Below are 56,780 nucleotides of genomic sequence, written 5' to 3'. Positions count from 1 at the left end.
GGTTGTAGACCGGACTGGGCAATGACGGCGGCGAGACCGTGATCACGGGCGGTGTAAAGGTGACCGTGTTGTCGGTGCTGGTCGAGGCTTCGTTCGCATCGACGGCGGCGTTGGTTGCCACGCCGGCCGGTATTGTGGCCACGACGGACCCTGAACCCGTCATGCCGCTGACCGCGACGCTGAAAGTGCTGCCGGAGCCCGTAACGACAGCGATGGTGGCGCCGGCGGCGCCGGAAAGCACAACGTCGCTGCCGCTGAAGCCGGTCACCGGCTCGCTGAAGACCACGTCGAAGAGGATTGGTGACGAACCGGTCGGATCGCTCTGGCCGGCAGCCTGGTTGACGGTCACTGTCAGCGGCGGTGGTGGCGGCAGATTGTAGGTGACGGTATTGTCGGTGCTGGTCGAGGGCTCGTTCGGATCGACGCTGGCGTTGGTTGCCACGCCGGCCGGTATTGTGGCCACGACGGACCCTGAACCCGTCATGCCGCTGACCAAAACGCTGTAGGAGCTGCCGGAGCCGGTAACGGACGCGGTGGTGGCGCCGGCAGTGCCGGAAAGCACCACGTCGCTGCCATTGAAGCCGGTCACCGGCTCGCTGAAGACCACGTCGAACCGAATTGGTGAGGAACCGGTCGGATCGCTCTGGCCGGCAGCCTGGTTGATGGTCACTGTCAGCGGCGGTGGCGGCGGCAGATTGTAGGTGACGGTATTGTCGGTGCTGGTCGAGGGCTCGTTCGGATCGACGCTGGCGTTGGTTGCCACGCCGGCCGGTATTGTGGCCACGACGGAACCTGAACCCGTCATGCCGCTGACCAAAACGCTGTAGGAGCTGCCGGAGCCGGTAACGGACGCGGTGGTGGCGCCGGCGGTGCCGGAAAGATCGACGTCGCTGCCATTGAAGCCGGTCACCGGCTCGCTGAAGACCACGTCGAACCGAATTGGTGAGGAACCGGTCGGATCGCTCTGGCCGGCAGCCTGGTTGATGGTCACCGTCGGCAGCGCGAACGCCGCGGTCGGCACGAGCACGAACACGAGAATGGCGGCGAGGGCGCGCCTCAGCGTTGCGAACAAAAGCAGAAAAATCGACGACAACAGAAAGGAAAGTGCGGACAACGGCAAACGCCGCAGCCGCATGGTGACATGCGCATCCAGAGCTACGGTCACCCCGTCCCCCAAAATCCCCCGACCGGCGGGCCTGCTCTCTACGGGCGCTGAATTCCGGACGAGTCGCCTTTGCTTATGATCATCTAGATTGGCGAGCTCATGCAAAGTCAATCTTGAAGCCACGGGTCAGGTAAGCTTGAGACTATTCCCGCCGCGGTGTGGCAGCCACGCAACGTCAGGCGCCTGGACCCCTTGGCCCTGTGAAAACCGGGTATGGTTCCGCATTAGGAGTCGTCGGGCTTCGCCGGCGTGATTATATGGAGGCCAAACGAGCTGTCCCCCATGCGCTTTCCGCCTGCTTTCCTCGACGAGATCCGCGACCGCGTGCCGATTTCTTCGGTGATCGGCCAGCGCGTCGCGTGGGACAGGAAGAAGACTAACGCGCCGCGCGGCGACTATTGGGCGTGCTGTCCCTTCCATGGCGAGAAGAGCCCGTCCTTCCACTGCGAGGACAAGAAGGGCCGCTACCATTGCTTCGGCTGCTCGGTTTCGGGCGACCATTTCAAGTTCCTGACCGAACTTGACGGGATGAGCTTTCCTGAAGCGGTCGAGAAGATCGCCGACATGGCCGGCGTGCCGATGCCGGTTCGCGATGCCCAGGAGGAGCGGCGCGAAAAGGAACGCGCCAGCCTGACTGACGTCATGGAGATGGCGACGGCGTTCTTCCAGGAACGGCTGCAGGGACCGGAAGGGGCAAAGGCCCGCGCCTATCTGCGCGACCGGGGGCTGACACCGGCGACGCAGCAGTCTTTCCGCCTCGGCTATGCACCCGACAGCCGCAATGCGCTGAAGGAGCATCTTGCCGCCAAGGGTGTCCCCAAGGCCGACATCGAGGCGTGCGGGCTGGTGCGCCATGGCGACGACGTCCCGGTTTCCTACGATTGGTTCCGCGACCGCATCATGTTCCCGATCCCGGATTCCAGGGGCAAGATCATCGCCTTCGGCGGGCGGGCACTGGCGCCGGATGCGCTGGCCAAATACATGAACTCGCCCGATACGGAGCTCTTCCACAAAGGCAACGTGCTCTATAATTTCGCCCGTGCGCGGCAAGCGCTCGGAAAGGGGGCGCTGGCCAAGGGCGGCACGGTCATTGCCGTAGAGGGCTACATCGATGTGATCGCGCTGGCGCAGGCCGGCTTCGAAAACGTGGTGGCGCCGCTCGGCACCGCGTTGACTGAAAACCAGCTCGAACTTCTATGGCGCATGGCTGGCGAGCCGGTGCTGTGCTTCGACGGCGACCAGGCCGGGTTGAAGGCAGCGTGGCGCGCCGCCGACATGGCGCTGCCGGCGGTCCAGGCAGGCCGCTCCGTGCGCTTCGCCCTGCTGCCGGAGGGCAAGGATCCCGACGATCTGGTCAAGGGTGACGGGCCGGATGCGTTCCGCGCCGTGCTTTCCGAGGCACGGCCGCTGGCCGACCTCTTGTGGATGCGCGAGACCGCCGGCGGCATCTTCGACACGCCGGAACGGCGGGCGGAGCTCGAAAAGACGCTACGCGAACTGACCAGCCGCATCCGCGACGAGAGCCTTCGCTATCACTACCAACAGGAAATGCGCGAGCGCGTGCAGAGCTTCTTCGGTGCCCAGCGCGGACGCCAGGGACGTCAGGACGGACGGCCCGGTGAGCGCTTCCCGGGCAGGGTCTCAGCACCCGGCGGACAGTTTGCACGTGGCGGCGGTGCCGGTGGGCGCACCGCGATCACCGAAAGCCTCGGCCGCTCGGCGCTGGTCAAACGCGACGGCGAGGGCATGTCGGTGCGCGAGGCGACGATCATTGCGGCCCTCGTCAACCATCCCGTGCTGATCGACGAGAATTTCGCCCATGTCGAGTTCCTCGATCTCGCCAATTCCGATCTGAAGCGGCTGCATGCGGCCATCCTCGACGCCATGGCGCACGATATGGCCAACAACCGCGAGGCTGTAATCGCGACGATCGAGCGGGCCGGCTGCGGTGAGGTCTGGCAGCGCGCGGTGGCGCTGATCAAACGTGCGCGGCAATGGCCGGCGCTGGAAACGGCAGCACTCGACGATGCTCGCGATGCGTTCAGCCAAGCTCTCCACTTGCAGCGCAGCGCGCGCACCTTACATAAGGAGCTGAAGCAGGCGGAAGCAGCGCTCGCCAGCGATCCCACGGACGAAAATTACCGGCACCTGGTCGAAATCCAGGCGCAATTTCGTGATGTGCAGGCAACGGAAGCGCTGATCGAAGGGTTTGGCGTATCGTCGGGCAGAGCTGGGCGCGTTTAGATCGAAGCCTCCAGAAGACTCAAATGTAAGGACGTGCTTGCGCGTTGAATCAAGCGTGCGGTGCTCTAAGTCGGGTAATTGATTCGCTTTTTTCATGCGAATCATGCGAGAGGCGCTTGACCTTCCGGCAGAATGGCGGAATCAGGTCGATTCGAAACGTTAACCCGCCCCAGCATCGACGGGAATGCAGCGATGTAAGGTACTGATCACTGGACAGGCAGTCAGCTTGCCACAGATATCAGGGTTAATCTGGACTTAACGAGAGATGCAGTTACTGGCCCGGTAAAGCGCGTTCTGGAAGGAGCGCATCCAATTTGACCGGACCGGCAGCTTACGCGGCTTTGATACTCAGCCGCTTGGAGAAAATAAAGACTATGGCGACAAAAGAAAAGGAAGAAGTCGAGACCGAACGCGAGGCCGCGACCGATGGCCCTCTGCTCGACCTTTCCGACGATGCTGTCAAGAAGATGATCAAGGCCGCCAAGAAGCGCGGTTATGTCACCATGGACGAGCTGAATTCGGTGCTGCCCTCGGAGGAAGTGACCTCCGAGCAGATCGAGGACACGATGGCCATGCTTTCCGACATGGGCATCAACGTGGTCGAGGACGACGAGCAGGGCGAGGAGCCCGAAGCCGCCGATACCGCCGCTGACGCCGAGGAAGACGCCAACGAGCTGGCCGAGCAGACCGGCACCGCCGTCGCCGCCACCACGACCAAGAAAGAGCCGACCGACCGCACCGACGATCCGGTCCGCATGTATCTGCGCGAGATGGGCTCAGTCGAACTTCTGTCGCGCGAGGGCGAAATCGCGATCGCCAAGCGCATCGAGGCCGGCCGCGAGACGATGATCGCGGGCCTGTGCGAAAGCCCGCTGACTTTCCAGGCCATCATCATCTGGCGTGACGAGCTCAACGAATCGAAGATCCTGCTGCGCGAGATCATCGACCTCGAAGCGACCTATGCCGGGCCGGAGGCCAAGCAGGCGCCGGTTGTCGAGCGTATCGAGGAAGCCAAGACCGAGGAAAAGTCGCGCCGTTCGCGCGAGGACGAGGACGACATTACCAATGTCGGCGGCGACACGCGTGGCCTGGTGGACGACGACGAGGAAGACGATGACGAGGCGAGCCTGTCGCTGGCGGCGATGGAAGCGGAACTGCGCCCGCAGGTGATGGAGACGCTCGACGTCATTGCCGACACCTACAAGAAACTGCGCAAGCTGCAGGACCAGCAGGTCGAGAACCGGCTGGCTGCCGCGGGCACGCTGTCGCCCAGCCAGGACCGCCGACTGAAGGAATTGAAGGACCAGCTGATCAAGGCGGTGAAGTCGCTGTCCTTGAACACGGCGCGCATCGAGGCGCTGGTCGAGCAGCTCTACGACATCAACAAGCGCCTGGTGCAGAACGAAGGCAAGCTGCTCAGGCTGGCCGAAAGCTATGGCGTGCGCCGCGAGGAATTCCTCAAGGAATATCAGGGCTCGGAGCTCGATCCGAACTGGACCCGCTCGATCGGCAATCTGACTTCGCGCGGCTGGAAGGAATTCACCAAGAACGAGAAGGACGCCATCCGCGACCTGCGCGCCGAGATCCAGAACCTCGCCACCGAGACGGCGATTTCGATCCAGGAATTCCGCAAGATCGTCAACCAGGTGCAGAAGGGCGAGCGCGAAGCCGCGATCGCCAAGAAGGAAATGGTGGAGGCCAATCTGCGCCTCGTCATCTCCATCGCCAAGAAATACACCAATCGCGGCCTGCAGTTCCTCGACCTGATCCAGGAAGGCAATATCGGCCTGATGAAGGCGGTCGACAAATTCGAATACCGCCGCGGCTACAAGTTCTCGACCTACGCGACGTGGTGGATCCGGCAGGCGATCACCCGTTCGATCGCCGACCAGGCGCGCACCATCCGCATTCCGGTGCACATGATCGAAACGATCAACAAGATCGTGCGCACCTCGCGCCAGATGCTGCATGAGATCGGCCGCGAGCCGACGCCAGAAGAACTGGCGGAAAAGCTCGCCATGCCGCTGGAAAAAGTGCGCAAGGTGCTGAAGATCGCCAAGGAGCCGATCTCGCTCGAAACGCCGGTCGGCGACGAGGAGGATTCGCATCTTGGCGACTTCATCGAGGACAAGATGGCGATCCTGCCGATCGACGCGGCGATCCAGGCCAATCTGCGCGAGACGACGACGCGCGTATTGGCCTCGCTGACGCCGCGCGAAGAGCGCGTGCTCAGAATGCGCTTCGGCATCGGCATGAACACCGACCACACGCTTGAAGAAGTCGGCCAGCAGTTCTCGGTCACCCGCGAGCGCATCCGCCAGATCGAAGCCAAGGCGCTGCGCAAGCTCAAGCACCCGAGCCGGTCGCGCAAGCTGCGCAGCTTCCTGGACAGTTAGGCTAGGCTTCCGTGGGGGAGATAACAGAGAGACGGTTATTGCGCCGCCTCCTCCCACGGGTCATCGTTTTCAGCCTGGCCGGTCTTACCATTCACCTATTGGCTCTACTTGGAGCAATGATCTTCGGTCATTCTTTTGTGCCGTCGCAACGTTATGTGAGCGACCACGATATGATCGCGAAATCGATTGCTATACCTGCTGGCTGCTTAATTCTCGTTCTTTACTGCCGAAAGTTTGCAAGGGACTTCGACGCCCCGCAGGTGTCCATCAAGACCCTCATCCTTTCTGGTTTTGGCGTTATTGTGTTGCCTTTTATTTTCGGCGTTTTTATCCGTGCAACTGTCCTGACTGCATACCCGCTCTGGCTGGCGGCACTGATGGGGAAGCATACGCAACTCGAATTTTCCGTCAGTGATACGGCGGGTTGGTCTTACCGCTGTCCGAATAGAGTCAGTCTGGCGGGCATGCCGATGATGACCGGCACTCTATGCGGTATCTCGGACAACTTTCGTAATACACTTCATCAGGGCACTCGGGTCGTGTTGACCGGGCGCGGCACGGCGGACGGACTTTTTGCGGCGGGAATTGATGTTGTTCAATAACTGTAATTCCACAGGGATTTGTCCGTGATAGTGACAGCCGGATGAAAGCGGTTGACATTTGCATGATAGGGCAATGGCCATCGACGGTTCACCGGGCTCGTGGTGCAGTCGGCTGCATGAGACCGGCCGCGAGCCGAACTGGCGGAAAAGCTCGCCATGCCGCTGGAAAAAGTGCGCAAGGTGCTGAAGATCGCCAAGGAGCCGATCTGGCTCGAAACGCCGGTCGGCGACGAGGAGGATTCGCATCTTGGCGACTTCATCGAGGACAAGATGGCGATCCTGCCGATCGACGCGGCGATCCAGGCCAATCTGCGCGAGACGACGACGCGCGTGCTGGCCTCGCTGACGCCGCGCGAAGAGCGCGTGCTCAGAATGCGCTTCGGCATCGGCATGAACACCGATCACACGCTTGAAGAGGTCGGCCAGCAGTTCTCGGTCACCCGCGAGCGCATCCGCCAGATCGAAGCCAAGGCGCTGCGCAAGCTCAAGCACCCGAGCCGGTCGCGCAAGCTCAGAAGCTTCCTCGACAGCTGAGGCCGCGTGACGGACAAGCAGTTTAAAGGGCGCCGGTGGCGCCCTTTTCCATTTGGAGATAGGCGATCACGATTGGACGCGCGGCTCTTGCGGGTCCTGCCCTATGAGAGGATAATTCCGCGACGGACGCATTCTCTGGGCGATAAACCCGGATGCCCGCCCCGGCGGTTGGACGCCGTGCTCCGTGGCACCGGAGGGAGGTGTGCCATGACAACTTACATCGTGCTGATCAACTGGACGGAGCAAGGCGCCAAAAATGTGCGGGAATCGCCGAAGCGGCTCGATGCCGCCAAGAAGCTGCTGGGAGACATGGGCGGGTCCTTCAAGGCATTTTATCTCACCATGGGGGATTGTGACATGGTGGCCGTGCTCGAAGCGCCCGACGATGCCGTCCTGGCTCGTTTCTCGCTGATGCTGGCGACGGGCGGAAACGTCAGGACGCGGACACTCAAGGCTTTCCCCGAGGATGCCTATCGCGAGATCATCACCTCGCTCGGCTGAGCCGCGGCGCCTGAAGCGCGTCGCGCTGAACGGCCCTTGCGACGCGCTTTAAGCTCTTCTTTTTATGCATGTCGTTATCGTAAAACCGCTGCGTACCCTTTGGGCGACCTGGATCAGCGAAGCCGGCCATTCCGCCGGTATCGTGTCACGTTGCGGCGCAACGGCATTTCTCGGATAATCCGTGCGTGTCCTCTGGTGCCGTTTCGAAACATGAGCAAGCCTCTGCTGACCGTCTGGTATAATACGCGCTGTCCGGTCTGTGATGCCGGTATCAGCCGGCAGAAGCGGCGGCTGATCGAGGCGGTCAAGGCCGGCCGGATCGAATTTCGCGACATCGATGCCGAACCGGCGGCGCTGGCCGGATACGGCATCGGGCTGGAGGACATCCGGCGCCGGCTGCATGCGATCGACGCCGACGGCAAATTGCTGGCCGGCGCCGATGTTGCCATTGCTGTATGGCGGACGACGCCCGGCGAAGGCTGGCTCGCAACGCTGTTCGGCAATCCCGGCGCACTGCCGTTGACGCGCTATGGCTATGATCGCTTTGCCGATCTGCTCTATGCCTGGAACCGGCGCAAAGGCCGCTGGTAACGGGTATTATTCGCTCCGCACCGAAAGGTCCGGAGATTGTTTCCAGGCCTTTCGCGTGCCCTGCTATCGAGCCACGGGCTCGCAAATCCAGCCAACGATACGGCGCACCGCCGGCAGCACCAGCAGCAGCGTCGGAAAGGCCACCAGCCAGGACAGGCCCCAAGCCGTCAGCCAAGTGGCCAGCATGTCGGGCTGGAAGCCAAAGCTTTTCAGTGTCGAGATGAACGACACGATGAACGTCATCAGCAACGACCGCACCAGCGGGCCGAGCACGGCGGCATAGCGCGCAGGCAGCTTGCTGCGGGGGGTTTTCATGGTCATTTGGATTTCCCTGAAGCATCCGGTTCGTCACCTTGCATCCATTCGCCGGTATTGTCGGCGTAACTGCCCGGAACGACCGGGGTGGATGCGTTGCTTCACGTCAGACGCTTACGGAGCGGCCTTCGGCCCTCATGCACCCTCCAGCTGCCCTCGCTGGCGAAATCAATCCTGCTGGTGCCATTTTCAGATACATCGTAAGATATATCTTGACTCGACCGTGGCGGGCACTTAGTTGAGATGTATCGTAAGACATAACTCAAGGAGCAGACAATGCACAAAGACAATCATTTCAGTCGTCACCGTTTCGGCGAACGCGCCGAGCGCGTTTTCATGCATATGGCCGGCAAGTTCGGCGGACGTGGCGGCGGCTTTGGCCCGTTCGGGCATGGCATGAGAGGCGGCGGACGCGGCGGGCCGGGCGACATGTTCCGCGCCGGGCGCATGCTGGCCGACGGCGATCTCAAGCTGATCACGCTGTCGCTGCTGGCCGAGGCGCCGCGGCACGGCTACGACATCATCAAGGCGCTGGAGGAGCGCACCAGCGGCGTCTACAGCCCGAGCCCCGGCGTGGTCTATCCGACGCTGACCTTCCTGGAGGAGGCCGGCTACGCCGTTTCTGCGGCGGAAGGCAACAAGAAGGTGTTTTCAATCACCGACGCTGGGCAGGCGCACCTCAACGAAAATCGCGAGATGATCGACCACGTGCTCGAACATCTCGAGCGCTTCGGCCGCAAGATGGCCAAGGCGCGCGACTGGTTCGGCTGGAACGATGACGGCGACGGTGGCCGGCGCGGCCGCTCGGAAAAGCGCGACGAGTTTCGCGCCGTGCGCCACCGGCTGCGCGCCGCGCTCGGCGAGATCGTCGATGCGCCTGAAGCAAAGCAGGCCGAGGCAATCAGCATATTGGAAGCTGCCGCGGAAGCCCTGGAAGCACTGACGCGCGACTGATCTTTAACGGCAAGCCGCAGGCGGCCCTTGCCGGTCCAGCCAAGGACCGGTACTGAAAATCATCCTGCACCGCGCTATGTGGTGCAGGATGATTGCCGTTGGAGGATACCCCATGTCTTTTCTGAAGCGTCTTTTCGGCGGAGGCAACGAAGCCGCCGAGCCAAAGACAGCGGCGCCGGCAAAGCAGATCGAGCACAAGGGATTTTTGATCAGCGCCACGCCCTACAAGGCGGAGGGCCAGTACCAGACCTGCGGCGTGGTTTCGAAAGAGATCGACGGCGTGATGAAGGAGCACAAATTCATCCGCGCCGACCGCTTTGCCGGGCTTGATGATGCCGTCGACATCTCGATCAAAAAGGGCATCCAGCTGGTCGACGAGCAGGGCGAAAAGATCTTCGGATAGATCGGCTACTACAGCCTTGGGTCGATTGGCTCGCTTTCCAACGCCAGCACGGCGAAGACACACTCGTGAACCCGGCGTAGCGGCTGCTTGGCGACAAATCGCGTTAGCGCTTCGTGGCCAAGCGCGAACTCCCGGAGCGCCAGGCTGCGCTTGCCGGCCAGGCCGCGTTCTCGGAGGCGGATGAGATTGTCGGGTGCATCATATTCGGGACCATAGATGATGCGCAAATATTCCGGGCCGCGGACCTTCAGCGCCGGCTGGATGAGCCCCTTCTCGCCACGGCTGACGAAGTCGCGTGGTTTGACCACCATGCCTTCGCCGCCTGAGCCGGTCAGTGCTTCCCACCAGGCGACGGCCTCGGCACACGCGCTGCCGTCGGCGAGGTCAACCATACGCCATCGAGTCGGCGTGACCACGCCGCCACGGGCAGCCAGACGGTCCGCGAGCGACATGTGCCAGACATGGTCCTGGTCAAACCAAACACGTCCCTCGCTGGCCAGCAGGTGGAAAGGCGCGGCCTTAAGGTCCTCGACGCCCGAAACTGGCCATACGTAGGGCGCCCAGGCGGTGGCGTATTTGGCTGCGCGGACGGCCCGGTCTTCAAGGCGTGCGTTCAGGCCGGCTGCATCGACGCCGCGCGCCATCGCACGGGCCAGCGCCTCGTTGCTGGCCTTGAAACCGGCGGCAGAGGATATCGCCACAGGCGCATACTGGCTTTCGATCAGACTGCCGGCCTTGGCCGACCAAGGCATTATCTCGGCGTCCATCAGCAGCCAGTCGCTGTTCAATTCCTTCCACAGATCCGCCGCGTCGACCTCGGTGCGAAGACGGGCGAGCAGGTCCTCCGTCATGGCACTGTCATTGAAAAAGGAGCGTCCGGTGCGGGTCCAGATTGCGCCGGTTTCGTCGCCAGGGACCCCGAAGCGGCTGCGTGCCGCCTGCGCGTTCCGGCAGAGCGCGATCACTGCCCGCGAACCCATGTGCTTCTCCTCGCACACGATCTGCGCAACGCCGCGCTCGCGGAAGTAAGCGAAGGCATCCTCCGGACGTTCCAGCCAGCCGTCCTGGCTGCTGGTCTCGGACGGCGACATGGTCGGCGGCAGATAGATCAGCCATTGCGGCGAGAGCGCGAAGCGGCTCATCACCTCCAGTGCTGCCGACGCGTTCTCCTCGGCCACGACAATCCGGCCCCTCAGTCCGGTCTCGATCCAACGGCGACCGGAGACATCCTGATAATCGAGCACGCCGTCGGCGTCGGCCTGTGCCGATTTACCGGGACCGGACCCGCCCAGCGGACGTATCGGCTCCGACCAGGTCTCGATTGCCGGCACCTCGACCAGTTCGCGTTCCGGCCAGCGCAAGGCCGTCAGCTTGCCGCCGAATACGCATCCGGTGTCGATGCACAGGGTGTTGTTGACCCATTCGGCCGATAGCGTGGGCGTATGTCCATAGATAATGGCCGTCTTGCCACGATAGGCCGCAGCCCAGTCGGCACGGACGGGCAGCCCGAATTCGTCGGTCTCGCCTGTGGTCTCGCCGTACAGAGCGAACTCGCGCACAGCGCCGGAACCGCGTCCGATCATCCCTTCCTTGAGGCCGGCATGGGCGACGGCGAGGCCTCCGCGATCGAGCCAGACATGGCTGCGCAGGCCGTCGAGAAAGGCCGGCAGCGCCTCGCGCAGGCCTCGGTCCTGTGCATTTAGCTGATCAAGAGTCTGCTGGAGGCCGTGAGCGACAGTGACCTTGCGGCCTTCTAGCCAGCGGCTGAGTTTGCGTTCATGGTTGCCCTGGACACAGTAAGCCGTTCCAGCCGCGACCATGCTCATGGCAATGCGCAGCACGTCGGGCGAGTTGGGGCCGCGATCGACGAGGTCGCCGACAAAGACGATCTTGCGGCCCTCTGGTGGAACCACGGTGACCATTCGGTCGCCCTGATGCTCAGACCAGGCGACGCTGTAGCCCAGTCGAGCGAGCAGGATATGAAGCTCATCCGAACAGCCATGGATGTCGCCAATGATATCGAACGGGCCATGGTCGTCGCGCTTATCGGTCCACAGCGGCTGTCGCGACACCTCGGCCGCGTCGATGCTGGCCTCGCTGTAAGCTTCCAGACTTGGCGGAAGCCCTCGCGTTGGAGGCCGCCAAGACCCTTGCGGACCTCGGTTGTCATGCGCTGGGCGACCCCGGCGCCGAACTGCCGGTCGGCTCGCACCGCATTGCGTGCGACGCACACCTCGACGCCTGGATCGAGGACCACGGCGACGGGCAAAGCGTGCCACTTGCGCGCCAGCTCAATCCAGGGCTTGCGGTCGGCGGCTCGCACATTGGTGGCATCGATGACGGCCAGCCTGCGGTGTTTGAGCCGCTTGCCGGCTATTTCGCGAACCAGATCGAAGGCATCCGCAGAGACGTCCTGGTCGGTTTCGTCGTCGGAGATCAGCGCCCGGCACTGGTCCGAGGAGATAATCTCGGTCGTCAGGAAATGCTTGGTGGCGAAAGTCGACTTGCCCGATCCGGTCGAGCCGATCAGCACGACGAGGGCGAAGTCAGGAATGGTGAGGTTGGTCTTATCAGGTTCTCTCATCGGGTGAACACCGCCATCTGTGTGGGGGCGCCGAGGGTCGGGTCCTCGGCTCCGATACCGCTGAAGGTGGCTGCATAGCCATAGATCTCGCCGATTTTGGCCGCCCAGGCTTGGAACTGGGCCCGGCTCCATTCGAAACGGTGATCGGGATGGCGAAATGCGCCAGGGACCAGTCTTGGAAACAGAGCGTTGTAGTCCGCATTCGGAGTGGTCACGATGACGGATTTGGGCGCCGTCTCACCGAAAACGATGCGTTCGACCAGGGGCAGCCTGTCCTCGTCGAGATGCTCGATGACCTCGACCAGAACGGCGACGTCGGCTGCGGCCCAACGGCTGTCGCGGTAGGTCAGCGATCCATGCAGCAGCGTGACCCGGCCCTCGGGCGGCCCGCCTAATTCGTTCAGCTTGAGACGCTTTGCGGCCCATTCCAGTTCGCGCGCCGCCGGATCCAGACCGAAAAGCACATGGATCCATCGCTCGCGCACCAGCCTGTCGAGCAGCTTGCCTTCACCGCATCCCAGGTCCGCAACCGTGGTTCCTCCCGTCGCTCGAATGGCGTGGACAACTGCGTCCATGCGCAGATCGTTGAGCCGGATAGGCGTCTCCAGCGCTTCCTCGGGCGTGACGCGCAACTCGGCAGGTTGTGCCTCGCCAGCCGTCTCGGGAGCCAGCCGCTCCAGGGCGATGCGGGCCAAAGCCCGGCGATTGCCAAGGTAGCGGCGCACGATCAGGTCTTTGGCCGGATGGTTTTCCAGCCAGCCCTCTCCCTTGGACAGCAGCTTGTCGATCTCTGCTTCGCCGACCCAGTAATGCTTGGCATCGTCCATCACCGGGATCAGCACATAGAGGTGATTCAACAAGGCGCTGAGCCGGCCTGTGCCGGTCAGCTTCAGATGGCCGTATCGGGGCTCGCCTGCAGCACCCCCGATTCCTTCGATTGGCGTCAGATCGACTGTCCAGCCCAAGGGTTCGAACAAACTTCGAACCAGAACCTCACCGCCGCGCGTTGGCAGTGGCGTAACCACGGCTTCCAGCGGCAGTTCGCTGTCGGCCAGTTCCTGGCGCTCCTTCGATATACCGGTCATCGCCGTCCGCAGCATTTTGTTCAGCGCCACCGACAGGAAGGATGATGCTGCGTAAGGCCGGTCGTTCACATATTGGTCGAGCAGGCCTTCTGCCTGGCCCTTGCCCCGCACCAGTCCCACAGGATCGACATCGAGCAGGAGTGCAGCCTCGCACCGCTCTTCGGTTGCCTCGGGATAGAACAGCCACGCCTTGCCGAAAGACAGGTCGGTCTCGTGCAGGCGATCCGGATGCTTGTGCAGCAAGAAACCGAGATCGGTGGCCGGACGGTGCGTTGTGGCAACGGAAAGGAACATCCGCGACCGATAGCGCAGACAAGCGGAATAACCAATGGCGGTTGTGTGGCCCACCACAATAGGTTGTCGCCAACGACAACAAGGGCAGGCGCCGGGCGCCTGCCCTTGTACAATTCAGACGATGCTGACGCTTTACGCCGCGGTGGCGACGCGCTCGGCATTGCCGGTCGCGGCTACAATGGCGTCGACCTTGGTCGAGGCCTTGGCCAGCGCTGCTGCCAGCGCATCGGCGCCCATGCCGACTCCTTCGATGCGGATGACCTCGAGATCGGTCATGCCGAGGAAGCCAAGCACGCTGCGCAGGTAGGGAATGGCGTGATCGAACTGCACGGCCGCACCTTCGGAATAGATGCCGCCCGAAGCCAGCACGATGTAGACCTTCTTGCCGGTGACGAGGCCCTTGGGGCCGTTCTCGCCATAGGCAAAGCTCTTGCCGGAACGGGCAATGTGATCGACCCAGGACTTCAGCGTCGAGGAGATGTTGAAGTTGATGAAGCCGGTGGCGAGAATCACCGAATCGGCGGCGAACAGTTCATCCAGCACGACATCGGAGACGCCAACGACTTCAGCCTGGCGCGAGGTGCGCGCTTCGGCCGGCGTGTAGATGCCGGTCGCATAATCGGCATCGATGTGCGGCAACGGATTGGCGACGAGGTCGCGCACGACAAGCGTGTTCGACGGATCGGCGGCAACAAGCTTTTCGGCGAATTCAGTAGCAATACGGGTCGAGTGTGAGGCAGCGCCGCGCGGGCTCGATGTGACAAGAAGGATGGACATAATGGGGTCTCCAGGGTTGGATCAAAATCTCCCGGCAGATATGTGTGCGCAGACCCATTTGAAAAACTGGTATATTTTGTATATTATCCATCTAAAATGTGGATTGAACGATGCAACCGAACCCGACGCTTGACCAACTGCAGATCCTGGTTGCGGTGGCCGAGACCGGCAGCTTCTCGGCCGCCGGGCGCAAATTGAATCGCGCGCAATCGGTGATCAGCTACGCCATCGCCAACCTCGAAGCGCAGCTCGGGCTGAAGCTGTTCGAGCGCGAGGGCACGCGTGAACCGCAACTGACCGATGTCGGCAAGGCGACGCTGGAAGATGCGCGGCGCATGGTCGGCGTGCTGCAACGCATCCGCTCGCGTGTCGACGGATACCGGCAGGGATTGGAGGCGGAAGTGACGCTGTCGGTCGACGTGACGCTACCGTCGCCGGTGCTGGTTCGGGTGCTAAAGGCATTCGAGGCGCAGTTCCCGGCCGTGACGCTGCGTCTGCATATCGGCTCGCTTGGCCTTATCCTCGATCATGTTGTCGGCGGACAGGCCGATCTCGGCATCGGGGGGCTTCTGGGTGAGACGGACGTGAATCTGCTTCGCATCGGCTTCTTCTCCCTGGTGCCAGCCGCAGCGCCTGATCACCCTCTGGCGCTGCTGCCGAGACCAGTGGCGCTAGAGGATGTCCGCGAACACATCCAACTGGTCGTCTCGGACCAGTCCGAGCGTACGCGCGGGCGTGACTATGGCGTCTTCGCCTACCGCACCTGGCGGCTGACGGATGTGCGCACCAAGCACGTGCTGATGCGCGAGGGGCTGGGCTGGGGCGGGCTGCCGCGATGGCTCATCGCCGATGATCTGGCGACCGGCCGGCTCGTCGAACTCGATCTCGAGCCTTACAGCGAAGTCCGCTCGCCGCTCTATGCCATGCACCGCGCCGATCGCAGCCCGAAACCGGCGGCCGCCTGGCTGATCGACCAGTTCAAGCGCCAGCTAGGCTGTTTCAACGAGTTCGAACCGGGTGAGATACCTGAGGAGGAGCCGGAGACAGGCCGTCGATCAGCGCCATGAGAACGGCGCGATAGTCCTCGATCGATGCTCCAGTTTCGATTGCGAGCGCTGCGCGGTCGAAGGCGGCTGCGAGCAAAGCGGTCAGTGCTTCCACAGGCAGTCTCGTCATGGAGTGCGAGCGCATCGCGGCAACAAGGCCGTCGCGCAGCGAACGGTTGCCATGGCGATTGTCGATCGCATCCATGGCGGCGCGGCCGAGCACCGCCGGGCCGTCAAGCAGCAAGAGCCGCGTGCGGCCGGGCGCACGCATGGCAGCCAGATAGGCATCCGAGCCGGCAATCAGCGCATCGCGGGCAAATAGCGAAGGCGGCGACGCGCGTTCGATCTCTTCCGAGACGGCTTGCGCCTCCTGTTCGACCACAGCGGCAAACAACGCCTGCTTGTCGGCAAAGTGATGATAGAGCGCGCCCCGCGTGACGCCGGCAGCGGCGACGATCTCGGGTGTGCCGGTCTCGGCATAGGACTTTTCGGTGAACAGTTTGCGAGCCGCGGCGATGAGCTCAGCGCGTGTCGCCTCGGTGCGATCACGGTTGGAGCGACGAGCGGATCCTTCTTGCATACATGCAGCCTGTATGTTATTGCCATTTACATGCAGACTGTATGTTATTTGCCGGGAGAAGGAAAGATGAGGACGACGAGCTATTATCCGGTGCTGATGACGAGCGACGTTGCCGGCACGGCAGCCTTTTATGTTGCGCATTTCGGCTTCAAGCCGCTGTTTGAGGCCTACTGGTACGTGCATCTGCGCTCAGCCGAAGATCGCCGCGTCAACCTCGGCATCGTCCAGGGCGATCATGAGACGATCCCGGAGGAAGGGCGGGGCCGCACATCTGGCCTGCTGATCAATTTCGAGGTCAGGGATCCGGATGCCATCTATGAGCGGATCACCGCCGCTGGCCTGCCGATCCTGCGAACGCTGCGCGACGAACCCTTCGGCCAGCGCCATTTCATCACCAGGGATCCCAACGGCGTGCTGATCGACGTGATCAGGCCGATCCCGCCGAGCCCAGAATTTATGGCGCAATATGCGCAGGGTGCTGCGGCGCGCTAACTCGCACGCGCCAACGGCATCACGGTGACCTGAGTAATGCCGGAGCGGCGCACCACCGTGCACAGTGTCTCGCGGCCGATTCGCTCGGCGTCGAGCATGCGCACCAGATCGTCGACGCCGGTGACCGGGCGGCCGTCGATGGCGGCAATAATGTCGCCTTCCCTGAGGCCGGCTTTGGCCGCCGGGCTGTTCTTTTCGACGGTGCGCAGGCGCACCGCCGTGCTGCTCGACACTTGCGACAAAAGGGCTGCGCGGCGCGGCAGGTTGGTGGTGTCGGCGGAAACGCCGATGAAGGCACGGCGCACACGGCCGAAGCGGATGATTTCCGAGATGACGAAATTGGCGGTGTTGGAGGCAACCGCGAAGGCGATGCCTTGCGCGCCGTGGATCATCGCGGTGTTAACGCCGATCACCTCGCCAGCCGAGGACACCAGCGGTCCGCCAGAATTGCCGGGGTTGAGCGCGGCGTCGGTCTGGATGACGTCGTCGATCAGCCGGCCGGTGGAGGCACGCATCGAGCGGCCGAGTGCCGAGACGACGCCAGTGGTGACGGTCCATTCGAAGCCGAGCGGATTGCCGATGGCAATTGCAATCTGGCCGCGCCTCAAACGCTTGGAATCGCCAAGCGGCGCAACATCGGCAAAGTTGCCGTCGGCGCGCACCAGCGCAATGTCGGTGTCGGGATCGCGGCCGAGCACGCGGCCTTCCCTGGAGGCGCCGTCCGGCATTGACACGCGTACGCTGCGCGCATCGCCGACGACGTGGAAGTTGGTGACGACCAGCCCGTCCTGCGCGATGACGAAGCCGGAGCCATGGCCACCCGGGCCACCGATGCGCTCGATGCGGCAGACAGCGGGCCCGATGCGGTCGACGGCATCGGCGACCGTCGCCGAATAGGCATCGAGAAGGGCATCGTCATATTGCAATTGCTGGGCGGGCAGGGCCATCCGAAGGCTCCGTTTGGAACAAGATGAACAATGCCTATATGTGCGGAGCGGCCGGACCGGCCGCGACCTGACCAGATGGCCAGTCAAATGCCCAACTAGCCGTCAGGCGAGTATCCGCCAACGCCCTGCCGGGCGATATCTGGGTCACGAAGAACCCAGGAGACAAATCATGAGCGATTTCAATCTGAGCACGTTTTCCGACGCCATTGCCGACATCGCGGCAGCCGCGGCACCAGCGACGGCCGGCTTCGCGACGCACCACCGGACGTCAACTGCTTTCCACTGGCGGGACGGCTATTTCGTCACTGCCGAGGAGGCGGTCGAGGCCGGCGAGGAGATCGAGCTGACGTTTTCTTCGGGCGAAGCCGTCAAGGCGGAACTGGTCGGCCGCGACCCGTCCACCGGCACGGCCGTTTTGAAACCGGCCGGCGCGCCGGCCGCCCCGTCACTGGTAAAGGCGGATGCGGTGCGGCCGGGCAACCTGGTGGTCGTGGCGGGCAATAGCGACGGCACCTCGCTCGCTACCTTCGGCACGGTCGGCGAGGTCGGCCCGGCCTGGCTTTCAATGCGCGGTGGCACGATCGACCGGCGCATCAACCTTGCCGTCAATGCCGGCGGCCGTTTCGAGGGTGGCCCTGTGCTCGACGCCAAGGGCGGACTGATCGGCATGCTGCTGTTCGGGCCACGCCGGCGGGCGCTGGTCATGCCTTACGAAACGATCGAGCGGGCAGTCACGACGCTGCGCGAGAAGGGTCATGTGGCGCGCGGCTATCTTGGCGCCGGCCTGCATCCGGTCCGCAATGGTGATACACAGGGCGCCATGGTGATGAGTCTCGACGATAACGGGCCGGCGAAATCAGCCGGTCTCAGTCTCGGCGACATCATCGTGTCGTGGAACGCAGAGACGGTGCATGGCCCGCGCGAGCTGATCCGCAAGCTCGGGCCGGACAGCGCCGGTGCCTTGGTGACACTCGGCGTGGTGCGCGGCGGCGAGAATCGTGAGGTTTCCCTGACCATCGGTGAAAAGCCACTGAGCTGAGGGATAGATGGTAAGCGGTGAGGTCGCTGGCAGACGGCTGACGGTGCTGATCGCGCTCGGTGACGCCGAGCGCACGCGAAGTCTGTCCGCCATTCTCGCCGCGACCGATGATCTGCGGCCGGTTCTGGCCGGCGAAGTCGACGGGCGTGAGGCGGCGGATGTCGCCATCGTCGATGATCATGGGCTACAAGGCGGGCTCGTCGACGCGGCTATGCCTCGCGTGCTGCTATCGTCGCGAGCGGCCCGTGAACGGCCGGCCGATACAGTATTTGCCGTGCTGCCGGTGCAAGCGGACGAGTTGCTGATCGCCGCCGCCGCGCGGCTCGCGGCTGCGGGCTACCGGATTTCGCGTGACAGTCATGCCCTATCCGATCTGCATCACGATTTGACCTTCCATGGCAGCGACCGGTTCGAAGAGGAACCGACTGACGAGCATATCGTCCGGCCGACGCTTTCGCCGCGGGAAGGCGAGGTGCTGGCGCTGCTGGCCGAGGGCGCCCCCAACAAGGTCATCGCGCGGCGGCTGAACATCTCCGTGCATACGGCGAAGTTCCATGTCGCAGCGATCCTGACGAAGCTCGGTGCCGCCAACCGCACCGATGCGATTGCCATCGCCATGCGGCAGGGCCTGGTGCTGGTCTAGTTCAGATTGTCTCAAGGCCGACGCAGCGTAACCCGCATGCGGTGTGTTGGGCCTTGCGCGGCGGTTCTCAGCCGCGCAAGGATCGTGTCTTTCATGTTGCAGGAAGGCGCAAGGATGTCGCTCAAGGGAAAGACGCTTTTCATCTCCGGCGGGTCGCGCGGCATCGGGCTGGCGATTGCGCTGCGCGCCGCGCGCGATGGCGCCAATGTGACGATCGCGGCCAAGACCGCCGAGCCGCATCCGAAGCTGCCCGGGACGATCTACACGGCGGCGCACGAGATCGAGCAGGCCGGCGGCAAGGCGCTGCCGGCGCTGTGCGACATTCGGGATGAAGAACAGGTCGCCGAGGCGGTCGCCAAGACCGTGGAGCGGTTCGGCGGCGTCGATATCTGCGTCAACAACGCCAGTGCCATCCAGCTCACCGGCACGTTGGAGACCGATATGAAGCGCTACGATCTGATGCACCAGATCAACACGCGCGGCACTTTTCTCGTCTCCAAAATGTGCATTCCGCACTTGAGGTTGGCGGAAAATCCTCACATCTTGAATCTGGCGCCGCCGCTCGACATGAAGGCCAAGTGGTTCAAGAACCATGTCGCCTACACGATGGCAAAGTTCGGCATGTCGATGTGCACGCTGGGCATGAGCGCCGAGTTCGCCAGGGACGGCATTGCGGTCAATTCGCTATGGCCGATCTCGACCATCGACACGGCGGCGGTGCGTAACCTCCTGGGCGGGGCGACGGTGGCGGCGATGAGCCGTTCGCCCGACATCATGGCCGATGCGGCATACGCCATCCTGGTCAGGCCGTCGCGTGAGGCGACCGGCAATTTCTACATTGACGAAGAAGTGCTGCGCGCTGAGGGCGTCAGCGATTTCTCGGCCTATGCGCCGGGTGCGACAGGCCCGCTCGCCGGCGACTTTTTTGTGCCGGACGAGGTGTTCGGCCGGACGGATACCAAAATCAAAGGTATCTACTGACGGAAAGTATCTAGCTGACAGGCATATCTCTTAAAGACCGGCACAGACGTGTGCTCAGTCTTCGGCTTTCTTGGCTTTGCCAAGACCCATCAGCCGGTCGATATAGGCAAGCATCAGTGCCGACAGAACGAAGGCCAGATGAATGATGGTCAGCCACATCAGCTGGTCGGTCGTGTAGGAGACCGAGTTCAGGAACACCTGCAAGAGGTGGATCGAGGAGATCGCTACGATTGTCGAGGCGACCTTGACCTTCAGCGAGCCGACATCGATCGTGCCCAGCCAATGCACCTTGCCGTCATTTTCATCGAAGCGGCTGACGAAGTTTTCGTAACCCGAGATGATCACCATCACCACCAGTGAGGCGACCAGCGCGGCATCGATGAGGCCGAGTATTTTCAGGATGGTGTCGGTGTCATCGAGCGTGAAGGCAACGGAGACGAACTCGAACAGCTTGTTGCCGAAGGACACGGCATAGATGGCAAGTGCCGCACCCAGTCCGAGATAGAAGGCGACCAGCAGCCAGCGCGAGGCGAGAATGATCGATTCGATGGCGAGTTCGAGGCGCTTCATGCGGCGATTCGGGCTCCGTTGTCGGAGTGCCGTATTTCGGGCAGGCTGCGGCGGTTTGCAAGGTTTCAAAAAAACGAAACCCCGCCGGGGAGGGGAACCGGCGGGGCTCGTGTGTCCCGCTGGAGTCGGGACAGGGCAGGGAACGCCCTTTCCAGAATCTGGGATGGGTAACCGCGCGTTTCAAGATTGATGACCGCGCGATTCAATGGTTGATCAAATCGCGCGGTTCACATTGCGGTTTATTGGGCGCTGGCCACAGGCGCTACCAGGGGGGTAATCCGGCGGATGGCGACGCGGCGGTTCTCGCGGTTGGGTCCCGACGTGTTGACCTTGAGATACTCCTCGCCATAGCCCTGCGTCGTCAGGTTCTCCGGCGGGATGCCGAAGGCGTTGGTCAAGGCTTCGGCGACCGCCTCGGCGCGGCGGTCGGACAGAGCAAGGTTCGCTTCCGGTGTGCCGACAGCGTCGGTATGGCCCTCGATCAGGAAGCTCTCGGCCGGGTTTTTCTTCAGCAGCTTGTCCATGGCGTTGGCAACACCCTCCAGCTTCTGGACCTCGGTGTCGGAAATCGAGGCCGAACCGAATTCGAAGTTGAGCGTGTCGAGGTCGATGCGGCGGGCGATGTCGCGCACGCGGGCCGAGCGCTTGACCTCGTCGATCGAATAGAGGCGCTGGACCCTCTCGACCGGCGGCCGTTCGAGGAAGGTGTAGTAGTCGTCCGGATCCTCGACCTCTTCGGAATCCAGAATGTATTCCTCTTGCGGGATGGTAAGGCGCATCGGCGGCAGGTCGTCGCCCGGGTCGCGCCAGTCTGCATCGTCGTCATAGTTCCGCTCGTCGACATAGCTCAGCACATATTCGCGGCCGTCGGGCGCGAAGCGTGAACGCTGGATGACGTCGCCGTAGCGGTTGCGGATGGTGACGATCCGGACACCATTGTCACGCTCAACGATTTCCCGGGTGCGATCGCCCGACAGGTCCTCGTAATAGACATTCCTGGCGCCGCGGTGCATGCGCGGTGCATCACTGCTTTCGACGAACGTCTGGTTGTTGAACTGCAGGATAACGCGGTCGCCGAATTCCCTGACGACGTTGGCACCCTGGGGGCGCGGACGACGACGAACATCCTCGACGTCCGGCGCACGCTCGACGCGCTTGCCTTTTTCCTCGGTCACCGGAACGATCTTTTCAGGCTTGATCTCCCGCTGGGCTGCCCGGTCGTCGGTGGGTGGCGGCCCCTGATCGACCGGAGCCGGCTTCGGGGCTTCCACCTGGTTCTCGCCCTGCTGGGCGGGCTGGTTGCCCTGCTGCTTACCGGCATTTTGGCCGCGCTCCTTGCCACCCTTGCGCTTGCGCAAGACATCCTTCTGGCTGTCCAGAACAGGTGCCTCGTTCGGATTGGCCTGGGCTTCACCCTGGACCGGATTTTCCCCCTGGACCGGCGCGGCCTGGCCAGTCGAAGGCTGTTCGCCGGTCGAGGGCTGTTGCTCTCCTGTCACCGGCTGTTCGCCGACAGGCCTCTTGCCACGTTTCTTGATCTTGTCCTGGGGCTGTTCGCCCTGGACGGGAGCGGCCTGCTGCTCGATCGGAGCCGGTTGGGCCTGTGGGGTCGCTTCCTTATTGGTCGGCGCCGGCTGGCCTTCCGCCTCCGTGGCGGGTCCGGTCAATTCAGCAGGCTTCTTGCGCTTGCCCGGCTTTTGTCCGGGCTCGACAGTCGGAGCCTGTTCTGCCGGGGCAGCCTCGATCTGCTGGTTCTGTTTTTGCTTCTTCTTGCGCGGGTTGACGTTGGGCTGGTTGTCGTTTGCCGGCGCTGCCTGCTCGGCCGGTTGTTCCGATGGGGCCGCTTCGATCTGCTGCCGATTGCGCCGCTTCTTGCGGGGTTGCTCGGTCTCGGCCGGAGCGATCTGCTCGGCCGGAGCGGGTTCTGTTTGCTGCTGCTGATTGCGCCGCTTCTTGCGGGGTTGCTCGGACTCGGCTGGAGCGATCTGCTCGGCCGGAGCGGATTCTGTTTGCTGCTGCTGATTGCGCCGCTTCTTGCGCGGTTGCTCGGACTCGGCTGGAGCGATCTGCTCGGCCGGAGCGGATTCTGTTTGCTGCTGCTGATTGCGCCGCTTCTTGCGGGGTTGCTCGGACTCGGCTGGAGCCGCCTGCTCGGCCGGAGCGGATTCCGTTTGCTGCTGCTGGTCGCGCTTCTTCTTTCTGGGCTGCTCTGCCTGCTGGCTTTGCGCGCAGGCCTCCGCCGACTCGCCCTCGGCGCAACTCGATTGCACTGGGATGAGCGGCGCTGCGGTACGTTGCACGGGGCCGAATGCGGCGTCGCCTTGCAGCGGGAACGCGCCTAGCGGCGCGGACGCCATCAACAGGCCAAGCGCCGTGCCTGCCAGAATCCGTGGTTGGCGTTTCATCATAAACACTCCTTGTGGCGTCCCCATCCATGCCCAAACTTTCAGCAACCATGTTTGGTTCCTGTTTGTAGGTTCTAGCTGTGGCACAGGGCGATTGACCGGCGTTTTGAAGGCGACTTCATGTCATTCGTATGGTCCTGGCGTATGTTCCGGCGTATGGTCCCGGCGTATCGTTCGGACGAGGGTGCACGGTTGCCGTGCTTGACCTTGAAGCGTCCGGGGGCCACATGCCGACGATGGAAAAGCCGTTCTGGAAGACCAAGACGCTCGAGGCGATGACCCCGGCCGAGTGGGAATCACTCTGCGACGGTTGTGGCAAGTGCTGCCTGTCCAAACTCGAAGACGAGGACACCGGAGAGATCTACTGGACCAGCGTCGGCTGCCGGCTGTTCGACGCTGGAAGCTGCCGCTGCTCCGACTATGCCAACCGGCTGGCGCGTGTTCCGGATTGCGTCGGGCTGACGCCGCAGAACGTGCGCACCATCAGCTGGCTGCCCAAGACCTGCGCTTACCGGCTGGTGGCCGAGGGCCTGGATCTCTATTGGTGGCACAGGCTGGTGTCGGGAAGCGACGAGACCGTGCACGAGGCCGGCATCTCGATGCGCGGCCGGGTCAGCGCCAGCGAGACCGACCTTGCCGAGCCGGACGACTATTTCGACCATATGCTCGCGGACGAGCCTTAGGATTTCCTGCGGTAACGAAGACCGGGAACCACGGCAAAAGGGTACGTTCCCCATCTGCCCTGCATAGAACGGTTCCAGAAACGGACAGACTAACGGCTGGCCCATTCTTGCCGCATGAACGGGGGATGAATGGCCGGTTCGCAAAAAATTCAGACAGGCGGGTGCATTCTCCTCGCATAGGTTTGACGAAAACGGGTGGAAACCCTCAAACAAGGAGAGAAGACAATGTTCAATACCATCAAGACGATTGCTCTTTCGGTACTTGTCGGCCTTGGCACGCTTGCTGCCATCCCCGCTCATGCTGACAGCATCTATCTCGGCTTCGGCAACAACCAGGATCCGCGCGTCGGCGTCTATACCGGCGACGAAGATGATGGTTACTATCGCGAACACCGCCGTCATGGCGGCTGGCGCCGGTCCTGTTCGCCGGAGCGTGCCATTGACAAGGCCGAACGCATGGGCCTGCACCGCGCCCGCATCATCGACATCAACCGCCGCACGGTCAAGGTCGCCGGCCGCCAGTATGGCGACCGCGTCGTAATCGTATTCGCCAACGAGCGCGGCTGTCCGATCATCTATCGCTAAGGTCTTCGGGCTTGCGGCCGGCTGACTTGCAGCCGGTAGAGTAGCGGAGCCCTTTCCGCCAGGACGGAAAGCGCGGCTCAAAAAACCCCGGAGGATCGATCCTCCGGGGTTTTTTCATGCTGCAAGCGATGATCATTTCAATTCGAAAGTCACCGTCACCTGTGCGGTATAGGAATTCTCGCCGGCTTGCACCGGGACCGACGCGCCGGCGGCATCGAATGCCTTGGCGTTGATCGGCATCGGCGGTGGTGCGAAATTCTGGTCGGTGATTTCCAGGACCCGGCCGATGCCGACGCCGGCCGCTTCGGCCAGCGTCTTGGCCTTGGCCATGGCATTGGCGACGGCCTTCTTGCGCGCCTCGGTGACGGCTGCCGCCGGATCGTCGTTGGAGAAGGAGATGCCGCCGCCCTGGTTGACGCCGAGCGACACCGCCTTGTCGAGAATGTCGCCGGTCTTGTCGATGTCGCGGACGCGCACCGAAAGCGTGTTGGTCACCTGATAGGCGACAAGCTCGGCCTCCTGGCTGCCGTCGGGCTTGTTGGTGTAGTTATAGCGCGGATTGATCTGGATGCCCGCTGTCTGCAGGTCGCGCTCCTTGATGCCGGACGATTTCATGGCAGCGATCACCGCGGCCATGGCGTCGTTATTGGCATCGAGCGCTGCACGTGCCGTCTTGGCTTCGCGCATGACGCTGAGCGTCAGCAGAGCCAGATCGGGTGCTATCGCCGCCTCGCCTTCACCGGTGACGACGATACGCGGCGGCGGTGGCGAATCGGCGGCGGCCGCGATCGCCGGAAATGCGATTGCGGCGGCAATCGCCAGGGGCAAAATACGTCTGGTCATGAAATCTCCTCGATCTGGGATCCCAAGACAGCCGAGTGTTGGCCGGCGTCCAATGGGCGACGTGCAATAGGTTATCAATATGGGCTGATTTGGGCGATCCCTGCCAGCCCCCTTGGAACGCCTGCTCGGAAAGCCCTCGGAAAGCCTTGTGCGGTTCAGGGAAAAACACTAATCCAGCGCCGTGGGGCCTGTAGCTCAATGGTTAGAGCCGGCGGCTCATAACCGCTTGGTTGGGGGTTCGAGTCCCTCCGGGCCCACCATTGGCTTTTGTGGCCGTTGATTTAATTGGATTTTTTGGCCATTTTTGTCCCACCTCTTTCAACCCCCTCAGAAAGTGGGACAATTTTGTTCTCTTTTCGATCGATAACCAGCAGGTATTTCGCCGCTCTCGCTACCTTCCGGCGACGCGCTTTCTTGATGTAGTGGTCGGGCTGCTGGTACGTAGTCCACCCATATATCGCCTTCAGCTGCTCGTGCGTCGCGCCGTTCTCAGCGGCGATCGTCGCGCCGGCCTTCCGAATTCCATGAGCACTGCAGTGCGGCAGCTCAGCTTGATCACACCACTGGCGCATCTTGTTGCCCAGACCGTTCTCCGAGAACGGGCGACCATACTCATTGACCAGGAAGGTCATCTGGTCGGAAGGCGTGTGCTCAAGTTCCGCCTCTAGTTCGGGCAGAAGCGGGAGCTCCACCAACACCGCATCCTTGTTACGACTGGTCTTCCCAGGCTTAATTCTGATCCACTTCTCCCACTGCTCGGTCTCCTCGTTGTAGACGAGCGTGATGTGCTGTCGACCGAAGATCGCGACGTCGGACAACCGCAGGCCAGTAAACATGAAGATCGAGAGCGCACGTCTGGCTGCGGTACCCAGCGGATGCCGCTTCTCATATTGAACGATCTCCGACACGTCCCATGGGTGCCAGCCGTCGCCGCTCTTTAGCCGTCTGATGCCGCGGGCGGGATTGGAGTCGACGCCCGGAATCTCTGTGTCCTTTGCCCACTCAAACATCGCGCTGATGGCTTTTACGATATTGTTTGCCGCGCCCAGGGCGTCGAGCCTGGTGTCCCTGATCTCCTTAACATGAGACCGTTTCATACCGGCGAATGGCAGAGATCCCTTGGTGGGATACTGAGGATCCGGGTCACCTTCGAGGGGATGAGGTAATTCGCATACGCGCTCCAGAATTGCTCGTCGGCGCGCCATAGTGTCTTGGGTGATTTCCGTGCCGCCCCGACGGTAATACTCCTGGCAAAGCCACACTAACGTGCCTTTCTTCGCTGGCTCGGAAGGCTTGGGGAGGCGCCGGCAAATCTCGGGAAGAGTGCCGGGCCGAACATAAGAGACCTCGGCGCGTGCGCAGCGCAGTTCCTCGAGGAACTCGTCGCTGCCGGTCGGTTCACGGAGCCGGACCTTCTTCCGACCCGGTGCGCGAAAATAGTACCGATCATTGCCGTGGCGATCAGTGTCCTTCACTACGCCCTTAAGATCGATTTTCACGGGCTCATCCGTCATGTTCGTGGTTTTCGATCCCAAGGATTGTCTAGTGGCGGCGAATCTTCGTCAAGCTTTGGTGCTCCTCCGATTTGGCGGTGAGGGAGCTTTCGAAAAGCCAATACAAGTTCCTCGACGTCCCAAACAATGCGCCCCTTGCTCGGCATTCGTGGCTGCGGCATCCGGCCGTCCTGGACCATTTCATCAAAGGTCGTTGAGCTTACGCCGATGAACGTCGCAGCCTGCTCGCGATTGATTCCTACCGGCGGGAGCGAGGGCGGCAAGACGCTCGGGGTGCGTAGCATCGGTTTAGCGCGTTGAAAGCGCGTTTTTGACGCCTGCCTGTCTTCCTATGTACCTGTCCGAATATTGCAGACGCTCAATCATGTCCTGGCCCTGTGCTTGCAGGCTCACCCTAGGTCTCCAGACCTAGGATCGCTCAAGACACCGGACTCTTTTCCAGCCTTTGTGTACGATGATGGGTATCTTAATGCGCTCGAGGCCAAGAACTGAATGGTCGGCGACTTGGAAGGGCAAAATGACCGCGGAACCACGAATCTGAGTCAGAGGCGGAATCCAACTGAGGAAAGCATGGCTGTGTTTTCAGACGGTTATGACTCTCATGCATGCGTAACAACCAACAAGAATACAAACAAAATATTTCTGTGGATTACTTTCATTCCTCATGGAATGCGCGACTGATTTGGTCCGACAGCGGCTTCACAAAATAAGAAAGCGCCGTACGCTCGCCCGTCTGGATCATCGCTTCGGCCGGCATGCCGGGCACGAGCGTCAGGTCCTTGAGCTTCGTCAGTTCCGCATGCGGAACCGACAGACGCACCAGGTAATACGAAACGCCGTTTTTTTCGTCCGTCGCCAGATCGGCTGCGATCCGGCTGACATATCCGTTCAATACCGGCGTGGTCCTCAGATTGAAGGCTGACATCCGCAGCACGGCCTTGTGACCAAGCTGGATTTGGTCGATGTCCTTCGGGGTGATTCGTGCTTCAAGCGCAAGATCGTCGCCTTCCGGCACGATTAGCATAATCGGATCGGCGGGCGTGATCACTCCTCCGACCGTATGAACTGCGAGTTGTTGAATGGCGCCTGACTGCGGCGCGACAATATCGATCCGTCGCAGTTCCTGTTCAGCCGCCATCTTGCGCTCAACATACTCCCCAACCTGCGCCTGAACCTCTCTGAGCTCCTGGCCGACTTCCGTCTTGAAATCCGGATCGATCTGCAGGATCTGGAGGCGCGTTTCGGCTATGCGGGCTGCCGTCTGTGCCTGATGTGCAATCTTCTCACCGCGTTCGCCGCCGAAAGTGGCAACCTGCGTCTTCAGGCTGTTCAAGCGTTGGTCCGAGACAATGCCTTGGTCGCGCAGCCCACTCAGGGCAGCAATTTCCTTTTGGAGAATCTCGGTGCTTTTCTCAGAAGCGATTTCCTGCGCCTTGAGCCCCTCGATCTCGTGCTCATATTGAGTGATGCGTTCCGCTAGCTGCGCCTGCCTTCCGTCGCGGGATTGTCTGCGGAATTCGAACAGCCGCGTCTCGCCATGTACTGCCGAAGCTACGTCCGGAACATCTCTGCGGGCGAGCAGCCAGTCCGGGAAGGCGATCTCCGCCAGATCGTCACGCTCAGCTTCGAGTCGTGCCAGGTTGGCGGCCAGCTCATCGAGCCGCTTGGTGACTACAGCGAGAGTGGCGCGCGTCTGGGTGGCGTCGAGCCGCATGAGGATGTCGCCGGCTTTTACTTTATCACCTTCGCTCACCAGGATTTCTCCCACCACCCCGCCGGTCGGGTGCTGCACCTTCTTCACATAGGAATCGACGACAAAGTGTCCGGACGCGACAACCGCACCGGAGAGATTCGTGAAGGCCGCCCAGGCTCCGGCTCCTCCAACAAAGATCACGCTCGCCAGAAGGCCCGCCACCAGGTGCCGGCGAATGGAGCTGGAAACGTCATTATTCTGATGAATGCCGGCCACCGGGATCCTCCATGTCAGCGCGCTCTCCCACGTTATCCTGTGTAGACTCGATGGCCTTGACGCCAGCGCCTGGTGCCATCGCTGCCCTCTTCAAGACTTTGGAAAGCGCTTCATCACGCGCACCGAATGCTCGCTGCCGTCCACCTTCCATGACCAACACAAAATCCACGGCGCGGATGGCGCTCGGCCGATGGGCGACGACAACCGCAACGCCCTTGCGCCCGCGCACGGAGGCGATCGCCTTGACGACCGCAGCCTCACCTTCCGCATCGAGATTGGCATTGGGTTCATCCAGCACTACAAGGAAAGGGTCTCGATAAAGAGCACGGGCAAGACCGATACGCTGGCGCTGCCCGGCGGAAAGTGCCGATCCGGCCTCACCAATCGGAGTTTCGTAGCCGTGCTCAAATCGGAGGATCAGTTCGTGCGTGCCCGCTGCTTTCGCCGCGGTGACAATAGCCTCAGGGTCAGGATTATCTTCAAAACGAGCGATGTTTTCGGCAATGGTGCCGTCGAACAGTTCAACACCTTGCGGCAAATAGCCGATATGACGGCCTAGCGCTTCCGGGTCCCATTGATCGAGGCTTGCGCTGTCGATGCGAACCTTTCCGGCGACCGGCGTCCATGCGCCGACGATGGCGCGCGAGAGTGTCGACTTGCCCGAACCCGATGCACCGATGATCCCGAGTGCGCTTCCCGCCTGAACGGCAAACGCAAGGCCGGTCACGGTCGGCTTCCTTTCGCCGGGCGGAACGATTGTCACGCCTTCGACGCGGAGTTCGCGTTCAGGTGCAGGCATTGGCATAACAGGAGCGGTTTCAGGAACCTTTCCCAGGAGGTCCTCCAGCCGCGCCCAACCCTGGCGCGCCATGAGGAAGGGTTTCCAGCTTGAAATGGCCAGATCGACCGGAGCCAGCGCACGCCCCATCATGATCGAACTGGCAATCATGACCCCGGCCGTAGCCTCCTGCCTGATGACAAGGTACGCGCCGACGGCAAGAATGGCCGATTGCAGCAGCACGCGCAACGACTTTGCAATGCCACCCAGCCCACCTGCCACGTCCCCAGCTTTCCGGTTGGCGGCCAGATACTCGGCATTGGCCTTGTGCCATCGGGCAGCGATCCGCTTTGCGAGACCGAGAGCTTGCACGACCTCGGCATTGCGGCGCGCTGCTTCCAGTAGACCATTGCGTACCATGTTGTGGTCAATGGTATCGCGTATCGGCCGTTGCGAGAGAGTGTTGGTAAGAAGTGTCAGAGATGTGAGACCGATCGCCCCGATAAGTGCCGTCATGCCGATCCAGAAATGAAGGAGGAAGCAAATGGCAAGATAAAGCAGCATCCATGGCAGATCGAAGAACGCTGTCGGACCGTTTCCACCTAAGAATCCGCGAATATTGTCGAGGTCGCGAAGCGGCTGCAAGCCGTCGCCCGGCATGCGCGTTAAAAGCGGAAGGCGAACGATCGCATCGTGAACGCGTCCGGAAAACTGTTCATCGAAACGCTCGCCAATCCGCAGCAGCACGCGGGCGCGCAAAACGTCGAGCAGGCATTGGAACGCATAAAGCCCTGCAGCAAGCACGACGAGCCCCACTAGCGTCGATACGCTGCCACTTGCCAGAACGCGGTCGTAGACCTGAAGCATGAACAGCGGCGAGATCAGCGCAAGCACGTTGACCACGCCGCTGATCAACAGAATTCCCCAAATAGCGGAAGTCAGAGGGAAAGGTCTCAAAGCTGAATCCTTCAAGGAATGGTTACTCACGTAGGTCTCCGTGAGGATCTGGCGACCCAGCTCCCTATATTGCTCCCCGAGCGGCAACCGACTCGCTGATTCAGGATCAGTGCTCCCGCCGAATATGTTTGGCTTGGCATCTAATGGAGCGGGTCAACAACAACACCGTCCGGCTGAAGGTTTGGAAGGGCAACGTCATCGTGGCCGGCCGCAAGGGCCCGAACAGGCTTCCGCCTCCACGCGTTCAGGGAGATTTCGGTGTACGACCAGCGCGACGTGCAGGGCTTCGTCAAGCTGTACACGCTGCGACTGCTCCCGGGCGCCCCGGCCCATCGCAAGTAGCGGAAACGGAAGCGCCCGCCCCCGGGGGGCGGGGCGCTGTTCCGTATGGGTTTTCTGGATCAAACGAAGGTGAAGTCCGACGCGGTCAGGCCTAGGTCGGCCACGGTGACCACACCGCCCAGGTGGACGAATTCATGCGCGTTGTTGTCGGCGGTGACATAGGCCAGAGTTGCGACTCTGTCGGTGTAGCTGCTTTGGTAGACAATGATGTCGCCGGCGTGCTCGCCGGAGATCGCACTCGCGGCTTCAGAAGCAGAGTTGAAAGATTCGCCAGTGATTACCACGACGTGTTCGCCGTTCGCACCTGAGGCCGCACCACTGTAGAAGCTGCTCACCGGGTAGCCGGACTGTATGCTGGCGTTGTTGACGAAGTTCGCGCCAAAACCGTCATTGTAGAGGCCCACCGCATCGAAGGCGAACTTGTCCTCCGCCGGGTTGAAATCGGTGATAGTGGTAATGTCCGACTTCGACCCGACAACCCCAGGCACCGGATTGTGGAACTGGAACACGAACGTGTCACTGTCGGTGCCCCCGGTCAACGTGTCCTGGCCGTCACCCACGTAGAGGACATCCTGGCCGGGACCGCCGCTGAGCCTGTCATTGTCCTCACCGGAGACGCGCGGGTTGAAGCGGCCGTTGTCGCCGGAGAGATCGTCCCAGCCATCTCCGCCGAAGATGCGGTCGTTACCCTTGCCGCCGATGAGTCGGTCACTGTCCGGGCCACCCGAGATCTCGTCGTTGCCGCCACGACCGTCAATCCAGTCACCGCCCTGGAAACCCTCCATCCAATCGTCAAGCTCGGTGCCGATGAGTGTTTCGGCACCCGGGCCACCCTCGATAATCTTTGCCATCGAAAATACTCCTAATGATGCACCCTGCCTGACGCGTTCATATTGCTCATCGGATAATTAGAGAAATCGATTGCTTGGATAGACACACATTTACGAAATGGATGCATTCACGTTCACTTCGCCCTTCTGCTGAGCAGTTGCGGGCTCGCTGGCGGCGGGGACGCTGGTCGCCCAAGCAATCGATGAAGATTCGGCACTCAAACCGGGACTAGGACGAACTTCGTAACGGGGCCGTCCTGGTTGGGCCCCAAACTTCTCTCTGTTTGCTCGACGCCGGCATACCCGCACCGTGAGCGCTGGACGAGGACAAGTTCCGCTGGCGGAGAACGGCGTGATCGGCTTGCCGCGCCGAAACTGATGGCGCTCGTCGAAGGCATGGACTGGACACGCGTTCGAGCCGAACGGCGACGGCGTCCGGCCGGAAGGCGGTGGCGAAGTGACTCAGGCGCAAAAGGCGGGCTTCAGGCCGTGCACAATAAGCTTCTGTCGGCGTCATGATGAGAAGCGCTTCGGCCCGTCCCCACGAAATCGATACGCTCAAGGCGATGTTCGTCGCCATGGCGGCGGAGAAGGCCGAACTGCAACAACTCCGGAGCGAAACACTCAAGGCCGAGATCGTCCGGATGGCGACACTCAACGAGCGTGCCCAGGTGAGGATCGCCGACCTTCATGGGATCGTCAAGCAGCTGGAGCGCGCCGCTTCGGTCGCAGCTCCGAGAAGCTCGAACGTGCCCAGCAGACCTTCGCCTTCGAAATCAGACCGGGCTCGGCGCGATTGAGTCCGAGCTCGAGGCCGCAAGACCGACAGGCGAGCCGCGACGTGCTGCGCGACCGCGCAAGGCGTTCCCGGCGCATCTGGAGCGGGTCGAGATCGTCATCTAGCCCGAGCCATGGGGGAAGAAGCGCTCCCGCAGCCAATCGTCCAGTCCGTCAAACGCGGTCGGCCGCACAGGCTTGCGAAACGGAACAGTCCCGCCCTCGCTTAGATACCGAGGCACCGTGTTGCGAGCGCACCCGAATTCGTTCGCCCGTCGGTTCCCCAGCCAAGCTCATGCAGCGGCAGCATCGCTGCCACCTCTTCAAGCTGAAGGATCTGCTCTCCCTGCATCGTTCTCGACAATGCAGGAATCGCCCAATCCCAATCGCCATCCATGCCTCCTCTCATAACCGAGGGGTCGTCGGCCGACAACTGAGACGTCCGGTGCTCTTAGGCGGGGTAATCATACGAGATGCCTCCTGCAACATCATTTCCCGCATCCATAGGCTTGCCGGATCATTATTGTGAAGCGCAGGCCATTGGACGGCCTCCGTGAATGCGGCAGGAAGTGGCGGCGGAAGTTCGACAATCCGCAGGGGTGTTGTTTTTGCGAAATGCTGCGCCAGCCGTAAGGGCATTGTCCCAATGCGGTTGGTGCCTGATAGAAGGGGCGGGATCATGCTAAAGCCCTGTACGACGACCTCGATACGTCTCTCGAAACCGTTCTCGAGCAAATACCATTCCTCGATGGAGGGCTGCCGGGTGTCCCCGAATTTAAGCACAACCTGCCCCATCGACAAGTATCGGTCGAATGTAAGTGGCTCTGACAGCTGCTTGTTCGTGCCGCAGCCTACGCATACGAGCATATCTTCGAACAGGGCTGCGCGAGGATGTTTCGACATGAATACTTCCGGCATAATCAGAAAATCAACGTCGCCGCGCCGGAGAAGCTCCTCGGGGTCGTCGGAAATAAGCAGACATTCGAAGCGGACGGCGGGAGCTTCCCGCGCAGCACGCTTTACGATCTTCTTAAAAAATACGAGCGTGAGGTAATCGGAAAGGATGATGCGGAAGCGACGATCCGATCGGGCCGGGTTAAAGGCGTCCCAGGAAATAATCGACAGCTGGATGTGCAGCAATGCCTCCCGGACTGCTGTGGCGAGCCCCTCCGCGCGCGGTGTCAAAATGAGTTCGCGGCCGTTCATCGTAAATAGCTCATCGCTGAAATAGGCGCGTAACCGACCGACGGCGGCGCTCATGGCCGGCTGACTCAGGTTAATACTGCGGGCCGCGGCGGTGACTTTACGCTCCCTGATCAAAGCGTCCAGCACAACCAGGAGATTTAGATCGAGTCCCTTAAAACGCATGTATTGACCTATCCGACGCGTGGATGGGTATCGCCCAAAGAATCAATTTTACGAATGGTGAGTAGCGTCAACGCATCAGCCGACGACGAAATAGAGCAACCGATAGGAAGAACGGCAAAACCGTGTATATGCAAAGCGCGCCGATATGCAGGCCCATGCTGCCGGCCGGACGGCCAAGCATCGCCGGACGAATGAGGTCAATTGCATGTGCGAGCGGCAACAAGGAGGCGACGTCCTGAAAAGCGCCGGGCAATTGGTTGACCGGAAACATCGCGCCGCAAAGGAACAGCATGGGTGTTACAACAAGCGTATTATAAAATATGAAATATTCATAACTGGGCGCAAGCGCCGTGACGACCATCGCTAGACTCGCGAAGGCGAGGCCACTGAGAGCGATGACTGGCAGCAAGCAGAGGATGGATGGCCACGATGTGTAGCCGAGCGTGGTGGCAACAATAGTGATTGCTGTGCCCGCCATCAGGGCCTTGGTGGCTGCCCACGCCAATTCGCCGAGTAAGATATCGCCGAGCGTCAGCTGAGTGCATAGCATTCCTTCCCAGGTGCGCTGGTTGTCCATGCGGCCGAAACTCCCGTAAACCGTTTCAGCAGTCGCCGATGCCATCGCGCTTGTGGCAACCATGCCAGCCGCGAGAAACGCAATGTACGAAGTGCCCTCAACAGGACCTATCATTGTTCCGATGCCAAAGCCGAGACCGAACAGATAGATCATCGGATCGGCGAGGTTGCCGAGAACCGATGCAAGCCCGATTTTCTTCCATCCAAGATAGTTGCGGCGCCAAACCGCGACCCAATTCCACGCATTGGCGGGCATGGCCGCCGCATAACGTTCGCCCATTGTTCAGTCCTCCATCTCGCGCCCGGTTAGCCGCAAGAACACATCCTCGAGATTGGGGGGACGCTGCAGAAGGCGCAGACCGGCGCGCCCGCGTAGCTGCACCAGCACCTGCTCCGGATCGGGTGCATAGCAAAAAAGCGTCTCACCGCTCACCTCGATGCGCTGTGCGTACGGCCGGATCAGCGCACCCAGTTCATGCGGATTGCCGCCGTAGACCTCGACCACGTCACAGCCGATCTGCTCGTCAATGAGTGCGGACGGGCGGCCTTCGGCGATCTTGCGCCCCTCCTCCATAACGCACAGCCGATCGCACAGCCGCTCGGCCTCTTCCATGAAATGGGTAGTCAAAAGAATAGTCTTGCCCCGCGCCAGCAGCGATCGCAGCCGTTCCCAGATCAGGTGGCGGGCCTGCGGATCGAGGCCGGTGGTCGGCTCGTCCATCACCAGCAAGTGCGGGTCATTGATCAGCGCACGCGCGAGCGTCAGGCGCCGCTTCATGCCGCCGGACAGTTCGGCGACGCGCGCATCCGCTTTGTTCTCGAGGCGGGCGAACTCAAGCAGCGACGGTATGACCGCTTCGATCTGGCGTCTGCTCATCCGGAAGTAGCGCCCGAACACCAACAGGTTCTCGCGTACAGTGAACGCGGTATCAAGATTGTCGAACTGCGGGACCACGCCGATGCGCATACGTGCCAAACGCGCGCGCGCCGGCACTGGAGCGCCGAGCACAGTAATCTTCCCCGCATCAGGCGATGTCATGCCGAGGACCATACGCGCAATCGTGCTTTTGCCCGCACCGTTCGGTCCCAAGAGCCCGAAGCATTCCCCCGCCGCAACGCGGAACGACAGTCTGTCGACAACGAGCTTGTCATAAGTTTTGCTTACGTCAGTAAGATCGATCGCTACCATGGACATGGGTTCATTTTACCGAGAGGGACGCCAAGACTGGCGGTTGCTTGGTTGCCTGCCGGACCTGAAACTGTGACTCGTCTTCGCCATCCCAGCCGTCGATAACGAACTGATCGACATCACAAGGATTTAGCCCCTGTTCCGCCAAAGCGGCGACAATTACGTCGAGATTATCGATGGTTTGATAACGCGGATTGTTGTGCCGCTTTTCCTGCTCAACGCAGAAGACGAGCCGTCCATCCTCGACAAGGGCGATCGCCCCATCATGGGTCAGCTTGGTACCACAGATGCGCATAGTGTCTCCACGTTAACGGCGATAGATTCGATTCATCAGGAAGCGGAAAGCGGGTTCCGGAAACGGACGAGCAAGCAGTCTTCGTTGACCGACTCGCCCCGACACTCAAGACGCTCTACCTCGATCAACGTTTCGTTCAGCATGGCGATGACCGGCTCAGCACCAGCGGCGTGACCCCAGCGACGGCAATTAGCATCCCTTGCCGATCCGAAGATCAGATGCCCGCCTGGCGCAAGCACCCGCACCAGGTTTTTGACGGCCGCGCGCATCTCGGCTATGTCTTCGAGGTAGTATAGGACCTCCGCCACAACGATCAGGTCAAACAACTCGTCGGTCGAAAACTGTTGAACATCGGAGACTATCCAGTTGATGCGCGACGGCTCCTTTATCCGTTGACGTGCTCGAGCAATCGCTTGCGCCACGACATCGATGACGGTGAGCCCTTGGCAGTAGGGGGCTAGTTTTTCCGTGAATGCGCCGGCAGCGCACCCGACTTCGAGGGCATTTGTAATGGAGCCTTGGGCAAGCGCCAGCTGGAGCATTTCCGTGTGGCGCTCCCGCTCGAACGGATTGCCGTCGAGGCGCCACGGATCGTCTGCGGCCAATTCCCGATCGAGCAACTGATGATTCATGTTCTGGGTCAAACTCGTCCACCTCTCGTCTACCTAGGTAATTAGCGATCACTCGTCGCCGCAGATGTTGCTCGACAGCGCTAATCCCGAAGAATCCGCGCAAGATTGAGCCTGCGAAGCGGAGCCGCATGCGGTGAGAATTCTGCCCTGCTTGATCCAGTGATCGGAGTTTGGGTGGGGGCCTGTTTTCCCCCAGTGTTCGATGTAGCGACAGCAGAGCTTCGCGACAGCCAATCGCTATTGCTCAATGTACACAGCGCGTAGGCCTTCAAGGGAAGTAAGAGAAAGATGTTGATGAACGTGTGCAGGGAAAAGCCCAGAAATCGAAACTGTCGAGCACGAAATGCTACCACGCTGCATCGGAGCATGGTCATGGACACAATCATCAGTCCTGTCCACCAAGGCACAGTGCCTGTCAGTGCGAAATGTGCGAGGCCCGTTAGTACCGATAGGGCGAGGAGTAGCGGCCCGAGATTCTGTCCGACCACGTCCAACGTGAGATAGCTATTGAGGCCGGGCAGCAAGCGCAGCCCAAGCAGCGTGTCCCGGAATGTGCTTCGTGCCCAACGGAGTTGTTGGCGCAGATACGGTCCGAGTCTGTTCGGAACGACTGTGGCCGCGATGGCGCCCGGAACGTACTCGGTTCGAAAGCCTGCTTTCAGCATGAGGATAGTGAGATGGCGATCCTCCCCGAAGTCGCTTGGCTTGCCCCGAAAAAATTGCGACTCGTACTGGTCCAGTAACAAAAGGAGCGCAGACCGGCGGTACATGGCACATGGGCCGCAACAGCACATAACGGCACCGAAGCGAGCCTGTGCCGCGCGCTCCTCGTTGCAAGCCAGCCAGTACTCCATGTCTATCAGCCTTGTCAGCCAGCTCTCGCTCCGGTTACTGGCAATCAACTGACCCATGACTGCGCCGACCGCTGGATCTCGCATCTTCGGTACAAGCTTGGTGATGACGTCGGACGCGAGTATCGTGTCTGAATCAACGTTAAGCACCAAATCCCCGGATGAGCGGCGTATCGCGGCGATCTGCGCCTTGCGCTTTCCAACATTCTCGGGAAGCAAAATGATGTCGAACCTAGGGTCGCGCGCGTAGGTTTCGTGGACAGTTCCTACGGCTTCGCGATTTCCAGAACCGTCATCAACCACATAGACCCGAAGTCTTCCGGCGTATTCTTGGTCTGCAATGGACGCCAGGCACTCTGAAAGCGTGCGCGGATCCTCGTTGAAGCAGGGGACGATGACATCCACGCTGGGCAGTTGATCGGAGCCGACGAGATCCTCCAACGCCGATGAGTCGTTTGTCGGCAGAGCATAAATCCCCTGCATGCTCTTATAAGCAGTCGAGAGCAGTGCATAAAGCGAAATGGCCACAGTGCTGGTTGTACCAAGAAGAGTCATGGGATCTCGTTTGTTCAGTGATGTTGAGGAAGTGAGCGGATTACAAATCCGCGCTCATGAAGTGCTGGAATCAGACGGGACAGCGCCGTGACCGTCTGGTCGCGCAGACCGGCGTGAGCGCCCTGGCTCAACTCGCCGGGAGGGCATCCGTCGTGCAAGAGTACGATTGCGCCCGGCCGGACAGAGGCGAGCACGGTATCGATAATCGCGTCGACCCCAGGGCGAGACCAATCTCGAGGGTCGACGGACCAATGGAGGGCCGTCAGCCCGGCGATCTGTGACGCTGTGAAGATTTCTTCGCTCCAGGCGCCGTAGGGCGCGCGAATATAGCGCACCGAGGCCTGAGGGCACGCCCTCATGATGGCGCCGTTCGCTTCAAAAATCTCACGTTGCACTTCGCCGAAGCCGCATTTGTACAGATCCGGATGAGTCATCGTGTGGTTGCCTAGCTCGTGCCCTTCTGCAAACATTCGTTGGATTAGATCCGGGTGCTCTAAGGCGTAGGCGCCGATGACGAAGAAAGTCGCCGGCACCCGCTGCTCTGCCAACACATCCAGAATCTCCGGTGTGAAAAGTGGATTGGGACCGTCGTCAAACGTCAGATAAACGCTGCGACGGCCGGTGCCGTCAGAGCACTCACGGCGCACTTCGTACAAGCAATCGGGACGGCTCATAGCTCTGGTCCGTTCCGATCGATCATCGTGCCCGTGGGCCATTCGCTGATCGGCCGTCCAACTGGCAGAACAATGGTGAGTGCGTCATCAATGCGTGTGGGCGGCAGGTCGAGGCGCGCCTCTGGTCGGGTGGAGCGCACGCGAATTCCCGACAAGACGGCCAAAGGGCTGTATCGCCGCCCGAACCTCTCAACATGATTCCGCAGCGCGTGCCGGACGGTTCCGAAAGCGAATGGAACGCCAAGCTCCTGCAGTATTGGAAGCACGACATGGATTGAATGGGCGATTCCGAGACTCTCAAGATCCGGACGTACCCCGTACAGGCCCAGCTCAGCCACCAACAGATCGACCGCGTCAACCTTGATGAAACGGCGCAGTATGCCCATGTGAGCCGCTACACCGTTCGAATCATAGGCGATTGCGCGGAGTTCAGGCCTGGCGCCGGCCCAGCTTCGACTACCTTCGAACGGTTCTGCGTTGGACGCCCCAGTCGGCCCGTAGGTATTACGAAAGAACTGGGCGAGCTCGACGTGGTCCGAGAGCTGCAACTCGTTTTCCCAGCACAATTTCCACTGCACCTGAGGGCGCATTCAGGACCTCTCTTCAAAATAGTTTCTTGCGGGCCGCATTACCCGGCCAAAGCGGCGGCGTTGTTGGCTGCACTCAACCGTTGTCGTTAGCGAAGGTGAGCCAGCCGGTGGGGCTCGCCAATGAGCTCTCTCGATGTTCCCGCCCGTCGCGGCGCCGTCGATTTGAGCTTGACGTCGGTCATTTACGTTCCTCTAATGCATGGTTCGTAAATTCGTAAAATTGATTGTTTAGATGATGCCCATCCACACGCTGGATAGATCAGGATATGCGGTTTAAGGGGCTGGATCTGAATCTCCTCGTTGTGCTGGACGCTCTGATCAGGGAGCGTAAAGTCACTGCCGCGGCCAACAGTATTAACCTGAGCCAGCCGGCCATGAGCGCCGCCGTCGCTCGGTTACGCGCCTACTTCAGCAATGAGCTATTTACGATGAACGGCCGCGAGCTCATTTTGACACCGCGCGCGGAGGGGCTTGCCCCAGCAGTCCGGGACGCATTGCTGCACATCCAGCTATCGATTATTTCCTCCGACGCCTTTAACCCAGCCCAATCGGATCGTCTCTTCCGAATCATGCTTTCCGATTACCTCACGCTCGTGCTTTTTAAGAGGATCGTAGAGCGTACTGCGCGGGAAGCTCCCGCCGTCCGCTTCGAATGTCTGCCTATTTGCGACGACCCCGAGGAGCTTCTCCGGCGCGGCGACGTTGATTTTCTGATTATGCCGGAAGTGTTCATGTCGAAACATCCTCGCGCAGCCCTGTTCGAAGATATGCTCGTATGCGTAGGCTGCGGCACGAACAAGCAGCTGTCAGAGCCACTTACATTCGAGCGATACTTGTCGATGGGGCATGTCGTGCTCAAATTCAGGCACACCCGGCAGCCCACCATGGAGGAGTGGTATTTGCTCGAGCACGGTTTCGAGAGACGTATCGAGGTCGTCGTACAGGGCTTTAGCCTGATCGCGCCCGTCCTATCAGGCACCAACCGCATCGGGACCATGCCCTTACGGCTGGCGCAGCATTTCGCAAAAACAACACCCCTGCGGATCGTCGAACTTCCGCCGCCACTTCCTCATCCCGCATTCACGGAGGCCGTCCAATGGCCCGCGCTTCACAATACTGATCCGGCAAGCCTGTGGATGCGGGAAATGATGTTGCAGGAGGCATCTCGCCTGGCGCCTTTGCTTGAAAGCTATTGAGCGTCTCGGGCTTCCTGGAGGCGGTCGCGATCGCGTAGGAGCGGTTGCCATTCGGGCGTCAGGCCTTTGGCTCGGCAGAGCGGCGCAGTTCCTTGCTGAGTACGAGGGCCAGTAACGAGCAGAACACATGCCCGGGTTGGTGCTGAGTTGACTGCCGCCTCCGATTTCGCGTGCGAAGTCCCAGAAGATGTCTAGCCCCACTCAAATGCCAACTTTGCCGGCCTTGCCGCGGCTTTTCACGCGCGGCCAGGCGAGGAGATGCCGGTCGACGAGGTCAATCCCAACGGACTGTGCCGGCCTCGCTCGGCTACTGGCGTGAGGCATCCTTGACGACACCGCCCTGCACCGACAACGTCGAGATGTTGGCAATGAAGCCGGTCGCGATTGACGCTGCGGATGTAGGCAATTTACCTCGCGCTTCCGCCCTGAACGCGTGGCCGATCCGTTCACCCAATTGGCTTCATCCTGGGCCGCGGCTGAGGCCTGTGGGGTGCGGCTACCCCGCGTGGATGGGATCATCAATCAACTTTCTCTCATTTATGAAAGGAAACTTCCCCGCTTACGATAGAAGCCATCAGTTTCATATATTTTCCGGCAGATGAATGTCGAACGGCAGAAATGTCTGTCCTGGTGTTTCAGCAGTGCCGGTCTCGATAGCCCGCGTCATCAGCGTTATCAGCTCCTGGGAAAGCCGGCGCATTGGCGTGGCGACCGCCATCGTGATGATGTTATCAGCGAGTGCCGCCCGAGATTCCGGCGTGATTTCATTCACGATCGCGACGAGATCGCGACTTTTACCCTCTTCCCGGACCGCGGAGATGGCGCCCTCCATGCCGCCCCCGGCGACATAGAAGCCGACGAGCTCGGGTTCCCGCTGCATGAGATCAAGCGTTGCCTCGTAGGTGACCTGCCGTTTCTCCAGGTTCACAAGCGGATCGAGCACCTCGAACGTCGGCGCGTTCTCACGGCAATAGGAGCGAAAGCCGACGTCACGGAGCTCGTGCCCCTGGAAACGATGGCTACCGACAAACACCGCCACCTTGCCGGGCCGTTTTGCGACCTTGGACACCATCCAAGCGGCCGTGCGCCCCACCTTGCGGTTGTTGAGGCCGATATAGCCCTGTCGCACGCCGGCGGCGAAGTCGGAAAGCAGCGAGAAAACCGGAATGCCTTTGGCCTTGAGGTCCTCAACCGCTGCTGTAATTTTTGGGTGGTCCGGTGCCACCATCGCGATCGCATGGCAGCGTGCGCCCAAATCCTTGAGCGGTGCGATTAGGTCGCTCGGCATATGTGACGGGGCGAATTGGATGAGCGGAATGCCGTGGAAGGACTGGGCCAAATTGACCGACGCTTCGACCTCGCGCGCAAAGTCTTGGTAGAAATGCTGGGCCGGTTTTCTCAAGATGAAGCCCAGACGGTAGCACGGTAGGTCTCGCCGCAAGCGCTGCTTGATGAGCCCGGCAGCATGATAGCCGATCGCGTGGGCGGCGTCGTGGACCCGCCGCGCGGTCTCCTCGCGCACCGGATGGCGGGCGTTCAGAACCCGATCGACCGTTGCTACGCTGACTCGGGCTTCGCGGGCGAGATCGGTAATTGTGGGGCGCTTGGTCATGGGTCCTATTCTGATTGGTTTTTGACGCAGGCTGGCTCTCTGTCACCTAGCGCGATTCGACAATGCTTTCGGGTGGGCAAAGTGAAGACGCCCGCATACTGAATGATCGACAGCGTATTGGACTACTCCAGACGTAGACCGGCCGGGTATAACGGAAGGTTCATTCGCTTAGGGCGGCGATGATTTGCACTCACACATTTAGCGCTTCTGATACATGGTCCGTGAGGCGCCGTTTAGAGCCTGCGAGTCGATCGTTCAGGTCATGTGACCAGCTTGGCGAAACCGGTCGCGGTGCGTCGCCCTTACTCGGCGGAGGATAGCCGGTTTGATGCCTCGGCAAGCTGATGACCGCAGAAGGCGGCTTTCATCTGCGCTTGGTCCAATTCTCCTTCCCAGCGGGCGACGACGAGGGATGCCACTGCGTTACCAACGCAATTCGTCAACGCCCGGCATTCGGACATGAAGCGGTCGATGCCGAGTATCAGGGCCATCCCAGCAACGGGAACACTCGGAACTACGGCGAGCGTAGCCGCCAGGGTGATGAAGCCCGCACCTGTCACACCTGCAGCGCCCTTGGAGGAAAGCATCGCAACGAGCAGCAGCAGCACCTGATCGCCGATTGACAGATCGGTGTTCGTCGCCTGCGCGATGAAGAGGGCCGCCAGGGTCATGTAGATATTCGTGCCGTCCAGATTGAACGAATATCCGGCCGGGATGACGAGACCCACAACCGAACGCCTGGCGCCCGCCTTCTCCATCTTCTGCATGAGCGAGGGGAGCGCGGCCTCCGAGGAGGACGTTGCGAGGACAAGCAGCAGCTCTTCCTTGATGTAGCGAATAAGAGAACAGATCGAAAAGCCGTTGTAGCGGCAGACCGCGCCGAGAACCCCGAACACGAAGAGGAAGGCGGTGAAATAAAACGTCGCGACCAGCATCGCGAGGTTGACGACCGAACCGATGCCATATCTGCCGATGGTGAAGGCCATTGCGCCGAAAGCGCCGATCGGCGCGGCTTTCATCAGAATGCCGACGAGCTTGAAGACAGGCGCGATGAGCGCCTGAAGGAAGGAAACGACAGGCTTGCCCGTCTCTCCGGCCATCGCGAGCGCCATGCCGAACAGAACCGAGAAGAACAGCACCTGCAGGATGTCGCCTTCCGCGAAGGCGCCGACTATCGTTGGCGGGATGATGTTCATCAGGAAGCCGGTGACCGACTGCTCGTGGGCCTTTGCGGCATAGGTATTCACGGCCTGGACATCGAGCGAGGCCGGATCGATGTTGAGGCCGGCGCCAGGCTGGACGACATTGGCGACGATCAGGCCGACGATCAGCGCGAGCGTCGAGAAGGTGAGGAAATAGACCATTGCCTTGCCGGCGACCCGGCCGACCTTGTGAAGATCGTTCATGCCGGCAATGCCGGTCGCAATTGTCAGGAAGATGACAGGCGCGATGATCATCTTGACCAGCTTGATGAAGGCATCACCCAGCGGCTTCAGGCTCTCGCCGGTCCCCGGATAGAAATAGCCAATTGCGACGCCTAGGGCGATGGCGGCAAGCACCTGCGCGTAAAGCTTGGCATAGAAGGGTTTGCGGGGCGCGGGACTCGCGCCGCGGACTTGTGCAGCTGACACTGTTTCTCTCTCCCTGACCGGATCGAGGTGGCGTGACTTCTCCCGGGCTTCTCCCTATCGCGGCGCTCCGGTCGAACGCTGCACCAACGCCGCCGCAATACCCATGCCAAATGGATCCGCATGACCTGAACTGACGTTGGCTCGCCAATGATGGGATGAATGCGGTGGCACAGACGCGAATGACAAGGCCGCCGTCCAGCACGCGCTTGATGTTCTCCGGCAGATTGCCGGTCGGTCTCTCTGGCTTGCGGTTTTGCTGCACATCGTGGTGGGCTCCTCGGTTTGCCGACTTTGGGAAGGGCCGCATCGCTGGCACCAGAGCGGAGAATTGCCGTGTTCTTTGCCGCGCTGCCGCTGCAGCGACAGCTTGAAAGCGACGTCGAGACGTAGGGATTGACGCCGCTGGTGCTGACCGCGACGATGCGGTTCAGAAGTTCCGAGCACCGCCGAGAAAGCCGCGCTCGACCGCCAGCTTCGCGCCTTCACACGCGACGCCGCCGCCTTATCTGCGTCATCAATATCGAGGAAATGGCGGTTGCCGCGACCGACCAGTGTCGTCGGCAGTGATTATCGCTCCCGCCCCTGGTTCGCAGGCGCTGGTGACTGGCACGGCCCGGCAACTCGGCGCGGTCAGCCGCTCGGGCACCGCATCGCCGGCGCCGTATTTCTGTCGTTCAACATCGCCGACAAAAATTAGAACTGATGAATTCTATCATAGGCCGCGAGGTTTCCTTTCACGAATGAAAGAAAGCTCGATTGACTATCCCGCCTCGCTCCAGTCTTTTGAAAATCAACGTGTGGTTGCCCCCGTGCAAGCCGAGAACGTGGCCAAGCTTCGTGGAGGGAGAGCCAAGCGATGCGTCAGGGGTCGACCCGCTTTGCACTCGACCACACGGCGGTGGCACGAGTTCACGTCAGAGCATTTTCGCGCTTGCCCGCGACGTCGCGGGCGCACATGCCGCCGGCATGCATTTCATGGCGCGAGATCGAGGATCATATGCACCACAACATTCCCAAATCAGAACAAAATGCCAGCGAGTGCCGCATTTCGCTTCCGGATGCGAAAAGGGCTTACCCAAAGTCCGAGATGAACACCGCGGTCCCTTTTGTGCCATCGCACGAGCACGCGCTTACCGGCATCTTCGAAATATCGAAAGTACTCACCGACCCCGCCCGGCTCGAAGTCACGTTGGCCAAGGTCGTCGATCTCCTGCCCTCGTTTGTGCAGATGCGGCACGGCATCATCGCTCTCTTCGACGCTGAGGGCGTACTGGACATCACCGTAGTCACCGGCTGCGACGAGAACAGCGATGAGCGCTCCCGGATGCGCCTGCCGCGCAAGGCAATCGATCTGATTGTGACGACGGACACGCCGCTCGTCGCCGAGAACATAGCGGTGCATTCGGCCTTCACTGCCGCTGACATAGAGGTGCTTGGGGCCTCCGACCCCGTGTCCTTCATCGGCGTTCCCATTCGTGTTGATGGGAACGCCGTAGGCACGCTGACTATCGACCGCGCCTTGGACAGCAGGTCAACGTATCGGCTCGATTATGATGTCCGGCTGCTCACCATGATCGCCAACATGGTGGGACAGACAGTCAAGTTGCACCGCTTCTCCGCGGGCGACCGCGAACGACCGACAGAGGTGGAAGATCGGCTGCAAACGCAATTCTCTGATGTCAAGCACCCTGCACCGCAGCGCAAGAAGGTTCACGTCAAGGGGATGATTGGCGATAGTCCGGCGCTAAGCGCGCTGCTCGAGAAGATCGCAGTGGTAGCTAAGGCAAAGACCACGGTTCTGTTGCGAGGCGAATCCGGTACCGGGAAGGAGCTGGTCGCCAAGGCAATTCACGAGTTGTCGCCGCGCGCCAAGCGGCCCTTCATCAAACTCAATTGTGCAGCGCTGCCAGAGACAGTCCTGGAATCCGAATTGTTCGGTCATGAGAAGGGTGCCTTCACAAGCGCGTTCAATTCCCGCAAGGGTCGCTTTGAGCTCGCCGACAAGGGGACGTTGTTTCTGGATGAGATCGGCGAGATCTCGGCCTCCTTCCAGGCAAAGCTACTACGCGTGCTGCAGGAGCAGGAGTTTGAGCGCGTCGGCAGCAACCAGACCATCAAGGTCGACGTTCGCGTGATTGCCGCCACGAACAGGAACCTTGAAGAGGCGGTTGCAAGGAATGAGTTCCGCGCCGACCTATATTATCGCATCAACGTGGTTCCCTTGCTGGTGCCGGCATTACGCCAAAGGCGCAGCGATATTCCGCTCCTCGCAGCTGAGTTTCTCAAGAATTTCAACGATGAGAACGGCCGTACGCTGACCTTCGATCCGCGTGCGATTGAAGTACTGATGAAATGTGAATTTCCCGGCAACATTCGCGAGCTTGAAAATTGCGTGCACCGGACAGCGATCCTGGCGGAGGGACGATCAATCGGGAGAAACGACTTTGCGTGCTCCCACGACCAATGCTTTGCCGAGGCGCTGCGGAAGAGCAGATCGGGCAAGGCCGCGCTCCAACCAGCGCCAATCCTCCCAGAGGCAGTGAATCCGGCCACGCCGCCGGATGCGGCCGCTCATTCGGCCGCCACCACAGTCCCGCCTGCCGGAGCAACCCACTCATTGGGCGCGAGGACCACCGACGCCGAGCGCGTCATTGCTGCCATGGAAAGATGTGGCTGGGTGCAGGCAAAGGCGGCGCGCCTGCTTGGACTGACCCCGCGCCAGATTGGCTACGTGCTGAGGAAATACGGCATCGAGGTCAAGCGTCTGTGAAAGCATGACTCAGGCGGATTAGCTGAGACCGCTTAGCGGCTTGGCCCGCGCAGGGATGCAGATCCGCGTCCGCGTCAAGTCGATCTGACCGAGGACAGCCTGGCCGAATTCCCGTCGTGGCAGCCGGCGTTGCGACCATCTTGTGAAAGGCGACGCTGCCATCGTCAATCCGTCCGCCATGTTGCTCTCGTTGCGAGCTCACACGGATGCCCCTGTGCGACTGAAACGGAGATAAAATATGTCCGATGCAAAACTGCAAGCTGTGCTTTCGTCTCTTCCGCAAGGGACGCGACAGTTAGATGCTCTGCCGTCCAACGGACCAGCGCCGGACAAAAGTTTTGTCAAGCTGAATACGAATGAGAACCCGTTTCCGTTGCCGCCAATCATAATGCAAAGTGCAGTGGCGGCCCTCAATCGCCAGTATCTGTATCCGGACGACGATAACATCAGCTTGAGGGAAGCAGCGTCCAGTACCTATGGCGTATCCACGGATCAGGTCATCGCAGGCAACGGGTCGTCTGAACTGCTCGGACTCATCTACAGAGCTTTCCTCGCCCCTGGCGACAAGGTGGCGATGATATCGCCAGGGTTTTCGTTCAACCGCAAACTTGCCATGTTGCATGGTGCTGAGTTTCTCGAGATCGGATGTCAAACTCATTCGCTGCCAATGGAGCAATTGCTTTCCGGTCCGGCAAAAGACGCCAAGTTCATTCTGGTGGCCAATCCAAACAATCCGACCGGAACATTCCTCTCGATAAGCAATATCGAACGCCTCGTGGCACAATCGGATCGCCTGGTCGTCCTTGATGAGGCCTATGTCGACTTTGCACCCGATCACGGGCTGCGCCTCATCAACCGTTATTCGAACCTTCTGATCTTGAGAACATTTTCGAAGAGCTATGCCGCCGCCGGCATTCGCGTCGGTTTCGGTTTCGGTCACCCTGAGATTATTGGCAGGCTGCGCAACATCCAGAACGTCTTCAACATGAACGTGATCGGGCATGCGGTTGGTATCAGCGTGCTTGCGCATCGCGGCGCCTACGCAGAGAACCACAAGCACATCAGACATGAACGACAGCGAGTGACAGCCGCACTGTCGCAACTTGGATTTTCCGTAACGCCCTCCCACGCAAATTTCTTGCTAGCCCGTGTGCCAGCGGGACAGGACGGCTCATGGTGGCAAGCAGCGTTGGAAAGGCAAAAGATACTCGTTGCCTACTTTCCGGACAATGGTTTGGAACATTGCATCCGCGTCAGCATCGGCACAAAAGAGCAATTGGATGCATTTCTTGCTGCCGCTCGCGATATAGTTGGAAGCTTAAACATACCAAGCACCACGGGCAGGGAAGCGTCAGGCTCTGCTCGTTCGGTACGCTGACGCTAATCCGATATCACACATTGCTATCTTTAGACTTGCTTGGTCACCCAAGCACGACAACATTTTTCTTTAAAATCGGGGACAATATCGAGTGACAAACGTCTTTCCTTCAAACCTAGCCTTCGGCATCTTCGATCATCTGGACGAGGACGGCCTCGATATCGCCCGGCAGTACGAAGATCGTCTGATATTAGCAGAGGCGTGCGATCAGCTAGGGTTCTATGCCTATCATCTCGCAGAGCACCACTGTACCCCCCATGGGAGAGGTCCATCGCCGAATCTGTTCTTATCGAGCGTCGCCCAGCGCACCCGGCGCCTGCGTCTCGGACCCTTGGTGATGCTGCTTGCGCTTTATCATCCGCTGCGTGCGTTCGAAGAGATCTGTATGCTGGACCAGTTGAGCGGTGGCAGGCTCGAACTGGGCATAGGGCGCGGTGCTCTCCCGATCGAATTGGGTTACTTCGGGATTGGTGCGGACGCGGTGCCGGGCCGCTATGCGGAAGCCAGCGAAATTCTTGTTGAAATACTTGTTAATGCCATGAAGGTTGGCACGCTGTGCTATCAAGGCCGCCATTTTGAGCTCAATGACGTTCCTTTGACGCTAAGACCTCATCAGCGTCCACATCCGCCGACATGGGTCGCCGCCAATCGACCCGAGTCCGCAGCCTGGGCCGCTGCGAATGGAGCAAATATCGCGTGTGTAGGACCTTCCTCTTCTGTTCGCAAAACTACTGATGCGTTCCGCGCCTATCAAGAGGACAACACTGGCGCGGGCGATCGAGCGCCATTTATTGGATTGCTCCGCATGGTCGTGGTTGGGCGTTGTGACACACATGCCTATTCGCTCGCGGCACCTGCTTACGATCGATGGCTCAAGAGCTTCCAATTCCTTTACGAGCTTAACGCTATCCCCACTCCACCCAACCTGCCGCTGACCTTCGATGCGGCAGTCGAGAGTGAATTGTGCGTGGTAGGATCAGCAGCGTCTGTGCGAGAAGCTCTGCTCAGTCAGTTGGAAGAGGCAGGTGCTAACTACCTTCTTTGTCAACTGGCATTTGGGAATCTGCCGCTAGATGCTTCCCTGTACACCGCGACGACCATTCAATCCGAAATCATGGCTCGACTTGTCTGACCGTGAAATTCGCGGTCTGATCTGAAGGTTAAATCGTTGTAACAGCGCTCCCTCACATCCACGTGCTCGAGCGTGCACGTGGTGGGGCGGGCAATCGGGAGGGAGGCCAAACTGACCACGAGCCGGCGGCACAGATTACCAGGGGTTTGTGCGTTGGCTGGCGTCTGGGCCATCGTGTGAACCTGCACGATCCTAAGGAGATGATGGCCGAGCGCGTCACGATGCCGGCACGCGTCTGCTCGTCGCGCTCGCGCTAGTCGTTGGCACATAGCCCGCCGCAGAGGTTCTTCTCGCCCGGGGCGGCGCCGGTGGCGGCGCCCAGATCCAGCTTCATCAGCGGCTCGGCGGTAGCAAAGCCGTCACTCGCTACGGCGCTGTTGAGGGCGCGCTCGCGAGCGGCTTTGCTACGCCGAGCGACACCACCTGGAGCGAGTTCGCCCGATGTCGCGGCGTGCACCGCGGTCGGATAACGACGCTGGAGGAAATCGTTCGCAGCCGGTCTTCACGATCCGCGCGAGTGCTTTGCATGAATGCTGCCTGCTTCCTCGTCTGCGGCGGCCTGAGTGTCCGCCGGCACGCCCGAAGTCAATGTCAGTACCACAAGGCCGCCAAGACGTCAGGTCTGGGAGCCGGCTTGTACGGTCGTATCGTGTTCTGGAATATCGTCAAAGGAGGCGTAGTTGAGATTGTAGAGTTTGGAATACAGGCCCCCCATGGCTATTAGCTGATCGTGGTTGCCAGTCGCAATAACTTGGCCATTCTGAAGCACGATGATGCGGTCGGCACCCCGGATCGTGGCAAGACGGTGGGCGATGACGAGGCCAGTGCGCCCTTCAAGCAGCTTTATCAGAGCCTTCTGAATCTGCATTTCCGTGTAGCTGTCGATGTTGGCGGTAGCTTCGTCGAGCACGAGGATCTTGGCGTCGGCGACGAGGGCGCGGGCGAAACTGATAAGCTGGCGCTGGCCGAGAGATAAGTTGTCGCCGCGTTCGCCAAGTTGGGTCTCATACCCGTCGGCGAGGCTCATTATGAAGTCGTGGGCGCCGACCGCCTTGGCGGCCTCGATCACCTTGTCGCGCGCGGCTTCCGTCTTGTGGTATCGAATGTTCTCGAAGACCGTCCCGGTGAACAGGAACGGCTCCTGCAGCACCATGGCGACCTGGCGGCCGAGCGATTCCTGGGTGAGATCGCGCACATCATGTCCGCCGACCAGCACTTGGCCCTGCTGAACATCATAGAAGCGGTGGACCAGGGCCATCGCGCTCGATTTGCCAGAACCGCTCGGCCCGACCAGTGCGACCGTCTCGCCGGGATTGACCCGGAAGGAGACATTTTTCAGCACCGAACGGTTCGGATTGTAGCCGAAGGTGACGTCCCTGAACTCGACCGAGCCGTCCATTTCGGGCGAAAGCACCTCGGCATTGGGTTTGTCCTGAACATCGATCTTGACGTCGAGCACATCGGTCAGGCGCTTGCCTGAGGCCATGGCGCGCTGCATGACCGAATATTGCAGGGTGAGTGAGCGGATCGGGTCAAAGAAGCGCTGGATGTAAAATAGGTAGGCAACCAATACGCCCACATCTATGCGGCCATTCATGACCATCGAGCCGCCGACCACAATAACGGCGGCCATGGCGAGGCCGGTGAGGCCATCGACGATAGGCACCATGACCAGTGCATATTTGGCAGCGATCAGGTGGGTCCTGAGGTTGGCATGGGCCTTGTCGTCAAAAAGGATGAAATTCACCTGCTGGCGGTCCATTGACTGGACGGTGCGCACGCCGTGAATGGCTTCGGCCAGCGCGCCGTTGACGACGGAATTAGTCTCGTGTGCGGCCATGAAGGCGTCGCGGGCACGCGGCAGCCAGACAATGCGGACGATCACCAGGACCGGCAGAACCGAGAGCGTCAGGAGGCCGAGGCGGAAGTCGAGCCACAGCATTACGAAAACGATGCCGAAGAGAAGCGCAACATCGCCTACGGAATATACCGAGGTTTCCAGGAATTCCTGTATGGAGTTGACGTCGCCTTGCAGGCGCGACATGAGGCGTCCGACCTCGGTCTTGTCCATGAAGGAGAGCGAAACCTTCTGCAGATGGCCAAACATGGCGCGGCGGATGTCGAACAGGACAGTTTCGGCCACTTTCCCAACCACGGTTTCCTGCATGTAGCCGGCAGCGAAATTGACCAAAATCGCCAAAACGAACGCGCCGACGGCCGCGAGCTGGGCTGAGCGATCGGTCCTTGCCGGGTTCATGCCCTGGTCGAGCGCGTAGCGGATGATCAACGGGATGAGAAGCTGCGTCCCGGTGAAGATCAGCATTGCTGCAATCGTGATGACTACCCTGGCCCGATAGGGACGGACGAAAGCCCAGATGCGCCGGAGGATGCTCTTGTCGAAAGCCCGGCCGAACATCTCCTCCTCGATGCGGTGCGAGCCGACAACCGCGCGCGGAGGGCGTCTACCGTCGTCACGTTCGGCTTCGACTTCGCCGGCGCGGCCCTGCGCCATCAGCGGGCGCCCCCATACTGGGTCATATTGTCATGACCCGGGCGCGTCTGGAGATCGTAAAGGGCCCTGTAGCGTCCCCGCTTCGCCAAAAGCTCTTGATGCGTGCCGCGTTCTACGATTTCGCCGTTATCGACAAAAAGGATCTGATCGGCATGCACAAGCGCACTCAGCCGGTGCGCGATGATGATCGTCACCCGATCCTTGGCGAAGCGCCGCATCGCCGCGCGGATGCGCTGCTCGGTGCCGGCATCGATCGCGGCCGTTGAGTCGTCGAAAACGACGACGGAGGGGCGCAGCATCATGGTGCGAGCAATCGTGAGACGCTGGCGCTGGCCGCCCGAGAGAGAGACGCCGCGTTCGCCCACGACCGTCTCGTAGCCCGCTGGGAGCCCGAGGATGTAGTTGTGGAGCTGGGCGAATTCGCCGGCGCGTTCGATTCGCTGTCTCTTCGCCCAGGGATCGCCATAAGCGATGTTGTTCTCGATCGTAGTGGTGAACAGGAATGCATCCTGCTGTACGACGGCGACCGCCTTGCGAAGCGTCGCGAGGGTGACATTGCGTATGTCCTGGCCGTCCAGCGTGATGGCGCCACCGGTCACGTCATAAAAACGGGGGACCAGATGAGCTATCGTCGATTTGCCCGAACCCGGCGGACCGACGATCGCGATCGTCTCGCCTCTACGGGCCTCAAAGCTGAGGTTCTTCAGAATGGCGCGGTTTTCGGCGCTGGGGTACGCAAACGAGACATTGTGGAAGCGCAGAGTGCCGTCGCTTATCTCGAGCGGTCTGGCCTCGAGAGCATCCCTGATTGTGATCTCCTGGTCGAGGAGACCGAAAAGCCGCGAACCGCAGCTAGAAGCGCGGGCAAAGGCATTGACCATGAGGCCGATCTGGCGGACTGGCATTTGCAGGATTGTCATGAAGGTCAGGAAGGTCGCCACCGTTCCGACGCTTATCTCGCCAGCGACGAGCTTGCTGCCACCGATCCAGAGCACCAATCCCATTGCGAAAAAGAAGGACAAGGTCATCGCCGACGTGCTGGGCACGTAGATGTCAACTCGGTCGTGGGCGAGGTCGAGCGCGTTCTTGGAAGCGCCGTCGAACTTCAGCATCTCATAGGCTTGAGCCGCAAAAGCGCGGACCACGCGGATGCCTGCGAGATTTTCCTCCATCACGCGGCTTAGTACTGAAAGCCGCTCATGCAGGTCGAGCCAGGTGGCGCGCAGCCTAAGCTGTGTGGCCGATGAGCGCCAGGCGACAAAAGGCACGAAGCTCAGCGCGACCAGGCCGAGCATGGGATCGGTCGAGATCATCATGTAGGCGCCGATCCCGATCAGCATGGTGAGCAGGAGCACGCGAACGAGCGCGGTGGAAAAATACATCCGCACGCCTTGGAGATCGAGCATTCCGATGGTGATCAGATCGCCTGAATGGACCCGGTCGTGAAAGGAAAAGCTGAGACGCTGGATCTTGTCGTAGTAGGCGAGCCGCAGTTCGTACGCGACATGATGCCCGACGGCTTCGGCAAAATAGTTCTGCGCCATCGTGAAAAGGCCGCGTAGCGCGCTGACGGCGAGCAGCAGGAGAGCCGGGATCCAGAGCGCTTGTCCTGCCGCGGTCCCCGCGACACCGCCCCCGATGGCTGTCTGGGTCAGGTCGACGGCCCGGCCGAGAAGCTGGGGAATGAGCAACTGGAGGATTGCCGCCAGGACCGTCGAGCCCATAGCGAAGGCGACCTGCCAGGGATGCCGCAAATTCATACGCGTGATGCGCAACAGCGTACTCAAATCCCGGCCCCAGCGCGCCGCTTCCACATGGGTCAACGAATTCAGAGCGTTCGTTGCGCTGCCGATAGCATCACTGCTCACGGGTGTATTCCCGACTGCATTTTGCGCCTTCGAGGCAAGCGAAGGACCAATCATCAAAGGGGCCCGCCATTGTTAATCCTGTCCACCACCTGCAGCAGTGCCCGTTCCTATAAGCCGAGCCGCGGCTTCACTTACTGGCATGTCGATCACCGTGATTCCGCTTGCCGCAAGGAAACGCGCTTCGTTTCTGGTCAGCGTTTCCGCGTCCATTACCGCGCAATATGGACCTCGGGAGCGCTTCATGATCTGCCTGGCGTAGGTGCGCAGCATCTGATCGTTGAAGCGGCAGCCAACGAAGAAAAATCCACGGGTGATGCGCCGTTCCTTCACCACGTCTGGGATCGGTGTCTGGATATCGATTTCGGTCAGAACTTCGACATAGTCGGAATCTGCGACGAGAAAGTTTTGCGCCGGCCTAATACTCCCGTGAGGCGTATAGAGAACCGTCTTGGCCCCCGATCGGGGGTCGAGTTCTCTCCCGGACAAATCGTAGGTTTTCGTCCAAATGTTACCGATTTCGTTCGCCCGCGTGACGCCCTGTATCTCAACGACGTCCGTTCGGCCGGTCTCTACGAGAGCCGTGCGCATCGCGCCGTCGTACCAGCTGTCGACGATGAGGGAGAGCGGCAGCCTTGCGAGCCAGGCGTGGAGGAGGGTCGGCGCCACCGGCGCTGCGAATATGTCGGTCATCCAAGCTTGCAGCGTCCGGCGATGCCGGCGCTGTTCGATGAACTGCGCAACCGACCACATATTGGTGCGGATCCTGGAAGGGGCTGGCGCCCGCGCATTGAGTGCCGCGGCAACGACCTCCGGCGTATGCGGCACAGGCGGTTCCGCACAGTTGAACCCAAGAAGACCCGGACCGAGATAGGGGATCACCTCATCGGCGGCGAGCGCTTCCTCCGCCAGGTCAAGCAGCTTTTCGGCAAAACTGTCCCGCACGATGACGAGGTGGCCCGATGTCAGGATCGTGTTCATGCTCGTTTCCTCGCGACGCACCTATCAAGGGGCAGCATCAGTCCTGTTCGGAAACCTTCCTTGCCTCGACGGTGATCGGCAGACGCGTATCCCGTGGAAGATCGGGTAGGAGGAGCCGCCACCCGTTCCTGAGCGTCACAGTTCCGCCCCACAACTCTTCCTTCTCGAGCTTGATGATCGGCTCTTCGAGGTCCTTCTTCGGGACATACGCCGACAAGCCAGCCTCGGTCCTGCGGATCATGACTTTCATCTGGCCGTCCCTTCATTGGTATTGCTTTCAGCACTGCAGGGCGCCTCGGCCTTGTCGAGGCTCATCAGTTCACGCGCTCGCATGCCGACGACGGTGCCACGGTCGACCCATTCGACCGCATAGATGAAGAACTGCTGGAGAAAGGTGCCAATGTCGCGCACATATCCCTCGTCGCCCTTCCGCACGAGATTTTCGCCGATCTCCCTGCCAGGATAGGTGCCGTCATTTTTTATGTGGCGAGTGGCACGTACCCGCTCTCCCGGCATGAATCGTGGAGGCCTGCGGATTTCGACCTCCTCTTCGCGTCCGAGCGACATGTCCGTTCCCTGATTTCTCTTAAGGCTGCAGATTGTAAACAAAGGCGTTCCAGGCGTCCTGCGGAGGCAGCCCCGACCATGTCGGCAGCCCAATGTTCGTCACGCAGGAACGCAGGTCTTCGGCACCGGGCATACCGAGGCACATTGCTGCGCATCGAAGACCCCCTCGCACTCGGTGCACTTTTGCGGCTCGATCACATAGCTCTCGCCTTTGAACTTGATCGCGCCGGAGGGACACTCGAATTCGCAGGCGCCGCATTGGGTGCATTGGGATGCGATGATCTTGAAAGCCATTTTAACTCCTGGTCCGAATGGATGAGACGCGCTCAGGCCGTCGCCGCGAGTGCGGGGGTCCCAGACGCGGCCGCGTAAATCGCGCTGATTGCGGTCTCGATATAGTCGTGGGCATATGCGTCGGTGGCTTGGATTCCAGCGTCGGCGAGCTGATCCTGCGGGCAGTTTCCGATCTTGGCGCACAGCACGACATCTATGCCCTCAAGCGCAGCGATGACGCCATCCAGGGCGGCTTCTCCGCCCCAGCCGCCGAGACAATACTGCTCGACCTTGCGATGCCCGACAAAGCTGATCCCTCTCGGCGAGGCTTCGTAAACCTGGAATTCCTTCGCATGGCCGAAATGTTCATTGACGCGGCCGCCGCCCTTGGTCGCCACCGCGAAGAGAAGGGACTTGCCGGGGCTCGCTGCCTTGACCAATCCGATCGCTTCTCTCCTAGCCGCCACGTGATCACGGCGCTCCTCCGCGACCAGCTCCCGATAGGCCTTGCGATTGCTGGCATCGTAGGTGACCTCGCCGGGAATCCGGTCGAGTGTGAATTCCTGGCCACGATCCTCACCGAGCAGGCCGACGGCATCTGCCCGGCACTGCCGGCAGTGGCGCATCAACTGGGCGCCGCCTTCGACACGATCCTGAAGAGCCTTCATCTCCATTGCGTTTGGGCCGCGTTGCCCGCTCAGTCCGTAGTGCGTGCCGTGCGCCGGGTCCGAAATCAGCGGCATGAGGTTGTGCAGGAACGCGCCTCGCTCCTTGACCCATCTATTCACCTCGATCAGATGCTCATCGTTCACGCCGGGGATCATCACCGAATTGATTTTGGTGAGGATGCCGCGCGCGGTCAGCATCTCCAGACCCAACATCTGCCGCTCGTGCAGGATCCGGGCGGCTTCGATGCCGACGTAGCGGCGATGGTCGTAAAAGATCCAAGGATAGATCTTTGCACCGACCTCAGGGTCGACCATGTTGATGGTGATCGTCACGTGATCGACATTCATGTCGGCAAGCTCATCGACATGGTCCGGCAGCGCGAGCCCATTCGTGGAGATGCAAAACTTGATGTCTGGGATTTCCCTGGCGACTCGTTCGAACGTTGCCTTCGTCTTCTTCCAGTCGTAACAGGCATCGCCAGGTCCGGCGATGCCGAGCACGGAAAGCTGCGGCACCTCGTTGGCGACCGCGATCACCTTGCGTAGCGCCTGGTCGGGCGTCAGCTTTTCGGAGACCACCCCAGGCCGGCTTTCGTTGGCGCAGTTATATTTGCGGTTGCAGTAGTTGCACTGGATATTGCAGCCGGGCGCCACCGCGACGTGCATGCGCGCGAAATAGTGATGCGCCTCTTCTGAAAAGCAGGGGTGATCCTTGATCTTGTCCCAGACAGCCGGATCCGTGTCGTCCGGCTTTATCGACGAGCCGCAGGACGAAGACGCGCAGCCACCGGCTTTCACGGTGGCAAGCAACTGGTCATCGAATGTCGTGCTGAGGCTCTCAAGCGAAATTGCCGGTGCGGACATCGAACGGCTCCGTTGCTGGGTGAATGTCGCAGTTCAAACCGCAAGAGCTATGCCAGCTCAAAGAGCGGTTTTGGTTCACGAATTGGCTTTCGTGTCGGATTCCGTCGGATTGCTCCGACACACCTTTGTCGGGCTTCCGACAGTGGACAAGCAAATCGGGTCGCGAAGGCTACCA

At 60.9% G+C, this 56,780-nt stretch carries 50 protein-coding genes, 1 tRNA gene and 4 pseudogenes (1 of these 55 only partly in view); 21 read left to right on the top strand and 34 right to left on the bottom strand.

Translation table 11 applies throughout. The features are described from left to right. A protein-coding gene (locus tag NKH67_RS19540) for a putative Ig domain-containing protein (RefSeq protein WP_352616746.1) crosses the window boundary here: on the bottom strand, positions 1-1,165 show its start. 2,030 nt of this gene lie to the left of the window's left edge; 1,165 of the gene's 3,195 nt are visible here — the first part of the coding sequence; the start codon lies at positions 1,163-1,165; the stop codon falls past the left edge of the window. A 282-nt stretch (positions 1,166-1,447) separates the two neighbouring features. Between NKH67_RS19540 and dnaG the strand changes: the two genes are divergently transcribed. The 6 genes and pseudogenes from dnaG (at position 1,448) to NKH67_RS19510 (ending at position 8,033) form a co-directional block, all read left to right on the top strand. Further along, positions 1,448-3,409 carry a DNA primase gene (gene dnaG, locus NKH67_RS19535; protein WP_352473950.1) on the top strand — a complete coding sequence of 654 codons (1,962 nt, stop codon included), beginning with the start codon at positions 1,448-1,450 and terminating at the stop codon, positions 3,407-3,409. Positions 3,410-3,783: 374 nt separating this feature from the next. After that, entirely contained in the window at positions 3,784-5,805 is a 2,022-nt protein-coding gene (rpoD, locus tag NKH67_RS19530) for an RNA polymerase sigma factor RpoD (RefSeq protein WP_023678297.1), read from the top strand. A 38-nt stretch (positions 5,806-5,843) separates the two neighbouring features. Next, positions 5,844-6,407 (top strand): hypothetical protein, encoded by a 564-nt coding sequence (locus NKH67_RS19525; protein ID WP_352473952.1) that lies wholly within the window; start codon positions 5,844-5,846, stop codon positions 6,405-6,407. 135 nt (positions 6,408-6,542) lie between these two features. After that, a pseudogene (locus NKH67_RS19520) lies at positions 6,543-6,941 on the top strand (sigma-70 family RNA polymerase sigma factor); the annotation flags it as partial. Positions 6,942-7,148: 207 nt separating this feature from the next. After that, positions 7,149-7,442 (top strand): GYD domain-containing protein, encoded by a 294-nt coding sequence (locus NKH67_RS19515; RefSeq protein ID WP_292658752.1) that lies wholly within the window; start codon positions 7,149-7,151, stop codon positions 7,440-7,442. Between the two features lie 210 nt (positions 7,443-7,652). Then, positions 7,653-8,033, top strand: a complete 381-nt coding sequence (locus NKH67_RS19510; RefSeq protein WP_353031606.1) for a thiol-disulfide oxidoreductase DCC family protein — start codon at positions 7,653-7,655, stop codon at positions 8,031-8,033. A gap of 63 nt (positions 8,034-8,096) precedes the next feature. Here the strand turns inward: NKH67_RS19510 and NKH67_RS19505 are convergent, their stop codons facing one another. Continuing rightward, positions 8,097-8,354 (bottom strand): DUF2798 domain-containing protein, encoded by a 258-nt coding sequence (locus NKH67_RS19505; protein WP_352473953.1) that lies wholly within the window; start codon positions 8,352-8,354, stop codon positions 8,097-8,099. Positions 8,355-8,624: 270 nt separating this feature from the next. Between NKH67_RS19505 and NKH67_RS19500 the strand changes: the two genes are divergently transcribed. Together NKH67_RS19500 and NKH67_RS19495 are read left to right on the top strand one after the other, a co-directional pair. Further along, on the top strand, positions 8,625-9,302 hold the full coding sequence (locus tag NKH67_RS19500) for a PadR family transcriptional regulator (RefSeq protein WP_352473955.1): 678 nt from the start codon (positions 8,625-8,627) through the stop codon (positions 9,300-9,302). Positions 9,303-9,414: 112 nt separating this feature from the next. After that, positions 9,415-9,705, top strand: a complete 291-nt coding sequence (locus tag NKH67_RS19495; RefSeq protein WP_023678291.1) for an HlyU family transcriptional regulator — start codon at positions 9,415-9,417, stop codon at positions 9,703-9,705. An 8-nt stretch (positions 9,706-9,713) separates the two neighbouring features. On the opposite strand, the gene NKH67_RS19490 is transcribed toward NKH67_RS19495, so the two are convergent. From NKH67_RS19490 to NKH67_RS19475, 4 genes and pseudogenes are all read right to left on the bottom strand, one after another. Then, positions 9,714-11,777: a polynucleotide kinase-phosphatase gene (locus NKH67_RS19490; RefSeq protein WP_352473957.1), complete on the bottom strand. Its 2,064-nt coding sequence runs from the start codon at positions 11,775-11,777 to the stop codon at positions 9,714-9,716. A gap of 182 nt (positions 11,778-11,959) precedes the next feature. After that, a pseudogene (locus NKH67_RS19485) lies at positions 11,960-12,289 on the bottom strand (AAA family ATPase); the annotation flags it as partial. Next, positions 12,286-13,668: a 3' terminal RNA ribose 2'-O-methyltransferase Hen1 gene (locus NKH67_RS19480; RefSeq protein WP_352473958.1), complete on the bottom strand. Its 1,383-nt coding sequence runs from the start codon at positions 13,666-13,668 to the stop codon at positions 12,286-12,288. The gene NKH67_RS19480 and the pseudogene NKH67_RS19485, both read right to left, overlap by 4 nt. A 132-nt stretch (positions 13,669-13,800) precedes the next feature. Then, positions 13,801-14,445, bottom strand: a complete 645-nt coding sequence (locus tag NKH67_RS19475) for an FMN-dependent NADH-azoreductase (RefSeq protein WP_352473960.1) — start codon at positions 14,443-14,445, stop codon at positions 13,801-13,803. 110 nt (positions 14,446-14,555) lie between these two features. Between NKH67_RS19475 and NKH67_RS19470 the strand changes: the two genes are divergently transcribed. Next, positions 14,556-15,512 (top strand): LysR family transcriptional regulator, encoded by a 957-nt coding sequence (locus tag NKH67_RS19470; protein ID WP_352450726.1) that lies wholly within the window; start codon positions 14,556-14,558, stop codon positions 15,510-15,512. On the opposite strand, the gene NKH67_RS19465 is transcribed toward NKH67_RS19470, so the two are convergent. Further along, complete coding sequence (locus tag NKH67_RS19465; protein ID WP_352473961.1) at positions 15,445-16,071, bottom strand: TetR/AcrR family transcriptional regulator; 627 nt, start codon at positions 16,069-16,071, stop codon at positions 15,445-15,447. The two genes, NKH67_RS19470 and NKH67_RS19465, sit on opposite strands and share 68 nt — an antisense overlap. A 66-nt stretch (positions 16,072-16,137) precedes the next feature. Between NKH67_RS19465 and NKH67_RS19460 the strand changes: the two genes are divergently transcribed. Then, the gene (locus tag NKH67_RS19460) at positions 16,138-16,563 is read left to right on the top strand and encodes a VOC family protein (RefSeq protein ID WP_352473963.1); all 426 of its coding nucleotides are present in this window, start codon (positions 16,138-16,140) and stop codon (positions 16,561-16,563) included. Here the strand turns inward: NKH67_RS19460 and NKH67_RS19455 are convergent. Beyond that, positions 16,560-17,510 (bottom strand): S1C family serine protease, encoded by a 951-nt coding sequence (locus NKH67_RS19455; RefSeq protein WP_023678284.1) that lies wholly within the window; start codon positions 17,508-17,510, stop codon positions 16,560-16,562. The two genes, NKH67_RS19460 and NKH67_RS19455, sit on opposite strands and share 4 nt — an antisense overlap. A 169-nt stretch (positions 17,511-17,679) precedes the next feature. Here NKH67_RS19455 and NKH67_RS19450 point away from each other — a divergent pair, with 169 nt between their 5' ends. The 3 genes from NKH67_RS19450 (at position 17,680) to NKH67_RS19440 (ending at position 20,173) form a co-directional block, all read left to right on the top strand. Continuing rightward, positions 17,680-18,549 (top strand): S1C family serine protease, encoded by an 870-nt coding sequence (locus NKH67_RS19450; protein ID WP_352473964.1) that lies wholly within the window; start codon positions 17,680-17,682, stop codon positions 18,547-18,549. A gap of 7 nt (positions 18,550-18,556) precedes the next feature. Next, positions 18,557-19,192 carry a helix-turn-helix transcriptional regulator gene (locus NKH67_RS19445; RefSeq protein ID WP_352473965.1) on the top strand — a complete coding sequence of 212 codons (636 nt, stop codon included), beginning with the start codon at positions 18,557-18,559 and terminating at the stop codon, positions 19,190-19,192. A 114-nt stretch (positions 19,193-19,306) separates the two neighbouring features. Continuing rightward, a complete protein-coding gene (locus tag NKH67_RS19440) occupies positions 19,307-20,173 on the top strand; it encodes an SDR family oxidoreductase (RefSeq protein ID WP_352473967.1) in 867 nt (288 codons plus the stop codon). 54 nt (positions 20,174-20,227) lie between these two features. Here the strand turns inward: NKH67_RS19440 and NKH67_RS19435 are convergent, their stop codons facing one another. Together NKH67_RS19435 and NKH67_RS19430 are read right to left on the bottom strand one after the other, a co-directional pair. Further along, positions 20,228-20,743 carry a TIGR00645 family protein gene (locus NKH67_RS19435; protein WP_352450730.1) on the bottom strand — a complete coding sequence of 172 codons (516 nt, stop codon included), beginning with the start codon at positions 20,741-20,743 and terminating at the stop codon, positions 20,228-20,230. Between the two features lie 239 nt (positions 20,744-20,982). Further along, entirely contained in the window at positions 20,983-23,148 is a 2,166-nt protein-coding gene (locus NKH67_RS19430) for an OmpA family protein (RefSeq protein WP_502893775.1), read from the bottom strand. Between the two features lie 236 nt (positions 23,149-23,384). Here NKH67_RS19430 and NKH67_RS19420 point away from each other — a divergent pair, with 236 nt between their 5' ends. Beyond that, positions 23,385-23,831, top strand: coding sequence for a YcgN family cysteine cluster protein (locus NKH67_RS19420; RefSeq protein ID WP_352472452.1), 447 nt, complete (start codon positions 23,385-23,387; stop codon positions 23,829-23,831). Positions 23,832-24,056: 225 nt separating this feature from the next. Beyond that, the gene (locus tag NKH67_RS19415; protein WP_352503785.1) at positions 24,057-24,416 is read left to right on the top strand and encodes a hypothetical protein; all 360 of its coding nucleotides are present in this window, start codon (positions 24,057-24,059) and stop codon (positions 24,414-24,416) included. Between the two features lie 132 nt (positions 24,417-24,548). Here the strand turns inward: NKH67_RS19415 and NKH67_RS19410 are convergent, their stop codons facing one another. Next, positions 24,549-25,259, bottom strand: a complete 711-nt coding sequence (locus NKH67_RS19410) for an SIMPL domain-containing protein (RefSeq protein WP_352472400.1) — start codon at positions 25,257-25,259, stop codon at positions 24,549-24,551. Between the two features lie 184 nt (positions 25,260-25,443). Between NKH67_RS19410 and NKH67_RS19405 the strand changes: the two genes are divergently transcribed. Continuing rightward, positions 25,444-25,519 (top strand) — tRNA-Ile (locus NKH67_RS19405). Positions 25,520-25,540: 21 nt separating this feature from the next. On the opposite strand, the gene NKH67_RS19400 is transcribed toward NKH67_RS19405, so the two are convergent. From NKH67_RS19400 to NKH67_RS19385, 4 genes are all read right to left on the bottom strand, one after another. Beyond that, positions 25,541-26,758 (bottom strand): tyrosine-type recombinase/integrase, encoded by a 1,218-nt coding sequence (locus tag NKH67_RS19400; RefSeq protein ID WP_245278594.1) that lies wholly within the window; start codon positions 26,756-26,758, stop codon positions 25,541-25,543. A 670-nt stretch (positions 26,759-27,428) separates the two neighbouring features. Continuing rightward, positions 27,429-28,742, bottom strand: a complete 1,314-nt coding sequence (locus tag NKH67_RS19395; RefSeq protein WP_023719317.1) for an HlyD family type I secretion periplasmic adaptor subunit — start codon at positions 28,740-28,742, stop codon at positions 27,429-27,431. Next, complete coding sequence (locus tag NKH67_RS19390; protein WP_353031631.1) at positions 28,720-30,492, bottom strand: type I secretion system permease/ATPase; 1,773 nt, start codon at positions 30,490-30,492, stop codon at positions 28,720-28,722. Before NKH67_RS19390 ends, NKH67_RS19395 begins: the two co-directional genes overlap by 23 nt. Before the next feature lie 386 nt (positions 30,493-30,878). Continuing rightward, a complete protein-coding gene (locus tag NKH67_RS19385; RefSeq protein WP_352483785.1) occupies positions 30,879-31,670 on the bottom strand; it encodes a calcium-binding protein in 792 nt (263 codons plus the stop codon). Positions 31,671-32,215: 545 nt separating this feature from the next. On the opposite strand from NKH67_RS19385, the gene NKH67_RS19380 reads away from it, so the two are divergent. After that, complete coding sequence (locus tag NKH67_RS19380; RefSeq protein ID WP_353031597.1) at positions 32,216-32,449, top strand: hypothetical protein; 234 nt, start codon at positions 32,216-32,218, stop codon at positions 32,447-32,449. Between the two features lie 111 nt (positions 32,450-32,560). On the opposite strand, the pseudogene NKH67_RS19375 reads toward NKH67_RS19380, so the two are convergent. From NKH67_RS19375 to NKH67_RS19335, 9 genes and pseudogenes are all read right to left on the bottom strand, one after another. Beyond that, positions 32,561-32,823: pseudogene (locus NKH67_RS19375) on the bottom strand (hypothetical protein); the annotation flags it as partial. Between the two features lie 8 nt (positions 32,824-32,831). Continuing rightward, positions 32,832-33,794 carry a LysR family transcriptional regulator gene (locus NKH67_RS19370; protein WP_352506785.1) on the bottom strand — a complete coding sequence of 321 codons (963 nt, stop codon included), beginning with the start codon at positions 33,792-33,794 and terminating at the stop codon, positions 32,832-32,834. Positions 33,795-33,861: 67 nt separating this feature from the next. Beyond that, entirely contained in the window at positions 33,862-34,650 is a 789-nt protein-coding gene (locus tag NKH67_RS19365) for an ABC transporter permease (protein WP_352483783.1), read from the bottom strand. 3 nt (positions 34,651-34,653) lie between these two features. Beyond that, entirely contained in the window at positions 34,654-35,565 is a 912-nt protein-coding gene (gene nodI, locus NKH67_RS19360; protein ID WP_023719311.1) for a nodulation factor ABC transporter ATP-binding protein NodI, read from the bottom strand. Between the two features lie 43 nt (positions 35,566-35,608). Further along, a pseudogene (locus NKH67_RS19355) lies at positions 35,609-35,854 on the bottom strand (carbamoyltransferase N-terminal domain-containing protein); the annotation flags it as partial. A gap of 35 nt (positions 35,855-35,889) precedes the next feature. Continuing rightward, entirely contained in the window at positions 35,890-36,486 is a 597-nt protein-coding gene (gene nodS / locus NKH67_RS19350; protein ID WP_352466712.1) for a nodulation methyltransferase NodS, read from the bottom strand. Positions 36,487-36,566: 80 nt separating this feature from the next. Further along, complete coding sequence (gene nodC / locus NKH67_RS19345) at positions 36,567-37,892, bottom strand: chitooligosaccharide synthase NodC (protein ID WP_352466667.1); 1,326 nt, start codon at positions 37,890-37,892, stop codon at positions 36,567-36,569. 14 nt (positions 37,893-37,906) lie between these two features. Further along, on the bottom strand, positions 37,907-38,566 hold the full coding sequence (gene nodB, locus NKH67_RS19340; protein WP_352466666.1) for a chitooligosaccharide deacetylase NodB: 660 nt from the start codon (positions 38,564-38,566) through the stop codon (positions 37,907-37,909). Next, positions 38,563-39,156, bottom strand: a complete 594-nt coding sequence (locus NKH67_RS19335) for a NodA family N-acyltransferase (protein WP_352483781.1) — start codon at positions 39,154-39,156, stop codon at positions 38,563-38,565. Before NKH67_RS19335 ends, nodB begins: the two co-directional genes overlap by 4 nt. A gap of 266 nt (positions 39,157-39,422) precedes the next feature. Between NKH67_RS19335 and NKH67_RS19330 the strand changes: the two genes are divergently transcribed. Further along, entirely contained in the window at positions 39,423-40,352 is a 930-nt protein-coding gene (locus NKH67_RS19330; protein ID WP_352591353.1) for a LysR family transcriptional regulator, read from the top strand. 580 nt (positions 40,353-40,932) lie between these two features. On the opposite strand, the gene NKH67_RS19325 is transcribed toward NKH67_RS19330, so the two are convergent. Both NKH67_RS19325 and NKH67_RS19320 read right to left on the bottom strand, forming a co-directional pair. Further along, the gene (locus tag NKH67_RS19325; RefSeq protein WP_352466665.1) at positions 40,933-41,964 is read right to left on the bottom strand and encodes a LacI family DNA-binding transcriptional regulator; all 1,032 of its coding nucleotides are present in this window, start codon (positions 41,962-41,964) and stop codon (positions 40,933-40,935) included. Positions 41,965-42,266: 302 nt separating this feature from the next. After that, a complete protein-coding gene (locus tag NKH67_RS19320; protein ID WP_352615322.1) occupies positions 42,267-43,595 on the bottom strand; it encodes a dicarboxylate/amino acid:cation symporter in 1,329 nt (442 codons plus the stop codon). Positions 43,596-44,592: 997 nt separating this feature from the next. On the opposite strand from NKH67_RS19320, the gene nifA reads away from it, so the two are divergent. The 3 genes from nifA to NKH67_RS19305 all read left to right on the top strand — a co-directional run bounded on the left by nifA (position 44,593) and on the right by NKH67_RS19305 (position 48,875). Then, positions 44,593-46,365 carry a nif-specific transcriptional activator NifA gene (nifA, locus tag NKH67_RS19315; RefSeq protein ID WP_502893774.1) on the top strand — a complete coding sequence of 591 codons (1,773 nt, stop codon included), beginning with the start codon at positions 44,593-44,595 and terminating at the stop codon, positions 46,363-46,365. A gap of 238 nt (positions 46,366-46,603) precedes the next feature. Next, the gene (gene hisC / locus NKH67_RS19310; protein WP_352915433.1) at positions 46,604-47,743 is read left to right on the top strand and encodes a histidinol-phosphate transaminase; all 1,140 of its coding nucleotides are present in this window, start codon (positions 46,604-46,606) and stop codon (positions 47,741-47,743) included. Positions 47,744-47,834: 91 nt separating this feature from the next. Further along, on the top strand, positions 47,835-48,875 hold the full coding sequence (locus NKH67_RS19305; protein ID WP_352915431.1) for an LLM class flavin-dependent oxidoreductase: 1,041 nt from the start codon (positions 47,835-47,837) through the stop codon (positions 48,873-48,875). A gap of 253 nt (positions 48,876-49,128) precedes the next feature. Here the strand turns inward: NKH67_RS19305 and NKH67_RS19300 are convergent, their stop codons facing one another. The 8 genes from NKH67_RS19300 to nifB form a co-directional block, all read right to left on the bottom strand. Further along, on the bottom strand, positions 49,129-49,332 hold the full coding sequence (locus NKH67_RS19300) for a hypothetical protein (protein ID WP_352915430.1): 204 nt from the start codon (positions 49,330-49,332) through the stop codon (positions 49,129-49,131). 159 nt (positions 49,333-49,491) lie between these two features. After that, on the bottom strand, positions 49,492-51,387 hold the full coding sequence (locus NKH67_RS19295; RefSeq protein ID WP_352833651.1) for an ABC transporter ATP-binding protein: 1,896 nt from the start codon (positions 51,385-51,387) through the stop codon (positions 49,492-49,494). Further along, positions 51,387-53,255, bottom strand: coding sequence for an ABC transporter ATP-binding protein (locus NKH67_RS19290; protein WP_352855094.1), 1,869 nt, complete (start codon positions 53,253-53,255; stop codon positions 51,387-51,389). Before NKH67_RS19290 ends, NKH67_RS19295 begins: the two co-directional genes overlap by 1 nt. Before the next feature lie 72 nt (positions 53,256-53,327). Next, positions 53,328-54,233: an SIR2 family NAD-dependent protein deacylase gene (locus tag NKH67_RS19285; RefSeq protein ID WP_353031594.1), complete on the bottom strand. Its 906-nt coding sequence runs from the start codon at positions 54,231-54,233 to the stop codon at positions 53,328-53,330. Between the two features lie 37 nt (positions 54,234-54,270). Then, positions 54,271-54,483, bottom strand: coding sequence for a putative nitrogen fixation protein NifT (gene nifT / locus NKH67_RS19280; RefSeq protein WP_352542071.1), 213 nt, complete (start codon positions 54,481-54,483; stop codon positions 54,271-54,273). After that, positions 54,480-54,800: a nitrogen fixation protein NifZ gene (locus NKH67_RS19275; RefSeq protein ID WP_352542072.1), complete on the bottom strand. Its 321-nt coding sequence runs from the start codon at positions 54,798-54,800 to the stop codon at positions 54,480-54,482. Before NKH67_RS19275 ends, nifT begins: the two co-directional genes overlap by 4 nt. Positions 54,801-54,899: 99 nt before the next feature. Next, positions 54,900-55,094 (bottom strand): 4Fe-4S dicluster domain-containing protein, encoded by a 195-nt coding sequence (locus tag NKH67_RS34195; protein ID WP_023678248.1) that lies wholly within the window; start codon positions 55,092-55,094, stop codon positions 54,900-54,902. A gap of 32 nt (positions 55,095-55,126) precedes the next feature. Then, complete coding sequence (gene nifB, locus NKH67_RS19265) at positions 55,127-56,605, bottom strand: nitrogenase cofactor biosynthesis protein NifB (protein WP_353031592.1); 1,479 nt, start codon at positions 56,603-56,605, stop codon at positions 55,127-55,129. Between the last annotated feature and the right edge of the window lie 175 nt (positions 56,606-56,780).

It is taken from the genome of Mesorhizobium sp. M0968, from assembly GCF_040319065.1.
Taxonomy (GTDB): domain Bacteria; phylum Pseudomonadota; class Alphaproteobacteria; order Rhizobiales; family Rhizobiaceae; genus Mesorhizobium.
This window is presented reverse-complemented; position numbering and strand designations above follow the sequence as displayed.

What these genes read in the sequence shown, in the direction of transcription:
- NKH67_RS19435 (WP_352450730.1), bottom strand. Translation starts at nt 20,743, where the DNA reads ATGAAGCGCCTCGAACTCGCCATCGAATCGATCATTCTCGCCTCGCGC.
- nodB (WP_352466666.1), bottom strand. Translation starts at nt 38,566, where the DNA reads ATGAGCCGTCCCGATTGCTTGTACGAAGTGCGCCGTGAGTGCTCTGAC.
- NKH67_RS19475 (WP_352473960.1), bottom strand. Translation starts at nt 14,445, where the DNA reads ATGTCCATCCTTCTTGTCACATCGAGCCCGCGCGGCGCTGCCTCACAC.
- NKH67_RS19465 (WP_352473961.1), bottom strand. Translation starts at nt 16,071, where the DNA reads ATGCAAGAAGGATCCGCTCGTCGCTCCAACCGTGATCGCACCGAGGCG.
- nifB (WP_353031592.1), bottom strand. Translation starts at nt 56,605, where the DNA reads ATGTCCGCACCGGCAATTTCGCTTGAGAGCCTCAGCACGACATTCGAT.
- NKH67_RS19335 (WP_352483781.1), bottom strand. Translation starts at nt 39,156, where the DNA reads ATGCGCCCTCAGGTGCAGTGGAAATTGTGCTGGGAAAACGAGTTGCAG.
- NKH67_RS19285 (WP_353031594.1), bottom strand. Translation starts at nt 54,233, where the DNA reads ATGAACACGATCCTGACATCGGGCCACCTCGTCATCGTGCGGGACAGT.
- NKH67_RS19365 (WP_352483783.1), bottom strand. Translation starts at nt 34,650, where the DNA reads ATGGGCGAACGTTATGCGGCGGCCATGCCCGCCAATGCGTGGAATTGG.
- NKH67_RS19505 (WP_352473953.1), bottom strand. Translation starts at nt 8,354, where the DNA reads ATGACCATGAAAACCCCCCGCAGCAAGCTGCCTGCGCGCTATGCCGCC.
- NKH67_RS19385 (WP_352483785.1), bottom strand. Translation starts at nt 31,670, where the DNA reads ATGGCAAAGATTATCGAGGGTGGCCCGGGTGCCGAAACACTCATCGGC.
- NKH67_RS19380 (WP_353031597.1), top strand. Translation starts at nt 32,216, where the DNA reads ATGTTCGTCGCCATGGCGGCGGAGAAGGCCGAACTGCAACAACTCCGG.
- rpoD (WP_023678297.1), top strand. Translation starts at nt 3,784, where the DNA reads ATGGCGACAAAAGAAAAGGAAGAAGTCGAGACCGAACGCGAGGCCGCG.
- nodS (WP_352466712.1), bottom strand. Translation starts at nt 36,486, where the DNA reads ATGAATCATCAGTTGCTCGATCGGGAATTGGCCGCAGACGATCCGTGG.
- NKH67_RS19330 (WP_352591353.1), top strand. Translation starts at nt 39,423, where the DNA reads ATGCGGTTTAAGGGGCTGGATCTGAATCTCCTCGTTGTGCTGGACGCT.
- NKH67_RS19295 (WP_352833651.1), bottom strand. Translation starts at nt 51,387, where the DNA reads ATGGCGCAGGGCCGCGCCGGCGAAGTCGAAGCCGAACGTGACGACGGT.
- NKH67_RS19510 (WP_353031606.1), top strand. Translation starts at nt 7,653, where the DNA reads ATGAGCAAGCCTCTGCTGACCGTCTGGTATAATACGCGCTGTCCGGTC.
- NKH67_RS19515 (WP_292658752.1), top strand. Translation starts at nt 7,149, where the DNA reads ATGACAACTTACATCGTGCTGATCAACTGGACGGAGCAAGGCGCCAAA.
- NKH67_RS19440 (WP_352473967.1), top strand. Translation starts at nt 19,307, where the DNA reads ATGTCGCTCAAGGGAAAGACGCTTTTCATCTCCGGCGGGTCGCGCGGC.
- NKH67_RS19470 (WP_352450726.1), top strand. Translation starts at nt 14,556, where the DNA reads ATGCAACCGAACCCGACGCTTGACCAACTGCAGATCCTGGTTGCGGTG.
- NKH67_RS19370 (WP_352506785.1), bottom strand. Translation starts at nt 33,794, where the DNA reads ATGCGTTTTAAGGGACTCGATCTAAATCTCCTGGTTGTGCTGGACGCT.
- dnaG (WP_352473950.1), top strand. Translation starts at nt 1,448, where the DNA reads ATGCGCTTTCCGCCTGCTTTCCTCGACGAGATCCGCGACCGCGTGCCG.
- NKH67_RS19415 (WP_352503785.1), top strand. Translation starts at nt 24,057, where the DNA reads ATGTTCAATACCATCAAGACGATTGCTCTTTCGGTACTTGTCGGCCTT.
- NKH67_RS34195 (WP_023678248.1), bottom strand. Translation starts at nt 55,094, where the DNA reads ATGGCTTTCAAGATCATCGCATCCCAATGCACCCAATGCGGCGCCTGC.
- NKH67_RS19410 (WP_352472400.1), bottom strand. Translation starts at nt 25,259, where the DNA reads ATGACCAGACGTATTTTGCCCCTGGCGATTGCCGCCGCAATCGCATTT.
- NKH67_RS19480 (WP_352473958.1), bottom strand. Translation starts at nt 13,668, where the DNA reads ATGTTCCTTTCCGTTGCCACAACGCACCGTCCGGCCACCGATCTCGGT.
- NKH67_RS19500 (WP_352473955.1), top strand. Translation starts at nt 8,625, where the DNA reads ATGCACAAAGACAATCATTTCAGTCGTCACCGTTTCGGCGAACGCGCC.
- nifT (WP_352542071.1), bottom strand. Translation starts at nt 54,483, where the DNA reads ATGAAAGTCATGATCCGCAGGACCGAGGCTGGCTTGTCGGCGTATGTC.
- NKH67_RS19430 (WP_502893775.1), bottom strand. Translation starts at nt 23,148, where the DNA reads ATGAAACGCCAACCACGGATTCTGGCAGGCACGGCGCTTGGCCTGTTG.
- nodC (WP_352466667.1), bottom strand. Translation starts at nt 37,892, where the DNA reads ATGACTCTTCTTGGTACAACCAGCACTGTGGCCATTTCGCTTTATGCA.
- NKH67_RS19420 (WP_352472452.1), top strand. Translation starts at nt 23,385, where the DNA reads ATGGAAAAGCCGTTCTGGAAGACCAAGACGCTCGAGGCGATGACCCCG.
- NKH67_RS19275 (WP_352542072.1), bottom strand. Translation starts at nt 54,800, where the DNA reads ATGTCGCTCGGACGCGAAGAGGAGGTCGAAATCCGCAGGCCTCCACGA.
- NKH67_RS19460 (WP_352473963.1), top strand. Translation starts at nt 16,138, where the DNA reads ATGAGGACGACGAGCTATTATCCGGTGCTGATGACGAGCGACGTTGCC.
- NKH67_RS19325 (WP_352466665.1), bottom strand. Translation starts at nt 41,964, where the DNA reads ATGACCAAGCGCCCCACAATTACCGATCTCGCCCGCGAAGCCCGAGTC.
- NKH67_RS19455 (WP_023678284.1), bottom strand. Translation starts at nt 17,510, where the DNA reads ATGGCCCTGCCCGCCCAGCAATTGCAATATGACGATGCCCTTCTCGAT.
- nodI (WP_023719311.1), bottom strand. Translation starts at nt 35,565, where the DNA reads ATGTCCATGGTAGCGATCGATCTTACTGACGTAAGCAAAACTTATGAC.
- NKH67_RS19445 (WP_352473965.1), top strand. Translation starts at nt 18,557, where the DNA reads ATGGTAAGCGGTGAGGTCGCTGGCAGACGGCTGACGGTGCTGATCGCG.
- nifA (WP_502893774.1), top strand. Translation starts at nt 44,593, where the DNA reads ATGCACCACAACATTCCCAAATCAGAACAAAATGCCAGCGAGTGCCGC.
- hisC (WP_352915433.1), top strand. Translation starts at nt 46,604, where the DNA reads ATGTCCGATGCAAAACTGCAAGCTGTGCTTTCGTCTCTTCCGCAAGGG.
- NKH67_RS19450 (WP_352473964.1), top strand. Translation starts at nt 17,680, where the DNA reads ATGAGCGATTTCAATCTGAGCACGTTTTCCGACGCCATTGCCGACATC.
- NKH67_RS19495 (WP_023678291.1), top strand. Translation starts at nt 9,415, where the DNA reads ATGTCTTTTCTGAAGCGTCTTTTCGGCGGAGGCAACGAAGCCGCCGAG.